Annotated in this window: 49 protein-coding genes (2 of these 49 running past the window's edge); 28 read left to right on the forward strand and 21 right to left on the reverse strand. The window is 72.6% G+C overall.

All coding sequences use genetic code 11. The features are described 5' to 3' along the window. Nucleotides 1-181, forward strand: the end of a protein-coding gene (locus D3272_RS12180; RefSeq protein ID WP_342634179.1) for a class I SAM-dependent methyltransferase. 590 nt of this gene lie to the left of the window's left edge; only the last 181 of its 771 coding nucleotides appear in the window; its start codon lies off the left edge, out of view; it ends in the stop codon at nt 179-181. 252 nt (nt 182-433) lie between these two features. On the opposite strand, the gene D3272_RS12185 is transcribed toward D3272_RS12180, so the two are convergent. Next, nucleotides 434-1,612, reverse strand: coding sequence for an oxidoreductase (locus tag D3272_RS12185; protein ID WP_129219448.1), 1,179 nt, complete (start codon nt 1,610-1,612; stop codon nt 434-436). A 118-nt stretch (nt 1,613-1,730) separates the two neighbouring features. Then, on the reverse strand, nt 1,731-2,249 hold the full coding sequence (locus tag D3272_RS12190; RefSeq protein WP_129219449.1) for a YbaK/EbsC family protein: 519 nt from the start codon (nt 2,247-2,249) through the stop codon (nt 1,731-1,733). Nucleotides 2,250-2,347: 98 nt separating this feature from the next. On the opposite strand from D3272_RS12190, the gene D3272_RS12195 reads away from it, so the two are divergent. Beyond that, complete coding sequence (locus D3272_RS12195; RefSeq protein ID WP_129219450.1) at nt 2,348-2,782, forward strand: cytidine deaminase; 435 nt, start codon at nt 2,348-2,350, stop codon at nt 2,780-2,782. A gap of 29 nt (nt 2,783-2,811) precedes the next feature. Here D3272_RS12195 and D3272_RS12200 read toward each other — a convergent pair whose 3' ends face one another. From D3272_RS12200 to D3272_RS12210, 3 genes are read right to left on the reverse strand one after another with little or no spacing between them, the layout of a single operon-like run. Beyond that, nucleotides 2,812-3,072, reverse strand: coding sequence for a DUF6111 family protein (locus tag D3272_RS12200; protein WP_129219451.1), 261 nt, complete (start codon nt 3,070-3,072; stop codon nt 2,812-2,814). Next, a complete protein-coding gene (locus D3272_RS12205) occupies nt 3,072-3,737 on the reverse strand; it encodes a CoA pyrophosphatase (protein WP_129219452.1) in 666 nt (221 codons plus the stop codon). The genes D3272_RS12200 and D3272_RS12205 overlap by 1 nt, the downstream gene beginning before the upstream one ends. Then, complete coding sequence (locus D3272_RS12210) at nt 3,721-4,338, reverse strand: DUF1285 domain-containing protein (protein ID WP_129219453.1); 618 nt, start codon at nt 4,336-4,338, stop codon at nt 3,721-3,723. The genes D3272_RS12205 and D3272_RS12210 overlap by 17 nt, the downstream gene beginning before the upstream one ends. A gap of 138 nt (nt 4,339-4,476) precedes the next feature. Here D3272_RS12210 and D3272_RS12215 point away from each other — a divergent pair, with 138 nt between their 5' ends. From D3272_RS12215 to D3272_RS12235, 5 genes are all read left to right on the forward strand, one after another. Next, complete coding sequence (locus D3272_RS12215; RefSeq protein WP_129219454.1) at nt 4,477-5,511, forward strand: AAA family ATPase; 1,035 nt, start codon at nt 4,477-4,479, stop codon at nt 5,509-5,511. Nucleotides 5,512-5,515: 4 nt separating this feature from the next. Then, complete coding sequence (locus D3272_RS12220; protein WP_129219455.1) at nt 5,516-6,484, forward strand: DUF58 domain-containing protein; 969 nt, start codon at nt 5,516-5,518, stop codon at nt 6,482-6,484. Between the two features lie 8 nt (nt 6,485-6,492). Next, on the forward strand, nt 6,493-9,378 hold the full coding sequence (locus D3272_RS12225; RefSeq protein ID WP_129219456.1) for a DUF4159 domain-containing protein: 2,886 nt from the start codon (nt 6,493-6,495) through the stop codon (nt 9,376-9,378). Nucleotides 9,379-9,525: 147 nt separating this feature from the next. Continuing rightward, a complete protein-coding gene (locus D3272_RS12230) occupies nt 9,526-11,619 on the forward strand; it encodes a hypothetical protein (protein WP_129219457.1) in 2,094 nt (697 codons plus the stop codon). 293 nt (nt 11,620-11,912) lie between these two features. After that, nucleotides 11,913-14,309: an FG-GAP-like repeat-containing protein gene (locus tag D3272_RS12235; RefSeq protein ID WP_165361328.1), complete on the forward strand. Its 2,397-nt coding sequence runs from the start codon at nt 11,913-11,915 to the stop codon at nt 14,307-14,309. A 97-nt stretch (nt 14,310-14,406) separates the two neighbouring features. On the opposite strand, the gene D3272_RS12240 is transcribed toward D3272_RS12235, so the two are convergent. Further along, nucleotides 14,407-15,882, reverse strand: coding sequence for a protein adenylyltransferase SelO (locus D3272_RS12240; RefSeq protein WP_129219459.1), 1,476 nt, complete (start codon nt 15,880-15,882; stop codon nt 14,407-14,409). Between the two features lie 228 nt (nt 15,883-16,110). Here D3272_RS12240 and D3272_RS12245 point away from each other — a divergent pair, with 228 nt between their 5' ends. Beyond that, nucleotides 16,111-17,436, forward strand: coding sequence for an LLM class flavin-dependent oxidoreductase (locus tag D3272_RS12245; protein ID WP_129219460.1), 1,326 nt, complete (start codon nt 16,111-16,113; stop codon nt 17,434-17,436). Nucleotides 17,437-17,617: 181 nt separating this feature from the next. After that, on the forward strand, nt 17,618-18,499 hold the full coding sequence (locus tag D3272_RS12250; RefSeq protein WP_129219461.1) for an aldo/keto reductase family oxidoreductase: 882 nt from the start codon (nt 17,618-17,620) through the stop codon (nt 18,497-18,499). Nucleotides 18,500-18,508: 9 nt separating this feature from the next. On the opposite strand, the gene D3272_RS12255 is transcribed toward D3272_RS12250, so the two are convergent. Then, nucleotides 18,509-19,414 (reverse strand): Brp/Blh family beta-carotene 15,15'-dioxygenase, encoded by a 906-nt coding sequence (locus D3272_RS12255; protein WP_165361329.1) that lies wholly within the window; start codon nt 19,412-19,414, stop codon nt 18,509-18,511. A 173-nt stretch (nt 19,415-19,587) separates the two neighbouring features. Continuing rightward, nucleotides 19,588-20,301: a bacteriorhodopsin gene (locus D3272_RS12260; protein WP_129219463.1), complete on the reverse strand. Its 714-nt coding sequence runs from the start codon at nt 20,299-20,301 to the stop codon at nt 19,588-19,590. A 220-nt stretch (nt 20,302-20,521) separates the two neighbouring features. On the opposite strand from D3272_RS12260, the gene D3272_RS12265 reads away from it, so the two are divergent. After that, nucleotides 20,522-22,144, forward strand: a complete 1,623-nt coding sequence (locus tag D3272_RS12265) for an ABC-F family ATP-binding cassette domain-containing protein (protein WP_129219464.1) — start codon at nt 20,522-20,524, stop codon at nt 22,142-22,144. Between the two features lie 49 nt (nt 22,145-22,193). Here D3272_RS12265 and D3272_RS12270 read toward each other — a convergent pair whose 3' ends face one another. Further along, nucleotides 22,194-23,990 (reverse strand): peptide ABC transporter substrate-binding protein, encoded by a 1,797-nt coding sequence (locus D3272_RS12270; RefSeq protein WP_129219465.1) that lies wholly within the window; start codon nt 23,988-23,990, stop codon nt 22,194-22,196. 248 nt (nt 23,991-24,238) lie between these two features. Between D3272_RS12270 and D3272_RS12275 the strand changes: the two genes are divergently transcribed. Beyond that, nucleotides 24,239-25,636 (forward strand): MFS transporter, encoded by a 1,398-nt coding sequence (locus D3272_RS12275; protein WP_129219466.1) that lies wholly within the window; start codon nt 24,239-24,241, stop codon nt 25,634-25,636. Here the strand turns inward: D3272_RS12275 and D3272_RS12280 are convergent. Then, entirely contained in the window at nt 25,631-26,110 is a 480-nt protein-coding gene (locus D3272_RS12280) for an SRPBCC family protein (protein WP_129219467.1), read from the reverse strand. The two genes, D3272_RS12275 and D3272_RS12280, sit on opposite strands and share 6 nt — an antisense overlap. 125 nt (nt 26,111-26,235) lie before the next feature. Here D3272_RS12280 and D3272_RS12285 point away from each other — a divergent pair, with 125 nt between their 5' ends. The 4 genes from D3272_RS12285 (at nt 26,236) to obgE (ending at nt 28,871) form a co-directional block, all read left to right on the forward strand. Next, nucleotides 26,236-26,658: a MerR family transcriptional regulator gene (locus D3272_RS12285; protein ID WP_129219468.1), complete on the forward strand. Its 423-nt coding sequence runs from the start codon at nt 26,236-26,238 to the stop codon at nt 26,656-26,658. After that, nucleotides 26,600-26,986, forward strand: a complete 387-nt coding sequence (locus tag D3272_RS12290) for a carboxymuconolactone decarboxylase family protein (protein ID WP_129219469.1) — start codon at nt 26,600-26,602, stop codon at nt 26,984-26,986. Before D3272_RS12285 ends, D3272_RS12290 begins: the two co-directional genes overlap by 59 nt. 120 nt (nt 26,987-27,106) lie before the next feature. After that, nucleotides 27,107-27,790, forward strand: coding sequence for an MgtC/SapB family protein (locus D3272_RS12295; RefSeq protein WP_129219470.1), 684 nt, complete (start codon nt 27,107-27,109; stop codon nt 27,788-27,790). 49 nt (nt 27,791-27,839) lie between these two features. Further along, nucleotides 27,840-28,871 (forward strand): GTPase ObgE, encoded by a 1,032-nt coding sequence (obgE, locus tag D3272_RS12300; protein WP_129219471.1) that lies wholly within the window; start codon nt 27,840-27,842, stop codon nt 28,869-28,871. A gap of 568 nt (nt 28,872-29,439) precedes the next feature. Here obgE and D3272_RS12305 read toward each other — a convergent pair. The 5 genes from D3272_RS12305 to D3272_RS12325 all read right to left on the reverse strand — a co-directional run bounded on the left by D3272_RS12305 (nt 29,440) and on the right by D3272_RS12325 (nt 32,570). Then, nucleotides 29,440-30,069 carry a LysE family translocator gene (locus D3272_RS12305; protein ID WP_129219472.1) on the reverse strand — a complete coding sequence of 210 codons (630 nt, stop codon included), beginning with the start codon at nt 30,067-30,069 and terminating at the stop codon, nt 29,440-29,442. Between the two features lie 231 nt (nt 30,070-30,300). Continuing rightward, on the reverse strand, nt 30,301-31,251 hold the full coding sequence (locus D3272_RS12310) for a coiled-coil domain-containing protein (protein WP_129219473.1): 951 nt from the start codon (nt 31,249-31,251) through the stop codon (nt 30,301-30,303). 34 nt (nt 31,252-31,285) lie between these two features. After that, on the reverse strand, nt 31,286-31,855 hold the full coding sequence (locus D3272_RS12315) for a DUF1134 domain-containing protein (RefSeq protein ID WP_129219474.1): 570 nt from the start codon (nt 31,853-31,855) through the stop codon (nt 31,286-31,288). 139 nt (nt 31,856-31,994) lie between these two features. Further along, nucleotides 31,995-32,207 carry a hypothetical protein gene (locus D3272_RS12320; protein WP_129219475.1) on the reverse strand — a complete coding sequence of 71 codons (213 nt, stop codon included), beginning with the start codon at nt 32,205-32,207 and terminating at the stop codon, nt 31,995-31,997. A gap of 111 nt (nt 32,208-32,318) precedes the next feature. Continuing rightward, the gene (locus tag D3272_RS12325) at nt 32,319-32,570 is read right to left on the reverse strand and encodes a SlyX family protein (protein ID WP_129219476.1); all 252 of its coding nucleotides are present in this window, start codon (nt 32,568-32,570) and stop codon (nt 32,319-32,321) included. Nucleotides 32,571-32,741: 171 nt separating this feature from the next. Between D3272_RS12325 and D3272_RS12330 the strand changes: the two genes are divergently transcribed. The 6 genes from D3272_RS12330 (at nt 32,742) to D3272_RS12355 (ending at nt 41,793) form a co-directional block, all read left to right on the forward strand. Beyond that, nucleotides 32,742-35,891, forward strand: coding sequence for a CheR family methyltransferase (locus D3272_RS12330; protein ID WP_129219477.1), 3,150 nt, complete (start codon nt 32,742-32,744; stop codon nt 35,889-35,891). A 522-nt stretch (nt 35,892-36,413) separates the two neighbouring features. Next, nucleotides 36,414-37,160, forward strand: coding sequence for a Crp/Fnr family transcriptional regulator (locus D3272_RS12335; protein ID WP_129219478.1), 747 nt, complete (start codon nt 36,414-36,416; stop codon nt 37,158-37,160). A 227-nt stretch (nt 37,161-37,387) separates the two neighbouring features. After that, on the forward strand, nt 37,388-38,005 hold the full coding sequence (gene rpsD, locus D3272_RS12340) for a 30S ribosomal protein S4 (protein WP_129219479.1): 618 nt from the start codon (nt 37,388-37,390) through the stop codon (nt 38,003-38,005). 375 nt (nt 38,006-38,380) lie between these two features. Continuing rightward, on the forward strand, nt 38,381-39,487 hold the full coding sequence (locus D3272_RS12345) for a metallophosphoesterase (RefSeq protein ID WP_245496523.1): 1,107 nt from the start codon (nt 38,381-38,383) through the stop codon (nt 39,485-39,487). 55 nt (nt 39,488-39,542) lie between these two features. Next, nucleotides 39,543-40,787, forward strand: a complete 1,245-nt coding sequence (locus D3272_RS12350; protein ID WP_129219559.1) for an arsenic transporter — start codon at nt 39,543-39,545, stop codon at nt 40,785-40,787. Between the two features lie 85 nt (nt 40,788-40,872). After that, nucleotides 40,873-41,793, forward strand: coding sequence for a DMT family transporter (locus D3272_RS12355; RefSeq protein ID WP_129219480.1), 921 nt, complete (start codon nt 40,873-40,875; stop codon nt 41,791-41,793). Nucleotides 41,794-41,896: 103 nt separating this feature from the next. On the opposite strand, the gene D3272_RS12360 is transcribed toward D3272_RS12355, so the two are convergent. Continuing rightward, nucleotides 41,897-43,102, reverse strand: coding sequence for an adenylate/guanylate cyclase domain-containing protein (locus D3272_RS12360; protein WP_129219481.1), 1,206 nt, complete (start codon nt 43,100-43,102; stop codon nt 41,897-41,899). A 235-nt stretch (nt 43,103-43,337) separates the two neighbouring features. Here D3272_RS12360 and D3272_RS12365 point away from each other — a divergent pair, with 235 nt between their 5' ends. Continuing rightward, a complete protein-coding gene (locus tag D3272_RS12365; RefSeq protein ID WP_129219482.1) occupies nt 43,338-43,688 on the forward strand; it encodes a hypothetical protein in 351 nt (116 codons plus the stop codon). A 175-nt stretch (nt 43,689-43,863) separates the two neighbouring features. Here D3272_RS12365 and D3272_RS12370 read toward each other — a convergent pair whose 3' ends face one another. From D3272_RS12370 to ureC, 5 genes are all read right to left on the reverse strand, one after another. Continuing rightward, nucleotides 43,864-44,661 carry a L,D-transpeptidase family protein gene (locus D3272_RS12370; protein ID WP_129219483.1) on the reverse strand — a complete coding sequence of 266 codons (798 nt, stop codon included), beginning with the start codon at nt 44,659-44,661 and terminating at the stop codon, nt 43,864-43,866. Between the two features lie 107 nt (nt 44,662-44,768). Then, the gene (locus D3272_RS12375; RefSeq protein ID WP_129219484.1) at nt 44,769-45,170 is read right to left on the reverse strand and encodes a HEPN domain-containing protein; all 402 of its coding nucleotides are present in this window, start codon (nt 45,168-45,170) and stop codon (nt 44,769-44,771) included. Continuing rightward, nucleotides 45,167-45,484, reverse strand: coding sequence for a nucleotidyltransferase domain-containing protein (locus D3272_RS12380; RefSeq protein WP_129219485.1), 318 nt, complete (start codon nt 45,482-45,484; stop codon nt 45,167-45,169). Before D3272_RS12380 ends, D3272_RS12375 begins: the two co-directional genes overlap by 4 nt. Before the next feature lie 54 nt (nt 45,485-45,538). Next, entirely contained in the window at nt 45,539-46,159 is a 621-nt protein-coding gene (locus D3272_RS12385) for a Pr6Pr family membrane protein (protein WP_129219486.1), read from the reverse strand. Then, nucleotides 46,156-47,868, reverse strand: coding sequence for an urease subunit alpha (gene ureC / locus D3272_RS12390; RefSeq protein WP_129219487.1), 1,713 nt, complete (start codon nt 47,866-47,868; stop codon nt 46,156-46,158). The genes D3272_RS12385 and ureC overlap by 4 nt, the downstream gene beginning before the upstream one ends. Before the next feature lie 178 nt (nt 47,869-48,046). On the opposite strand from ureC, the gene D3272_RS12395 reads away from it, so the two are divergent. The 6 genes from D3272_RS12395 to D3272_RS12420 all read left to right on the forward strand — a co-directional run. Then, entirely contained in the window at nt 48,047-49,996 is a 1,950-nt protein-coding gene (locus D3272_RS12395; protein WP_129219488.1) for an amylo-alpha-1,6-glucosidase, read from the forward strand. A gap of 13 nt (nt 49,997-50,009) precedes the next feature. Then, nucleotides 50,010-52,748, forward strand: coding sequence for an MGH1-like glycoside hydrolase domain-containing protein (locus D3272_RS12400; protein ID WP_129219489.1), 2,739 nt, complete (start codon nt 50,010-50,012; stop codon nt 52,746-52,748). Nucleotides 52,749-52,869: 121 nt separating this feature from the next. Beyond that, nucleotides 52,870-53,265, forward strand: coding sequence for a (R)-mandelonitrile lyase (locus tag D3272_RS12405; RefSeq protein WP_129219490.1), 396 nt, complete (start codon nt 52,870-52,872; stop codon nt 53,263-53,265). Between the two features lie 85 nt (nt 53,266-53,350). Then, nucleotides 53,351-53,866, forward strand: coding sequence for a (2Fe-2S)-binding protein (locus tag D3272_RS12410; RefSeq protein WP_129219491.1), 516 nt, complete (start codon nt 53,351-53,353; stop codon nt 53,864-53,866). Continuing rightward, nucleotides 53,863-54,921: an FAD binding domain-containing protein gene (locus D3272_RS12415; RefSeq protein WP_129219492.1), complete on the forward strand. Its 1,059-nt coding sequence runs from the start codon at nt 53,863-53,865 to the stop codon at nt 54,919-54,921. Before D3272_RS12410 ends, D3272_RS12415 begins: the two co-directional genes overlap by 4 nt. Further along, a protein-coding gene (locus tag D3272_RS12420; RefSeq protein ID WP_129219493.1) for a xanthine dehydrogenase family protein molybdopterin-binding subunit crosses the window boundary here: on the forward strand, nt 54,914-56,457 show its 5' portion. Its footprint extends 718 nt past the window's final position; the window shows 1,544 of its 2,262 coding nt (coding positions 1-1,544); the start codon lies at nt 54,914-54,916; its stop codon lies beyond the right edge, outside the window. The genes D3272_RS12415 and D3272_RS12420 overlap by 8 nt, the downstream gene beginning before the upstream one ends.

Raw genomic sequence — 56,457 nt, forward strand, 5'->3', positions numbered from 1 at the left:
GCGCAAGCTCCGCATGGTGTTCCCCACCTGGACGGCCCGCACGGGCGTGCCGCCCGAGACCGCCGCCGCCATCCGGGCGCTGCAGGAGGGGGCCTCGGGGGCGGTGCGGGCGCATTTCGCCATCGGGCCCGACGGCAGCTTCGACCTCGACACCGCCACGCTGGTGGCCAGGGCGGCCTGAGGCGGACGGCCCGCTTCCAATTTCAGGTCGACGGTGCCGCTTCGCCCTTCTCCCCTGCGGGGAGAAGGTGGCGCGAAGCGCCGGATGAGGGGTGCTGAACGCCACGAAGCGTCGATGCACCGACGATGGGCGGGGCTCCCCACCCTCATCCGACGCCGCTGCGCGGCGCCACCTTCTCCCGCCAGCGGGAGAAGGGCGCTCCCGACGGTTCCACGCTCACCCGAGTGAGGCGGCCCGAGTTCGGAGCCCCAGTCAGGCGGCCTTGTCGCCTTCGGCGGCCGGCGGGGCGGGCGGCAGGCCGATGCTGGGCCCGTGGCCGCGGAAGTTGCGCAGCCACCAGGCCCAATCCTGCGGCACGAGGTGGAAGGGGTCGTCGTGCTGCAGCTCGCGCGCCGCCCACACGGGCCAGTGCGGGTTGGCGAGGGCGGGGCGTCCGAGGAACACGAGGTCGATCAGCTCCTCGCGGATCGCGCGGTCGGCATTGGCGGGCACGCCGAGGTTCCAGCTCGTCGCCACCGGGATGCCGACCTCCTCGCGCACCCGGTTGGCGCGCTTCAGCATGAAGCCGACCTCGTTCATCGGCGGGTTGGTCATCTCGTCGGTGTTGAAGCCGAGCGACAGGTCGGCGAGGTCGAGCCCGTGCTCCTTCATCATGCGGATGGCGACGATCGCATCCTCGAACTGCACGCCCTCGGGGTGGAGGTCGTCCGAGCCGAGCCGCATCGTCAGCGGCAATTCCTCGGGCCACACGGCCCGCACCGCGTCGAGGGCTTCGAGGTGGAAGCGCACGCGGTTCTCGACCGAGCCGCCGTACTGGTCGGTGCGCTGGTTGGCCAGCGGCGAGAAGAAGGACGCCCCCAGGTAGCCGTGGGCATAGTGCATCTCCAGCCACTTGTAGCCGGCCGCGAGGGCGCGCTTCGCCGCGTCGGCATAGGATTGGTGCAGGGCCCTGATGTCGGCGACGGACAGCTCGCGCACCGGGTAGATGTGGCCGCCGCCGCCGTAGGGGATGGCCGAGGGGCCGACGCATTCCCAGCCGTGCTCGTGGTCGGGCGGCAGCTGCTTCCAGGTGCCCTGCGCGTTGGTGCCCTTGTGGGGCGGCAGTTCGCTGCCCTTGCGCCCGGTATGGCCGAGCTGGATGGCGGGCACGCCGCCCATCCGCTCCACGATGGCGCAGACCCTGGCATGGCCCTCGATCTGGTCGTCGCTCCAGATGCCGGCGCAGGAGGTGGTGGTGCGGCCGTCGGGCGTGATGGCCATCTGTTCGCCGAAGACCAGGCCGAAGCCGCCGGCCGCGCGGGCGCCGAGGTAGCTCACGTGGTAGTCGTCGAGCTTGCCGTCAACCGAATTGTACATCGTCATCGGCGACATGGCGATGCGGTTGCGGAGCGTCACGCCCTTGAGCGTGTAGGGGCTGAAAAGGTCTGGCATGGGACCTCGCATCGGGTGATGGGGCCGCGGCGCGGTGCCGGCGGGCCGGTAGCCCGTTCATATCCCGTGCCAGTCCGGTGCCGGCGGGCCTCGCCCGGCGACCCTGCGGCACCGCGCCTCACGTCGGCAGGGTCAGGGCGGCGACCTCCAGGCCCGGCAGCCCCGCGAGGAGCCGCGGCGGCAGGAGCAGCTTCAGGGTCCGGGTTCCCGCCCCCATGACGACCTCGTCCCGCGCCATCACGGCCGCGTCGACCAGGATGCGCCAGCCGACGGGCAGGCCGAAGGCCGTGATGCCGCCGAACTCCATCCCGGTGAGGGCGGTGGCGGCGTCGCGGTCGGCGAACGACACCTTGCGGGCGCCGAGCCGCGCCTTGAGGGCGCCGTTCACGTCGAGCCGCCGCGCCCCGAGGCTCACGACGCCGGCATGGCGGTCGACGCCGTCCTGGCGGTAGCGCAGCACGAGCGTGTTGGCGCAGTCGGCGAGGTCGACGCCGTAGCGGGCGCTGAAGGCTGCGGTGTCGGAGGCGTCGTCGTCCACGGCGAAGACCGTGACGCCGGCGGGCGGCAGCGCGGCGCGGACGCCCGCGGGCAGCCGGTCGGCCGGCACGACATATGGCGTGAGATCCGGGCGCGCCACGGCTAGACTGCTCCCCGGGCGACTGTCGCCCGGCGTGCGAACCCGGGCGCCGCCGCGCCGTCCGGGCGGCAGGACCCCGAGCACCCGAGGCCGAACCCATGCTGGATCCCGCCGATCGAGACCTCGTCGCAGCCGCCCGCGACGCCATCCGGACGCGATACCGCTCCGGCTGGCACGTCGTCGGGGCGGCCCTGAGGACGCGGCGGGGACGGGTCTTCACCGGCGTCCACCTCGAAGCCAGCGTCGGCCGCATCGCGGTCTGCGCCGAGGCGATCGCACTCGGGCGCGCCGCGACCGAGGCGGGCGACACCGACATCGCCGCCATCGTGGCCGTGTACCACGCCGATCCGGGCACGCACTCGGCCGCGCCCGCCATCGTGGCGCCCTGCGGCATGTGCCGCGAGATGATCGCCGACTACGCCCCAACGGCGCGCGTCATCCTGCCGGGCGCGGACGGGCAGGGCGTCGCCGCCGCCATCGGCGACCTCCTGCCGATGCGGTTCGCGCGGCCCGGCACGGCCCCGGCTGTTTGACCGGGCGCGCGCCGTCGCCCGGCGCCGCGTCACTGCATCCGCCCCGGCACCAGCACGCCGTTGTCGAGATGCGCCGGCACGTAGTCGCCGTGGCCGCGGGGGCCGAAGAGGCCGACGGAGAGGAGGGCCAGGATGGCCAGCGCCAGCCCGCTGACCACCAGGACGGCGAGGGGCCCGCGCGACCAGGCGGCGAGGACGAAGGGGTAGCGGCGGCGCAGGGCCAGGCTCACCGCGTAGCCGGCGAAGGGCAGCAGGAACGGCACCAGCACCTCGAGCAGGACGCGGCCCATCAGCCGTACAGCCTCTCGTAGAGGTTGCGCAGCATGCCGGCCGTGGCGCCCCAGACGGTCCGCTCGCCATGCGTCATGGCGTAGAAGTGGCGGTCGCGGCCGGCGACGTGCCGGGCCTCCCTGCGGTGGTTGCCCGGGTCCATCAGGAAGGGCAGGGGCACCTCGAAGGCGTCGGCGACTTCGAGCGGGTTGACGGCGAGCCGCAGCGGCGGGGCGATGAGGGCCACCGCCGGCATGACGATGAAGCCCGTGCCGGTGAGGTAGGGATCGAGGTAGCCGAGCGGCGTCACGGCGTCGCGCGCCAGCCCCACCTCCTCCTCGGCCTCGCGCAGGGCGGCGGCCAGCGGCGAGGCGTCCTCGGGGTCGATCTTGCCGCCCGGGAAGGCGACCTGCCCGGAATGTTGGCGTAGGCTGGCGAGGCGCGTCGTCAGCAGCACGGTCGGCACGGGATGGTGCGTCACGATGCCCACCAGCACGGCGGCGCGGCGCGGCGTGCCGGTGAAGAAGGCGCGCCCGTCGAGCGCGTGGTCGCCCCCGGCCGCGAGGTCGAATTCCGCCCAGCGGTCCGGCAGGTCGAAGTGCAGGCGTGCCCGGGCACGGGCCTCGAAATCCGCCGCCGTCGGGGCAGGGGCGAGGGCTGCCGCCCGCTCAGCCAAGCGCCGCATCCACGCCGGGGCCGTCGAGCGCCTCCATCTCGGCCTCCTCCATCATGGGGAAGAAACTCGCCCCCGAGGCGATGCCGAACATGTCGCGGCCCGCCACCGCCCGCACCTCGCCGGCCGCGACGAGCTCGTAGAAGACCGGGCGGCCCACCAGCGCCCAAAGGTCGCCCCGCACGCGGGCATAGGGCTTCAGCGCGTCTCCCGGGCCGGCGTCGAAGCGCAGCGGATGGTCCGGGCCGAGCGTCACCCACTCGTCGAGGTTGGTGCGAAGCCGCAGCCCCGCCGCCGGCTCGCCCTGCAATTCCACGGCGAGAAAGGGCGCGTCCTCGACCGTGATGCCGAGCTTCTCGACCGGCGTCACCAGCACGAACCGGTCCGGGTCGCGGCGCAGCACGGAAGCGAAGAGCCTGACCAGCGCGGGCCGGCCGATGGGCGTGCCGCCGTAGTGCCAGGTGCCGTCGCGCGCGATGCGCATGTCGATGTCGCCGCAGAACGGCGGGTTCCACAGGTGCACGGGCGGCGGGCCCTTGCGGCGCGCGGCATCGGCGACCAGCGCCCCGAGGGCCCCGGACTCGCCGATCGGCCCGTCACTTGCTTTCGCCATCTTCGCACGCCATTCCGGCGGGGACCCCCGGGTCCCGCTCACCTTGCGATTATGCGACAGGGGCACATATCGACAAGGGGCGCCCCGGACGTATTCTCAGGCAGGTGCGGCCTTCCGGGCCGTGAGGAAGATGCATCCATGCTGGCTCAGGACCACGGCGCCGTATCGGTCGAGGACGGTGCCGCCCAGGCTGTGGCGGCCCAGGCTGTAGCGGCTCAGGCGGCGGAATCCGCCCTCGCCTCCATCGCGGCGGCCCGCGCCGCCATCGGCACCGTGATCTTCGGCCAGGAAACCGTGGTCGAGGAGGTGCTGGTCGCCATCCTGTCGGGCGGCCACGGGCTGCTGGTCGGCCTGCCGGGGCTCGCCAAGACCAAGCTGGTCGACACGCTCGGCACCGTGCTGGGGCTCGACGCGCGCCGCGTCCAGTTCACCCCGGACCTCATGCCGGCCGACATCCTCGGTTCCGAGGTGCTGGAGGAGGGTGAGTCCGGCCGCCGCGCCTTCCGCTTCGTCCGCGGCCCCGTCTTCACCCAGCTGCTCATGGCGGACGAGATCAACCGCGCCAGCCCCCGCACCCAGTCGGCGCTGCTGCAGGCCATGCAGGAGCTGCACGTGACGGTGGCGGGCGAGCGGCACGACCTGCCGCGGCCCTTCCACGTCCTCGCCACCCAGAACCCGATCGAGCAGGAGGGCACCTATCCGCTGCCCGAAGCCCAGCTCGACCGCTTCCTGATGCAGATCGACGTGCTCTACCCCGACCGCGCCTCGGAGCGGCGGGTGCTGATCGAGACGACCGGCGACCGCCAGGCCGTGGCGGCCCGGGCCATGACGGCCGAAGACCTGGCGGGCATCCAGCGCCTCGTGCGGCGCCTGCCGGTCGGCGACCGAATCGTCGAGGCCATCCTCGACCTCGTGCGGGCCGCCCGGCCGGGCGAGGACGCGGCCCTGTCCAAGCTCATCGCCTGGGGCCCCGGCCCGCGCGCCGCCCAGGCCCTGATGCTGGCCTGCCGCGCCCGCGCCCTCATCCAGGGGCGGCTGTCGCCCTCGCTCGACGACGTCGCCGCCCTGGCCCTGCCGGTGCTGAAGCACCGCATGTCGCTGAACTTCGCCGCCCGGGCGGAAGGCGAGACCGTGCCGGCCATCGTGCGTCGCCTCGTGGACCGGCTCGGCTGAGCGCATGGCGCAGCAGGCCCGCACGACGCCCTCCGGCCCCGGCCCGCACACCACCCGGGCGGCGCTCGACCTCGCCCGCCGCCTGCCCGACCTCGCCGTGTCGGCCCGGGAAGCCGCCAGCAGCGTGATGCACGGCGTGCATGGCCGCCGCCGCTCGGGCGTCGGCGAAGCCTTCTGGCAGTTCCGGCCGTTCACGGCCGGGGAATCCGTCGCCCGCATCGATTGGCGCCGCTCGGCCCGGGACGACCGCACCTACGTGCGGGAGCGCGAATGGGAGGCGGCCCAGACCGTGTGGCTCTGGATGGACCGCTCGCCTTCCATGGACTTCGCGTCCGACCTCGCCCGCGCGACGAAGCGCGATCGGGCCCTCGTCCTCGGCCTCGCCACGGCGGACCTGCTCGTGCGCGGCGGCGAGCGCGTCGCCCTCCTGGGGCTGTCCCGGCCGGTCGCGGCGCGCAACGTGGTGGACCGCTTCGCCGAAGCCCTGTCGGGGCCGGACGGCGCGCGGACCGCCGCCGACGAACTGCCGCCGGCCGAGCCGCTGCCGGCGCGCTCCCGCGCGCTGCTGGTGGGGGACTGGCTGTCCGACGCCGAAGCGGTGGCGGGGCGCATCGCGGCCCTCGCCGCGGCCGGGGCGCTCGGCCACGTCATCGCGGTCTGCGACCCCGTCGAGGAAACCTTTCCCTTCGCCGGCCACGTCGAATTCGCCGACACCGACGGGCCGGCGAGGCTCCGCCTCGGCCAGGCGGCGTCGCTGCGCCAGACCTACCTCGCCAAGCTCGCCGTCCACCGCGACAGCATCGCCGAGGCCTGCCGCCGCCAGGGCTGGACCTTCGCGGTGCATCGCACCGACCGGCCTGCCACCGAAGCGCTGCTGCGGCTCGCGACCCTGCTGGCCGACGGCGGCGGCAGCGCCGCCGCGACCGGCGGCAGCGCCGCCGCGACCGGCGGCAGCGCCGCCGCGACAGGTTAGGTCGCGCCATGCTGGCACTCCCCCTCGCCTTCACCGTCCCGGCCGTGCTGGGCGCGCTGGTGCTGCTGCCGGCGCTGTGGTTCCTGCTGCGGGTCACGCCGCCGCGGCCGCGCCAACAGTCCTTCCCGCCGCTGCGCCTCATCCTCGACGCGCAGCCCCGGGACGAGACGCCGGCCCGCACGCCGCCCTGGCTGCTGATCCTGCGCCTCGCCATCGCCGCCGCCATCATCCTCGCCATGGCGGGGCCGATCTGGAACCCGCCGCCGCCGAACCTCGGGGGCTCCGGCCCGCTCGCCCTGCTGATCGACGACGGGTTCGCGGCCGCGCCCGACTGGGACCTGCGCGTCGCCGCCGCGACCGAGCGCCTGGCCGAGGCGGGCCGCGCCGGCCGGCCCGTGGCCCTGGCACCGCTGTCGGACGGGCCCCGCGCCCTGGTGCCGGGCACGGCGGCGTCGGCGCTGGACCGGCTTCGCGCCCTGAGGCCCGTCCCCGTGCTGGTGGACCGGGCCGCCGCCGTGCCGGCCGTCCGGGACTTCGCCGCCGCCCACCGCGACGCCGACCTCGTGTGGATCGCCGACGGGCTCGAGAACGGGAACGCGCGCGCCTTCGCCGAGGGGCTCGGCGCCTCGGGCCTCGCCCGTCCCGCCACGGTGCTGTCGTCGAGCAGCGCGCCGCTGGCGCTCGCCGGGGCCGAGAACCGGCCCGACGCCCTCGCCGTGACGGTGCTGCGCGCCGACGGCCACGCGGCCGGGGGCGGGCTGCTGCGCGCCACCGACCTCAAGGGCCTGCCGATCGGCGAGGCGCCCTTCGCCTTCCCGAGCGGCGCCACGCAGGCGACGGTCCTCTTCGCCCTGCCGGTCGAGGTCCGCAACGACATCGCCCGCGTCGAGGTCGTCGGCGAAGCCTCGGCCGGCGCCGTCACGCTGCTCGACGGGCGCTGGAAGCGCCGCCGCGTCGACATCGTGTCGGGGGCGAGCGCCGACGTCGAGCAGCCATTGCTCAGCCCCGCCTATTTCATCGGCAAGGCCCTGGCCCCCTTCGCCGACGTGCGGGACGTGCCGACCAACATCGCCGATCCCATCGCGGCGGCGCTCGACGAACACCCGTCCGTCCTCGTCCTGGCCGACATCGGCCAGGTGACGGGCGCCGCGCACGAGCGCCTGGCACGCTTCGTCGCCGAGGGAGGCGTGCTGTTGCGCTTCGCGGGCTCGCGCCTCGCCGGCGCGCCGGCCGACGACCTCGAACCCGTGAACCTGCGCCGCGGCGGCCGCACCTTCGGGGGCGCCCTGTCGTGGGACAAGCCCAAGGCGCTGGCCCCCTTCGACCGCGCCAGCCCCTTCTTCGGACTGACGGACGGGCGCGACGTTTCGGTGTCGCGCCAGGTGCTGGCCGAGCCCGACGCCGGCCTTCCCGCCCACACCTGGGCGCAGCTCGACGACGGCACGCCCCTCGTCACGGCCGACCGGCGCGGCAAGGGCACGGTCGTGCTGTTCCACGTCACCGGCGACACGACCTGGTCGAACCTGCCGCTGTCGGGCCTGTTCGTCGACATGCTGCGCCGCATCGTGGCGATGAGCGCCGAGGCGGCCCCGACGGCGGGCGAGGGTGCCGGTGCGCCGGCCGCCACCGCCGCCGCCAACCCCGCCACGGTCCTGCCGCCGTCCCGCATCCTCGACGGCTTCGGCGTGCTCGGGGCGCCGCCCGTCTCCGCCCGGCCCGTTCCGGCCGGCTTTGCCGGCCCCGGCACGGCCGAGCATCCCCCGGGCTTCTACGGGCCGGGCGACGCGCTGCTGGCGGTCAATGCGCTGGCGCCCGGCGCGGTGCTGCGGCCCGCCGACCTCAGCGGCCTGACGCTCGGGCTGCAGGCGCTGCGGGCCGACCAACCCTTGGACCTGCGCGCGGCGCTCATCACCCTGGCGCTGCTCGGCTTTCTCGCCGACGCCCTCGCCATGGCCCTGCTGGGAGGCGGCTTCGCCGGCCTGGCCGGGCGCCTCGGTGCCGGCCGCGGTGCCCGGAGCGGCACCGCCGCCCTGGCCGGCGCGGCGCTGCTGCTCGCCGGGCTCGTCCCGGCGGCGCCCGGGCCGGCGCGGGCGGCCGAACCGTTGACCGCCAGCGCCGCCGCCGCCCTCGCCCGGGACGGCGTCTCGAAGCGCGACATGGATGCGGCGCTGCGCACGCGCCTCGCCTACGTGCCGTCGGGCGACCCCACGGTCGACGACGCCAGCCGCGAGGGGCTCAAGGGCCTGTCCCGCGCCCTCGCGGCCCGCACCTCGCTCGATCCCGGCGAGCCCGTGGCGGTCGACCCGGCGCGCGACGAGCTCGCCTTCTACCCGATGCTCTACTGGCCCGTCGTGGCGAGCGCCCCCCAGCCCGGGGCCGCCGCCATCGCCAAGGTTTCCGCCTACATGAAGAACGGCGGCACCGTGCTGTTCGACACGCGCGATGCCCTCACGGCTCGTCCCGACGCCCCGGCGACGCCCGAGGCGCGCTGGCTCGCCACGCTGCTCGCCGGCGTCGACGTGCCGGAGCTCGAACCCGTGCCGCGCGACCACGTCATCACCAAGACCTTCTACCTGCTGGGCGGTTTCGTCGGCCGCTACACCACGGCGCCGACCTGGGTCGAGGCCCTGCCGCCCGCCCCGCCCGACACCGTGAACCTGCCGGCGCGCTCCGGCGACAGCGTGTCGCCCATCGTCATCACGGGGAACGACCTCGCGGCGGCCTGGGCCAGCGACGCGGACGGCGACCCGCTCTATCCCCTGGTGCCGGGCGGTCAGCGCCAGCGCGAGATGGCGCTGCGCGGCGGCATCAACCTCGTGATCTACACGCTGACCGGCAACTACAAGGCCGACCAGGTCCACGTGCCGGACCTTCTCGACCGGCTGGCCCATTGAGGCGGCTCGCCGCGCCGCCCGCCGCCGCCTCCCGCGCGGCCCCTCGGCAGCATCGCGTGGGCCCACCCACCCGATCCTGCTTGTCTGTCTTGGGAAGCTTAGCCGCCCCGCCGGGGAGGCCCAGTCCGCAGTGCCGGTGACATCCGCATGACGCGTTTCGCCCTGTCCTTCACGCCGCTGCTGCCCCTGGCCCTGCTATGGGCCCTGGCGGCCGTGGCCGTCGCGGTCGTGGCGCTGGGCCTGCTCGGGCGGCGCCGCGGCACGCTGCTGCGGGCGTTCGGCCTCGCGTTGCTGCTTCTCGCCCTCGCCGACCCCAGCCTCGTGCGCGAGGACCGCAAGCCCGAGAAGGACGTCGTCGCGGTGGTGATCGACCAGAGCGGCAGCCAGACCATCGGGGAGCGCGCCGCCCAGACCGCCAAGGCGCGCGACGCGATCGCCAAGGCGCTGGCCGGCCTCGGCGACGTCGACGCCCGCTTCATCGACGGCGGCCGGTCCGACGCCGACAACGACGGCACCCGCCTCTTCGCCTCCCTGTCCGCCGGCCTCGCCGACGTGCCGCCCGAGCGGGTCGCCGGCGTGCTGATGGTGACGGACGGCGTGGTGCACGACATCCCGGCCGACGTCGCCGCCCTGGGCTTCAAGGCCCCCCTCCAGGTCCTGGTGACGGGCCACGCGGGCGAGCGGGACCGCCGCATCGAGCTGCTCGAGGCGCCGCGCTTCGGCATCGTCGGCAAGGACCAGACGGTCAGCCTGCGGGTGCTCGACACCGACGACCGCGGCGAGGCCGTCGCCGTCACGGTGCGGCGCGACGGCGTCGAGGTGGCGCGGCGCCAGGCCCGCGTCGGCGCCCGCATCGACGTGCCGGTGCGGGTCGACCACGCCGGGCCCAACGTCGTCGAGATCGACGTCCCGACCATCCCGGGCGAACTCACCGGGCTGAACAACAAGGCGGTCGTCACCATCGACGGCGTGCGCGACAAGCTGAAGGTGCTGCTGGTGTCGGGCGAGCCCCACGCGGGCGAGCGCATGTGGCGCAACATCCTGAAGTCGGACGCCAACGTCGACCTCCTGCACTTCACCATCCTGCGCCCGCCCGACAAGCAGGACAGCACGCCGATCAACGAGCTCGCCCTCATCGCGTTCCCGACGAGCCAGATCTTCGACACCAAGATCAACGACTTCGACCTCATCATCTTCGACCGGTTCTCCAACCAGTCGATCCTGCCCTATGCCTATTTCGAGAACATCGCCCGCTACGTGCGCAACGGCGGGGCGCTGCTGATGGCGGTGGGCCCGGACTATTCGGGGCCGGACGGGCTGTATTATTCCCCGCTCGGCGCCATCGCGCCCGTGCGGCCCGACGGGCGCGTGCTGGAAACGCCGTTCCGTGCCAAGGTGACGGCGGAAGGCGAGAAGCACCCCGTCACCCGCGGGCTCGCGGGCGGCGACCGCGACCCGCCGGCCTGGAGCCTGTGGTTCCGGCAGGTCGAGGGCGACGCCACCAAGGGCATGCCGGTCCTGTCCGGCGCCGAGGGGCGGCCGCTCGTCGTGCTGTCCCGCGAGGGGAAGGGCCGCGTGGCCCAGATGCTCAGCGACCAGATCTGGCTCTGGGCACGCGGCTACGAGGACGGCGGCCCCTACCTCGACCTCACCCGGCGTCTCGCCCATTGGCTGATGAAGGAGCCGGACCTCGAGGAGGAGGCGCTGCGCGCCACCGCGCATGGGCGCGACATCGCCATCGAGCGCCAGAGCGTGAAGGGTGTGACGGCGCCCGTCACCGTCGCGGCCCCGTCGGGCGCCGCCACGACGGTGACGCTGACGGCGGCCGAGCCGGGCCTGTCGCGAGGCAGCGTCAGGACCGACGAACTCGGCCTCTACCGGCTGGGCGACGGCACCAATTCGGTGCTGCTCAACATCGGCCCCGAAAACCCGCGCGAGTTCCAGGAGGTGGTGTCGACCAGCGACAAGCTGAGGCCGCTGGCCGAGGCGACCGGCGGCAGCGCCCGCCGCATCGGCACCGGCACCGGCGACGACATCGCCATGCCGCGCATCGTCGCCATGCACGAGGCGCCGAGCTACAGCGGATCCGACTATATCGGGATCCGGCGGACCGACAGCAGCACGGTCGCCGGCGTCGGGCTGTTCCCCCTGGCGGTGGGGATCATCGGCCTGCTGGCGCTGCTGGGAAGCACGGTCCTGGCCTGGGCCGTGGAAGGCCGAGGGGGTCGCCGGCGCGCATAGAGCGGGTGTCGCGCTGGCGTCGGCCCACGCCGGCGAGCCTGCACCGCCGAGCCGCGAGCGCCGATCATCGATGGGAGGCGCTGTCGGCGCCTGCGTCCGCCCCGCCGCCGCCGCGAACAGGCCCGGACAAGCCGAACAGGCGACACATCCCCGCCATGTCCGGCCGTTACGCGGTACCGGGTCCGGCGGGATCCGCCCTCGCGGTCTCGGACGGCCGACCTTTCGACCGATGCCAACCCGCCGGAGCCGCGTCGCTCCGCTGCGGACGGCTGCCGAACGCCTGGAGTGCCTGGATGTCTCGCATGGGGTGGTGGTACGGGCGCCGACGCGCCGAAGCTGCGTCGGGCGAAGCATCGAAATACACCCCGTCCGTTGCCACAACCGCCGTCGCGCTTCCGGGTTCCAGCGACGCGCAGAAAGATTCCAGTGCGGGCCTCCCTTCGGGCTCCTCCGTCAGCGTCACGTCGACGGGAAGCGATGCCACGGCCGCGGCGGCGCTGGGCCTGTCCACGGCGGCCGGGCCGACCGGGGCCGGCGTCAAGGTCGGCATCATCTCCGACAGCTTCGACGCCCTCGGCACCGCGGCGGCCGACGAAGCCGACGGTGCCCTGCCGACGAGCGTCGCGGTGCTGTCCGACAACACGGGGGGACGCGACGAGGGGCGGGCCATGGCGGAGGTCGCCCACGGCGTGGCGCCCGGCGCCGGCATCCTCTTCAGCGCCGCCGACGGCACCGTGGCGGGCCTCGCCGCCAGCATCGCCGGCCTGCAGGCGGCGGGCTGCACGGTGATCTGCGACGACGTCACCTTTCCCCTGGAGCCGTTCTTCCAGATGGGCGACGCCGCCGAGACGGCGATCTCGACCTTCACGGCCGCGGGCGGCGTCTACCTCACGGCCGCCTCCAACGCCGGGCCCGACAGCGACGACGAGGCCGCGTTCTCGGGCATCGCCGCGACGCTGCCCGGCATCGGCGCCGTCACGGCCATGAACTTCGGCACCGCCGCCGCCCCGCGCACGGCCGAGACGCTGACGTTGACGGCGGGCCGGCTCACCTCGATCGACTTGCAATGGGCGCAGCCCTGGGCGTCGATCGACGGGACGGGAGCCACCTACAGCCTCGCCGTCGCGGTCTACGACCCCTCGGGCCAGCTCGTGAAGAGCTTCGCCGACGATGCCGTCGGGAGAGACCCCGTTCAGGCCGGCAGCTTCACGCCCTCGGTCAGCGGCGCCTACACGGTGTCGATCTACGTCGACGGCGGCACCGATCCCGGCGGCACCTTCAAGATCGTGGCCAACAACAACGCCGCCTCGGCCGCCGCCTTCGCCGGGGCGACCGGCAGCGGCTCGGTCTTCGGCCACAACATGGACCCTCGGGCCATCACGGTCGGCGCCGTCGATGCCGCCGACACGCCGGCCTACGGCGGCACGCCCAAGTCCGAGCCCTTCGGCGCGGAAGGCCCCGGCGAGGAGCTCTTCGGCGACACCGGCACCCCGCTGGCCAGCGCCAAGGCGCTCGCCGCCGTCGACGTCAGCGGGCCCGACGGGCTCCGCACCAGCCTGCCGGGATCGGACCTGAACCCCTTCTACGGGACGTCCTGCGCGACCCCGGCCGTGGCGGGCGTGGTGGCGCTGATGAAACAGGCCAACCCGTCCCTCGACGCGGGCGAGATCAAGACATTCCTCACCGCCTCGGCGCTGCCCTTCGGCACCGCCGCCCAGTCGGGCGCCGGCCTCGTGCAGGCCCCCGGCGCCCTGGCGCTGGCGCGGGGCAGCAACGCGGGCCTGACGGGCGACCTCTTCGGCGACGGCCGTTCGGCGGTGCTGTGGCAGGCCGGCGCGGGCGGTTCGCTCGCGGCGTCCGAACTCACGGCGGGCGGGACCACGCGCCTCCAGACCGTGTCGGGCCCCGCCGGCAAGGGCTGGACGGCGGTGGCGACCGGCGACTTCTCCGGCGTGCCGGGCCAGTCCGGCATCCTGTGGCGCAACGCCGACGGGCGCCTGGCGACCCAGGACACGGCGGGCGGCACGGCCGGGGTGAGCGTGACGGCGCAGACCGCCCTCGGCAACCCCGGCACCGCCTGGAGCGTCGCCGGTGTGGGCGATTTCGCCGGCGACGGCACGAGCGACATCGTGATCGACGATGCCAAGACCGGCCAGGCCGCCATCGTCAGCCCGGGGGCGAACGGCGCCGACACCCGCACCGCGCTCGCCGGGCCCGGCGCGGGCTGGACGGTGGCGGGCGTCGGCGACATCGGCGGCGACGGCCGCTCCGACATCCTGTGGACCGACCCGAGCGGCGACCTCGCGGCCTGGATCATGGACGGCACCTCGGTAGCCTCCGAACTGCAGCTGTCCGGCACGCCCGGCGCGGGCTGGTCGGTGGTGGGCGTCGGCGACCTCACGGGCGACGCCAAGGCCGACGTCCTGCTCCAGAATGTCGCGACGGGCGCGCTCGACCTCCTCGCCATGACGGGTGCGGGCGTGACGTCGCAGACCAACCTGACGGGTGGCCCGGGGGCCGGATGGACCGCCGTGGGCGTGGGGGAGTTCGACGGTTCGGGCCGCGACGGCATCCTCTTCGCCGATGCCGCCACGGGCGGTGCCACGGTCGCGGCCGTGAGCCACGGCGGGATCGTGCACCAGCACGCCATCACCAGCCCCGGCGCCGGCTACACGCCCTCCGTGGCGTGACGCGGGGCCGGCGGCTCCCCAGCTCGGGACCGACCAGGCCCGGCCGCCGGACTTGCCGGCCGACCTTTCGTCTGACTTGCCGGATCCGGGAGCCCCGTCAGGTGCCGCAGAACGTGCGGTAGCCGCTCGTGTCGAAGGACGGCGGTTCGGCCAGGGCCGGATCGGCAGGCTCGTCGTAGGGGCGGGCCAGGGCGGCGCCGAGGCGCTCGAAGGGCGCGAAGTCGTCGCGCTCGATGGCCGCCGCGATCGCCTCCTCGACGCGGTGGTTGCGGGGCACGAGCGCGGGGTTGACGGCGCGCATGGCGGCGCGCCGGGCTTCGCCCTCGCCCGGCTCGTCGGCCAGCCGGGCCCGCCAGGACCCCGCCCAGCCGTCGTAGGCCGTGGGGTCGATGAAGAGGTCGCGGACATCCTGGTCCCGCGCGGGGTCGGCGGCGGCGTCGCCCAGGCGCCGGAACGTCAGGGTGAAGTCGGCCCGGCCGGCCGCCATGCGGTCGAGCAGGTCCTGCAGCAGCGCGCCGTCGCCATCCCGCGCCTGCGCCAGGCCGAGCTTGCGGCGGAAGCCGTCGAGATGGGCGGCGTGGAACAGCGGGGAGAACCCGGCCAGGATCTCCCGCCCCCGCTCCAGGCCGGCGTCCTCGGTGTCGCCGAGCAGCGGCAGCAGGCATTCGGTCAGGCGCGCGAGGTTCCACTGCGCGATGCCGGGCTGGTTGCGGTAGGCGTAGCGGCCGCCGCGGTCGATGGAGCTGAACACCGTGGCGGGGTCGTAGCTGTCCACGAAGGCGCAGGGGCCGTAGTCGATGGTTTCGCCCGAGACCGCCATGTTGTCGGTGTTCATGACGCCGTGGATGAAGCCCACTTGCATCCACCGCGCCACCAGCGCGGCCTGCCGGGCCACCACGCCGGCGAGGAAGGCCGCGTAGGGCGCGGCGGCCCGCGCGGCCTCGGGGTCGTGCCGGGCGATGGCGTGGTCGGCGAGCTGGCGCACCGCCTCCGTGTCGCCCCGGGCGGCGAAGAACTGGAAAGTGCCGACGCGGATGTGGCTCGACGCCACCCGCGCCAGGACGGCGCCCGGGAGTTCCGTCTCGCGATACACGGTCTCGCCCGTGGCGACGGCCGCCAGGGCGCGCGTGGTCGGGATGCCGAGGGCCGCCATGGCCTCGCTGACGAGATATTCCCGCAGCACCGGGCCGAGGGCGGCGCGCCCGTCGCCCGAGCGCGAGAAGGGCGTGCGGCCCGAACCCTTGAGCTGGATGTCGCGGCGCAGGCCGTCGCGGCCGATCACCTCGCCGAGCAGGATCGCCCGCCCGTCGCCGAGCTGCGGCGAGAAACCGCCGAACTGGTGCCCGGCATAGGCGGTCGCGATGGGGTCGGCGCCGGGGGGGACGGCCTGGCCCGACAGGACCGCGACCCCTTCGGGCGCCTCCAGCGCGTCGGGGTCGAGCCCCAGCGCTTCCGCCAGCGGGCGGTTGAGCCGGATCAGCCGCGGCGCGACGGCGCTCGACGGCCGCACGCGGCTGAAGAAGGCGCCGGGCAGCCGGGCGTAGGAATTGTCGAACGCGATGTGGACCGTCATCGGCGGTCTCCTCCTGTTGCGGGGCGGCGCCGGCCACGGCCGGCCTGCGGAGCCCCGACCGCCGCCCCCGCGGCCCCTCCCATCGAAGGTCGGCACGGTCCGGGCCGGTTCAAGGTCTCGGGCCGTACCGACGCGGGATCTCCGGCGATGCCGCGACGGCCGGCGTTGCATCGCCTGCCGGGCCGGGGCACGATGCCGGCGAAAGCGGGCCCGCCAACCGGAGGCACGATGAGCCGGACACGCCAACTGCGCCTCGGCGCCTTCATGCGCCCGGTCAGCATCCACACGGGCGCGTGGCGCTATCCCGGTGCCTACCCGGATGCGAACTTCAACTTCGCCCACATCAAGCGTTTCGCCCAAAGGCTGGAAGCGGCGAAGTTCGACGCCTTCTTCATGGCGGACCACCTCGCCGTGCTCAACCTGCCGATGGCGGCGCTGAAACGCAGCCACACGGTGACGTCCTTCGAGCCTTTCACGCTGCTGTCGGCGCTCGCCGCCGTGACGGAGCGCATCGGCCTCGTGGCGACGGCCTCCACGAGCTTCGAGGCGCCCTATCACGTGGCGCGGCGCTTCGCCTCGCTCGACCACATCAGCGGCGGCCGGGCGGGCTGGAACATCGTCACCACCGCCAACCCGGATGCCGCGCTGAACTTCGGGCAGGACGAGCAGATGGACCACGGCGCCCGCTACGTCCGGGCGCGCGAGTTCTTCGACGTCGTCACGGGGCTGTGGGACAGCTTCGCCGACGATGCCTTCGTGCGCGACGTCGAGAGCGGCGTCTACGTCGACCTCGAGCGCATGCACGTGCTCGACCATCGCGGGCCGAACCTGTCGGTGCGGGGGCCGCTGAACATCGCGCGGCCGGTCCAGGGCTGGCCCGTCGTGGTGCAGGCCGGCTCCTCCGAGCCCGGCCGCCAGCTCGCCGCCGAGACCGCCGAGGTCGTCTTCTCCGCCGAAGCCTCGCCCGAGGCGGCCCGGGCCTTCTACGCCGACGTGAAGGGCCGCATGGCGCGGCTCGGCCGCGACCCCGACCACCTGAAGATCCTGCCGGCGGCCTTCGTGGTGCTGGGAGATTCGGTCGCCGAGGCCGAGGCCAAGCGGGCCCGGCTCGACGCGCTCGTCCACTACGACAGCGGCATCGGCTCGCTCAGCGGCATGCTCGGCACGGACGTGTCGGGCTTCGACCCGGACGGCCCCTTGCCCGACATCCCCGAAACCAACGCCAGCAAGAGCGGACGCGCCCGCATGGTCGCGCTGGCCCGGGCCGAGAACCTGTCCATCCGCCAGCTCGCCCAGAAGGCCGGCAGCTACGCCGGGCTCGCCTTCGTGGGCACGCCCGCCTCGGTCGCCGACGGCATGGAGGACTGGCTCGACTCCCGCGCCTGCGACGGGTTCAACATCATGGTGCCGACCCTGCCGGAGGGGCTCGACGACGTCGTGGACCGGCTGGTCCCCGAACTGCAGCGGCGCGGCCTGTTCCGCCGCGACTATGCCGGGACGACGCTGCGCGACCACCTCGGCCTGCCGCGCCCGCCGAACCGCTTCTTCGCCTGAGGCCGGCCGCATGGTCCCGGCCCCGGCGGGGCGGGGCCCCCCTGTGGCTCGCCCGCTTCCCCCGGCATGACGGTCCGATGCCGTCATTGTGCGCCATCGCGCACGACCCGTGCCGACCGACCCCCATTATCGCGCAGCGCCGCGTCGGCTAGACGGGAGGCTCCACTCAAGGGAGACCACCATGGTCGACATCAGCAAGGCCGGGACCTACGCACTCGGCCATCGCAACGTTCGCCGCCTCGGCTACGGCGCCATGCAGCTCGCGGGGCCGCGCGTGTTCGGGCCGCCGAAGGACCGGGCGGGCGCGGTCGCGGTGTTGCGCGCCGCGGTCGAGAGCGGGGTCGACCACATCGACACCAGCGACTTCTACGGCCCGCACGTCACCAACGAGATCATCCGCGAAGCGCTCCACCCTTACCCCGACGACCTCGTCATCGTCACCAAGGTCGGGGCGCGCCGGGGGCCCGACGCCTCGTGGAACCCGGCCTTCTCGGCCGCGGACCTGACGGGCGCCGTGGAGGACAACCTGCGCAACCTCGGCCGCGACGTGCTGGACGTCGTGAACCTGCGCCTGATGTTCGACGTCCATGGCCCGGCGGAGGGGTCGGTGGCGGAGCCGCTCACGGCGCTCGCCGAGCTGCAGCGCCGGGGGCTCGTGCGCCACATCGGCCTCAGCAACGCCACGCACCGGCAGGTGGCGGAGGCGCGCACCCTCGCCGAGATCGCCTGCGTGCAGAACCAGTACAACCTCGCCCACCGCGGCGACGACGCCCTGGTGGCCGAACTCGCCGCGGCCGGCACCGCCTATGTGCCGTTCTTCCCGCTCGGCGGCTTCACGCCGCTGCAGTCGACGGCGCTGTCCGAGGTCGCGGGGGAACTCGGCGCCACGGCGATGCAGGTGGCGCTCGCCTGGCTGCTCCAGCGCGCGCCCAACATCCTGCTCATCCCGGGCACGTCCTCGCTGGCGCATCTGCACGAGAACCTCGCCGCCGCCGCGCTGGACCTGCCCGCGGCCGCACGGGACCGGCTCGACCGGATCGGCAGCGGGGCGCCGCCGGCCTGACGGAGCGCCTCACGCCCCCGGCGCGCGGGTCCGCCAGGCCGCGCAGGCTTCCAGCGCCATATGCGGCACCGTCAGGGCCGCGATGACCCGCAAGCTCCAGGTGACGAGCGTCTCGGTGTCGAGCAGGCCGGCGAGCCCGTCCCAGGAGGCGTAGAGCAGGGCCAGGCACACGAGCGCCGAGGGCACCACCACGGCGGCGACGAGCCGCGCGGCCGCCGCCGGCCGCGTCGGGTGATGGTCGGCGGCGAGTTCGGCCATGTGGCGGGGGGCATGGACGAGGCAGAAGTAGAGCCCGAACCCCAGCAGCGGAGGCAGCACCACGGCGGCGAGCGCGACCGCCAGGAGTTCGCCGGCGTCGCGGCCCGCGACCCGGGATCGGGCATCGCCGAGCAGGGGCGGCAGCGTCACGAGGGCGAGCGCCACCCCCCAGGGCAGCCCCAGCGGCCAGCGCAGGGCGTCGAGCAGGTGCAGGGCGCCCCCTTCCGTCACGCCGCCCAACGCGGCCACGAAGGGCGCGACCCCGGCGGGATGGACCAGGAAGATGGGCAGCACCGGCGTCGTGGCCCGGACCGCGAAGGCGAGGGCAGGCCGGGCCGTCGCGGCCCCGGCCCGCATGTCCCCCCAGCCGAAATGCAGGCCCGAAAGGGCCAGGAAGCCGAGCAGCGTCGCGAGCGGCATCAGCGCCCAGGACGCCATGGCGAGGGCCACGAGGGCGAGGTAGCCCGCCAGGAAGGCCGGCAGCCACCAGGCGCCCAGGCCCGGCCGCATCACGCGGTGGGCGACCACGAAGTCGGAGCTGCCGTGCGGCACCCCGATCAGCGCGCCGCCGACCAGCAGCAGCGGGCCGCTCGCCGAGCCGAGGGCCGCGGCGGCGCCGGGCGAGGCCAGGGCCAGCAGCGCCGTGCCGGCCAGCACCGCGACTGCGGCGCCGGCGTGGGCCCGGTCGAGGCCCGGGCGCCAGGCCCTCGCCGCTATCGCCCTGGTGACCGCGGGGCGGGCGCGCCGGGGCGAGGCTGAGGAAAGGGCGGCCGAAGGGGCGGCGGTGCGCCTCGCCGGCTTCGCTGCCGCATCGGCCGCCATCGCCATCGTCAGGTCTGCGGCAGGGTCCGGCCGTCCCGGACCTCCCGGGAGAACTTGGCGTTGGTTTCAGCCGTCGAAAGCATGCCGTAGCCGACCTTCGACACGAGATCGAGCACCGTGAAGCAGACGGCCGACAGGGCCGGGCTGATGATCAGCAGCCCGTCGGTGCCGAACAGGAACACCACCGGATAGAGCAGCCACAGCACCGACAGGATGGCGGCGTTGCGCGTGTAGGTGGTGGCGTTGCCGGCCTTGCGTGCTTCGGCGCGCAGTGGCCACCAGATCACCCAATAGACCGCCAGGAAGGCGCCGCAGCTCATCAGGAACCAGATCCACTTGTCGGCGCTGCTGGTGGGCGAGTAGCCCGCCTCGAGACCGGTCAGGATCATGTAGACGTCAGCGCCGATCAGGCCCAGCACCAGGCCGAGCCGCTTGCGCAGGTCGTCCATGGCGGTGAGGGCGAGGCCCGTCAGCAGCAGGGGCGTGGTGATCGACCAGTCGATGTAGCGGGCGTAGAGGAACTCGCGTCCATGATCGATCGTCACGCTGCCCTGGTTCAGCGCCATCAGCAGGTAGAGCCCGGCAGCGATCATCGGCACGATCGCGTGGATCACGCCATGGGCCTCCTCGCCGGGCGTCTTGCGACCCATCTGCGCCAGGATCAGCACGGACCCGATCGCCATTCCGACGAAACCGACCCAAAGCCACGCGTTCTCGGTCATCTGCGTCAACACCTTCCAGACTGTGAAACCAACAGAAGGGCGAATGGCGCCGTCATGTTCCGCTCTCCCGACAGTTGAGCATGCGCTAAGTCGTCGCGCTCCTGCGACACTGGCGCGAGCCGTCGGGCGAGAGGCGGCTCCGGACGGCCGTGGCCGCGTCTTTGCGCTGCGGCGCAGCATGGCGTATGGGGCCGGGACCGTCTCCACATCCCGGGCTCCCATGATCCGCCTCGACAAGATCGGCAAGCAGAACGGCAACCAGATCGTCTTCATCGAGGCCTCGGCCGCCCTGCAGCGGGGCGAGAAGGTCGGCCTCGTGGGGCCCAACGGCGCCGGCAAGACGACGCTGTTCCGCCTGATCACCGGCCAGGAACAGCCCGACGAGGGCACGGTCTCGTCCGACCGCGGCGTCACCATCGGCTATTTCAGCCAGGACGTCGGCGAGATGGCGGGCCGCAGCGCGGTCGCCGAGGTGATGGACGGCTCGGGCCCGGTCAGCGCGGTGGCGGCCGAACTCAAGGATCTCGAGGCCGCCATGGCGGACCCCGACCGGGCCGACGAGATGGAGGAGATCATCGCGCGCTACGGCGACGTGCAGGCGCGCTTCGAGGAACTCGGCGGCTATGCCCTCGAAGGCCAGGCGCGCGAGGTGCTGGCGGGCTTGAGCTTCACCCCCGAGATGATGGACGGCGACGTCGGCGCGCTGTCGGGCGGCTGGAAGATGCGCGTCGCCCTGGCCCGCATCCTGCTCATGCGCCCCGATGCCATGCTGCTCGACGAGCCTTCCAACCACCTCGACCTCGAAAGCCTCATCTGGCTCGAAGACTTCCTCAAGGGCTACGACGGCGCCCTGATGATGACGTCGCACGACCGCGAGTTCATGAACCGCATCGTGGGCCGCATCGTCGAGATCGACGGTGGCGGCCTCACCAGCTATTCGGGCGACTATGCCTTCTACGAGGGGCAGCGGGCCCTGAACGAGAAGCAGCAGCAGGCGCAGTTCGAGCGCCAGCAGGCGATGCTGGCCAAGGAGATCAAGTTCATCGAGCGCTTCAAGGCGCGCGCTTCCCACGCCGCCCAGGTGCAGAGCCGGGTGAAGAAACTCGATAAGATCGAGCGCGTGGAGCCGCCCAAGCGCCGCCAGTCGGTCGCCTTCGACTTCCCCCCGGCGCCCCGCTCGGGCGACGACGTCGTGGCGCTGAAGGGCGTGGGCAAGCGCTACGGCAGCCGCACCATCTACGAGGGGCTCGACTTCGCCGTGACGCGGCGCGAGCGCTGGTGCGTGCTGGGCGTCAACGGCGCCGGCAAGTCGACGCTGCTGAAGCTCGTGACCGGGACGACGGCGCCCGACGACGGCACGGTGGCTCTCGGCGGCAGCGTCAAGCTCGGCTATTTCGCCCAGCACGCCATGGACCTGATCGAGGGCGACCACACCGTGTTCCAGGCGCTGGAACACGCCTTTCCCCAGGCCGGCCAGGGCTCGCTGCGGGCGCTGGCGGGCTGCTTCGGCTTCTCGGGCGACGATGTCGAGAAGCGCTGCCGCGTGCTGTCGGGCGGGGAGAAGGCGCGGCTCGTCATGGCCCGCATGCTCTACGACCCGCCGAACTTTCTCGTGCTCGACGAGCCCACCAACCACCTCGACATCGGCACCAAGGAGATGCTGATCGAGGCCCTGTCGCGCTACGAGGGCACGATGCTGTTCGTGTCGCACGACCGCCACTTCCTGGCGGCCCTGTCGAACCGCGTCCTGGAACTCACGCCGGACGGCATCCACGCCTATGGCGGCGGCTACACCGACTATGTGGCGCGCACCGGCCAGGAGGCGCCGGGGCTGAGGAGCTGAGGGCGGGGCAGCGCCGGAGGAGCGGGCTGCGCGACCCCGCCCCCTCTCGTCAGGTCGCCTTCCACCAGTCGGGCAGGCTCCACAGGTCGTTGTCCCAGCCGCTCGGGGGCGCGCGCAGCGCCGAAACGGCGGCCGACACCTTGGCCCGATGCAGCAGGGGCAGGACGTTGTCGGCCACGACGAGGTCGTTCATGCGGATGAACAGGGCGGCGCGCTTCACGGGATCGAGCTCCGTCGCCGCCGCCGCATAGAGCGCGTCGTAGTCGGCGTTGCGCCAGCGCGCGATGTTGCGGCCCTGCCACTTGTTGGCCTTCTGGGCGCATTCCCCGGACAGGTACTGGAGCATCCAGAACGACGGGTCCGGCTGCAGCGCATTGGCGGTGTACATCTCCATGTCGGCGTAGAAATGCGAGTAGGTGTCGGGATTGGCGGGGTCCGACGAGAAGAACACCGAACTCGTGACGGACTTCAGCTCCATCTCGATGCCGGCCTTGGCGGCGGCCTGCTTGATGATGGCCTGGGTCTTCTGCCGCGGCGCGTTGGTCGAGGTCTGGAACACGAGCTTCAGGCGGCGGCCGTCCTTGGCGCGGATGCCGTCGGCGCCGCGGGCCCAGCCAGCCGCGTCGAGCAGCGCATTCGCCTGGGCGATGTCGAAGGCGAAGCGCGTATTGGGGGACACGAAGGGGGCCGGGCCGTTGATGACGTTGTCGGTGACGCGGCCGGTGCGCCCGTAGATGAACTGCCCCACGGCCCGGCGGTCGATCAGCAGGTCCACGGCGCGCCGCACCGCCGGGTCCGAGAAGGCGAAGTGCCGCGTGGCGACCGAGGACCTTTCGCCGTCGACCTCCGTGTCGGGGTCGGTGGGGTTCAGCAGGATGAATTCGAGGTTGCCGCCGTAGACGAGGTCGACCCGGCCCTTGCCGCCCTCCTCGAGGCGCTTCAACACCTCGTCCTCGACCTGCAGGTTCCAGGCGAAGTCGTATTCGCCGGCCTGCAGCACCGCCCGCGCCGCCGAAACGGCGTCGCCGCCGCCCTTCACCTCGATCGTGTCGAAGAAGGGCCGGCCCGGCCGGTGGTAGGCCTCGTAGCGCGTGCCCCGCAGCATGTCGCCGGGGCGGAACTCGACGAAGCTGTAGGGACCCGTGCCGACGGGATGCAGGTTCGCCGGCGCATCCCGCGACTTGGCACCGGCATAGTCGGCGAAGAGGTGCCGCGGCAGCACGCAGCCCGGCAGGCCCACGAAGGCGTCGGCCCAGAAGGGCGTGGGCCGGGGAAAGCGGAGCCTGACCGTGAGGTCGTCGACCTTCTCGACCGTGATGTCCCGGTAGGAGCCGATCGTCGTGGCGGCGGTGGCGGGGTCCTTGGCATAGAGCCAGGTGAAGACGAGGTCGTCGGCCGTCACGGGCTGGCCGTCGTGCCAGGTGACGCCGGGCTTCAGGGTCCAGACCACGGAGCGGCCGTCGGCCGCCACGGCGCCGTTCCCCGCGGTGGGGATCGCGGCCGCCAGCACCGGCACGAGGTGGCCGTCGTCGTCCCAGGCGGCGAGGGGCTCGTAGAAGATGCGGCAGGCTTCCTGGTCCTTGGTGCCGATGGCGAAATGCGGGTTCAGCAGGGTCGGGCCCTGCCAGAACAGCAGCTTCAGCGGCCCGCCGCCGCCCGCCTTCGTGGGCTCGTAGCGGGCCGGGGCCGGGACCGGAGCCTCGGCCGCTCCGGCGCCGGCCGCCAGCATCGTGCCGGCGAGCGGCGCCGTGAGGCCGAGCGCCACCATGCGCCGGACGAAGACGCGCCGCGACAGGCGCCCCTCCGCGACGTCGGCGACGAGGCTGCGCAGTGTCGGTTCGTCCATCGGGTCCATCCTCGCTCGCGCGACACCGGCCGTGGCGGGCGCCGGGCGCAGGATGGGCGTGGAGCAAGGGGCGCGCCAAGTGCCGGCGCGTCACAGGCCGGCACCGCCGCGGAAAGGTGCCGGCGCCGCCGCGCCTTCCCCGCGGTGCCGGGCCCTGGTAGCTTGCGGCTCGGTCGGCGTCGCGGGTCGGGGCGGTGCCCCGCTTCGGTCGCCCGACGCCGTCGAAACCCCCTCCACCCCGGCGGGCCATGTCCTTCCTCGCCCATCCCCGCACGCTGCCCCTGCTGGTCGCCGGGGCCTTCTTCATGGAATTCCTCGACGGCACCGTGATCGCCACGGCGCTGCCCGCCATGGCCGGCGACTTCGGCCTGCGCCCCGTCGACCTGTCAGTGGGGGTTTCGGCCTACCTGTTCACGCTGGCGCTGCTGCTGCCGGCCAGCGGCTGGGCGGCGGAGCGCTTCGGGGCGCGGCGGGTGTTCATGGTCGCCGTCGCGGTCTTCACCCTGGCGTCGGCCGCTTGCGGCCTCAGCACGGGCCTGACGAGCTTCACCCTGGCGCGCGTCGTCCAGGGTGCCGGGGGCGCCCTCATGGTGCCGGTGGGGCGGCTCGCGGTGCTGCGCGCCACGCCGAAATCCGATCTCATGCGGGTCATCGCCATCCTGACCTGGCCGGCCCTGACGGCGCCGGTGGTGGCGCCGCCGCTCGGCGGCTTCATCGTCACGGTGGCGTCGTGGCGCTGGATCTTCTTCATCAACCTGCCGCTCGGCCTCATCGGCCTGTGGCTGGCCTCGCGCGTGGTGCCGCCCGAGCGCGGCGACGGCCATCGCCGCTTCGACGCGCTGGGCTTCCTCCTCGTCGGCCTCGCCGTGCTGGCGCCGATGGCGGCCGTGGAACTCCTCGGCCGCGAGGCGGTGGACTGGCCGGCCGTGGGCGTCGCGACCGTCGCCGCCGTCCCGCTCGCCGCCCTGGCGCTGCGCCACATCCGCCGGCACCCCGCGCCGATCGTCCGGCTCGACGGCTTCGCGGTGCCGAGCTTCGCCGTCGCCATGGCGGGGGGCTCGCTGTTCCGCGTCGCCGTGGGCGCCGTGCCCTTCCTGCTGCCCCTGCTGTTCCAGGTGGGGTTCGGCCTCGACGCCTTCCGCTCCGGCCTGCTCGTCCTGGCGCTCTTCGCCGGCAACGTCGCCATGAAGCCCATGACCAGCGCGGTCCTGCGCGGGTTCGGCTTCAAGGCCGTGATGGTCGGCGACGCCGTTCTGGCGGGCCTCGCCATCCTGTCCCTGGCGGCGCTGGCGCCCGGCACGCCGCTGCCCGTGACGCTGGTGCTGCTCGTCCTCGCCGGCATGACGCGCTCGATGGGGCTCACCACCGTCAACACCCTGGCCTTCGCCGAGGTGCCGCAGGCCGCCATGAGCGGCGCCAACACGCTGTTCAACATGTTCCAGCAGCTCGGTTTCGGTTTCGGGGTGGCGCTCGGGGCTCTGGCGCTGCGCTTCGCCGAACTCTGGCGCCCGGCCGGCGCGCTCCAGGCGACGCCGCTCGAGTTCCGAATCGCCTTCGCGCTCGTCAGCCTCGCGGCCTTCGCGGCGGCGGCCGACGCGCTTCGCCTGCCGGCCGAAGCCGGGGCCGAGGTGGCGCGGGGCTCATAGGGTTTCGGCCAGCCGCGCCATCTGGTCGGCGCAGCGGCCCCAGCCCTGGTGGAACCCCAGGCTCTCGTGCCGCTCCCGGTCCGCCGCGCTCCAATGGCGGACCCGCACCGTGTAGCGGGTGCGGCCCTCCTCCTCCGGCGCGAAGGTGAGGATCACGGTCATGAAGGGCTTCGGCGCGGGCGTCCAGGCGTCGACGAAGGCATCGGTGAAGACCAGGCGCGCATCCGGCACGACCTCGAGGTAGACGCCGCGGCTGGGGTAGTGGGTACCGTCCGGCCCCCGCATCACGATGCGGCTGGCGCCGCCGACCCGCAGGTCGACCTCGGCCTCCGGCACCGTCCAGGGCTCGGGGGCGAACCACCGCTTGAGGAGGTCGGGCTCGGTCCAGCAGCGATAGAGGGCGGCGGGCGGCGCGTCGACGCGGCGGTGGAGCAGCAGGTCGCGGTCGTCGGCGGGCTGGGGATCGGGCGTCATGGCGCGCTCCATCGGGCGAGGCGGCAGGATGGCAGCGCGGGACGGCAGCGTCCACCGGGCGACGCTTAACGTCGAGCGCGCTCGAAGTCGTAGAGGATGGGACGTCTCGACGGAACGGACAGACCATGAAGATCGGCGCATTCGCGGAACGCATCGGGCTCAGCGCCCACACGATCCGCTACTACGAGCGGATCGGCCTCCTGCCACGGTGCCCGCGCGACGGGGGGCAGCGGCGGGACTACGACGCCTCGGCCCTGCCGTGGATCGCCTTCCTCACGCGGCTCCGCAGGACCGGCATGCCGATCCGCGACATGGTGCGCTACGCCGAATGGCGAGCCGCCGGGCAGGGCACCGAAGCGGAGCGGCGCGACCTGCTGGTTCGGCACCGGGATCGGGTGCGCGCCCATGTCGTCGACCTGCAGGCCTGCCTTTCCGTCCTCGACGCCAAGATCGCCGGCTACGGCGATCCTCCACCTTCGGAGCCTCAGCATGACACCGATACCTCCCACCGACGACCGGTTCGCCCGGGGATCGCGCGCCCTGGCTGAGATCGACGGCCATGGCGGCGAGGCCGTGGTGGCGGCCCTCGCCGACATCGCCCCCGATTTCGCCCGCTATCTCGTCGAGTTTCCCTTCGGCGACATCTATTGCCGACCCGGCCTCGACCTCCGGATGCGGGAGATCGCCACCATCGCGGCCCTGACGGCGCTCGGCCATGCGACGCCGCAGCTCAAGGTGCACCTGCGCGCCGGCCTCAACGTCGGCCTGACCCGAGGCGAGATCGTCGAGGTGCTGATGCAGATGGCCGTCTATGCGGGCTTTCCGGCCGCGTTGAACGGGCTCTTCGCCGCCAAGGAGGTCTTCGCCGAGGCGTGAGGGGCCGGGCCGGGCCGGCTCGGTCGGGTTCCGGACGGTCCTGCGCGCCGTTGCGAAGCGCCAAAGCCGCTCGGCCGCGCTCTGTTGGCGGCGGGACGGCGCCTGGGTTAGCCTCGGGTCATGATCTCCGATACCGACATCGCCATCCGTCTCGCCGTCGCGGCCCTGTTCGGCAGCCTCATCGGCTTCGAGCGGGAGCGGCGGCTCTGGGCCGCCGGCATCCGCACCCACATGCTGGTCAGCGTCGGCGCCTGCCTGCTGATGATCGTGTCGGCCTACGGCTTCGAACACGCGACGAAGATGGACCACGTCACGCTCGATCCGTCGCGCATCGCCGCCCAGGTCGTGTCGGGCATCGGCTTCCTCGGGGCCGGCTCCATCCTGGCGCGCGGCCAGGTGGTGCGCGGCCTCACCACGGCGGCCAGCATCTGGGCGGTGGCGGCCGTGGGGCTGGCGGCGGGCGGCGGGCTGTTCTTCGCCGCCGGCCTGTCGACGGCGCTGATCCTCCTGATCCTCGTCGGCGTGAAGCCGCTGGAAGAGGCCTATCGGGCGCGGGTGCAGAGCTGCACGCTGGAGATCGAGGCCGAGCGCGAGACCGTGACGGTCGATGAGTTGAAGCACATCCTCGGCGTGCGCGGCGGCCAGATCAAGCGCGTCACCGTCGCGCCTCTGCCGCCCGACCTCGAACGCACCACCGTGGCGCTGACCCGGGTGTCGCGGCGCGACATCGACGCCGGGGCCGAGAAGCTCAAGGACGCGCCCGGCATCCACAAGGTCGACGTCACCAAGACGAAATCCGCCTGAAGCGCGATCCGCCCTCGACCGCGGCGCCGCGAGCCCCTATCTCGGGGCCATGAAATTCCTCGACGAAGCCAAGGTCTACATCCGCTCCGGCGACGGAGGCGCGGGCTGCGTCTCGTTCCGCCGTGAAAAGTTCATCGAATTCGGCGGGCCGGACGGCGGCGACGGCGGCAAGGGCGGCGACGTCGTGGTCGAATGCGTGCAGGGGCTCAACACCCTCATCGACTACCGCTACCAGCAGCACTTCAAGGGCAAGACCGGCATGCACGGCATGGGGCAGAACCGGGCCGGCGGCAAGGGCGCCGACGCGGTGCTGAAGGTGCCGGCCGGCACCCAGATCTTCGAGGAGGACGGCGAAACGCTGTTGGCCGACCTGACGGAGGTGGGCCAGAAGATCGTGCTGTCGCGCGGCGGCAACGGCGGCTTCGGCAACGCCTATTTCACCACCTCGACCAACCGCGCGCCGCGCCACGCCAACCCCGGCCAGGAGGGCATCGAGCGCACGATCTGGCTGCGCCTCAAGCTCATCGCCGAGGCCGGCCTCGTCGGCCTGCCCAACGCCGGCAAGTCGACCTTCCTGGCGACGGTCTCGGCCGCCAAGCCCAAGATCGCCGACTATCCCTTCACCACGCTGAAGCCGGGCCTCGGCGTGGTGCGGCTCGGCGACCGCGAATTCGTGCTGGCCGACATCCCCGGCCTGATCGAGGGCGCCCACGAGGGCCTCGGCCTCGGCGACCGGTTCCTCGGCCACCTCGAGCGCTGCAACGTGCTGCTGCACCTCGTGGACGCCACGGGCGACCACGCCGGCGAAGTCTACAAGACCATCCGGCACGAGCTCGAGGCCTATGGCGCGGGCCTGACCGAGAAGCCCGAGATCGTGGCGCTCAGCAAGGTCGACGCCGTCGACCCCGAGACGCTGAAGACCCAGATGGCCCGGCTGAAGCGCGCCGCCAAGCGCACGCCGCTGAAGCTCTCGGCCGTCGCCGGGATCGGCGTCACCGAGGCGCTCGGCAGCCTCGTGCAGGTCATCGACCAGCGCAACCGCGAGGCCGCCGCCGCCGAAGCCCCGCCCTGGCATCCCTGACGCCCGGACGGCGGCGATGCCGATCGTGGGCTGATCGAGCCGGGGCTCAGCCTGTGGTGGTGCTCGTCCGACGGGTCGACCCGGTCCGGACTGTCCCGACGCTCGCAAGAGGCGCCACCATGCGCTTCGGATCCGTCTGCCTGGCTGGGGGCCCGCTGTCCTTCGCCCTCGCCGCCGCGCCCCTCGCGGGCGAACCCATCGGCCCCGCCTACGAGATGGTGCCGTCGGGCGCGCTGGCCAGGATCGGCTTCCACGATGATCCGGTCTCGCCCGCCTGCCGCTCGCTCGGGCCGGTGACCATCAACCTCGTCACGCCGCCCCGGCGTGGCGCGCTCTCGATCGCGCGGGGTACCGCTCACCGAAGTTCGACCGGCCCAGCGCCTATGCGACCGGCACAGGGGTGCCGGGCCTCCGGGTCTATGACCGCTCCGAGCCGGGCTCTACGGGGCCGGATTCCTGGGTCGTCGAACGCGTCTTCCCGACCGGCGCGGCCCGCCAGTTCAGGGCTCGCGTCTCGATCCGGTAGGTCGGGCGGGTTCGGGGCGAAGTCGCCGAAGGCCAAAGCACCCTAGACCGACAGGCGCGACGTGAGAACCTTGACGCTTGCGCCTGCGAAGATCACGGCGAACGTCGCGTCGAACCAACGGCGCAGGCGCAGATAGCAGCCTGCCACCTTGTTGTTCGAGAACAGCCAGGCATAGACGGAAAACAGGGCCGAGTTCTGCACCGCGATGGCGGCAATGACGATGGCCAGCTCGCGGTGCGACGTTGCCGGTGAAACACCGAGGGTATACAGCGACCCGAAGAAAAGGATCGGCTTTGGATTGGTGAGATGCAGCGCCAGTCCTTTGAGATAGGCGCGTGCGGGAGACGGTGCGAGGCGCGTAGAGTTGGTCATCGCCGGTCCCGCGATGGCGCTGCGGGCCGATTTGAGCGCCAGGACCAGGAGATAGGCTGCCCCGAGGTAGCGCAGCACCGCGAGAGCCCAGGCGGACGACGCCATCACGGCCGCCAGCCCGAGCGCAGCGGCGACCGACCACGCCAGTGACCCTGTGGAAACACCGAGAGCGAGCGCGATGCCGGTTCTCCGCCCCGCTCTCATCGACGTATCGGCGATCGCCAATGTGGCGGGGCCGGGGCTGGCGCTCGCGACGAACGCCGCCGTCAGGATGAGGGGCAGGTTGATCGAGAGCGCCATCATATGTCACCGCGAGGACGCGCGCAGCGTAGCGCGGTTTCGCCGTCGACGCATGCGCTCCGGCTCGCGGCCGCGGCGAATCCCCCGCTCCGCCGATCGACCGACGTTCTGGCGCTGCCGGAGACCCGGATCGCCGATCCGGCGCACTGAGCCGGCACGGCCGGGCGGCGGTCCGCTCGCCCGGCTTTCGGCAAAGGACGGGACGGCGATCTCGACGCAGCCGATACGGCTCTAACCCGTCGCCCGCAGCACGTCCTCGGCCAGGGCCGCGATGGCGGCGCGCAGCTGCGCGGGGTCGCGCTTGTCCGGCGCCGGCGAGCCCCCGTCTTGTCCGGCCGCCAGCGCCGCATGGGCGCGGGCGGCGTTGGCGGCACGGCGCTCGGCGGAGCGCGCCTGTTCCGACATGAAGGCGAGCTCGGCCTTCAGGGCCTCGACCTCGTGGGCATGGTCCGCACCCGGCATCGCGACCGTGCGCTCCCGCGCTGCCGCGGCGTCCCGCTCGGCCCCGGCCTCGCGCCGCGTCGCCTCCGCCTCGCGCCGCGCCGTCTCCGCATCGCGCCGCGCCGTCTCTGCTTCGTCTCGTGCCGCCTCCGTCTCGCGCCGCGCCGCCGCGAGGGCGCGGTCGAGGTCCTCGTTGCGGGTTTCGAGGCCGACGCGCCGTGTGTCCAGCGCGGCGAGGCTGCCACGGGCGCGGTCGAGGTCGTGGCGCAGCCCGTCCCGTTCCGCCCCCAGCGTGGCCAGCGCTTCCAGGCGCCGCTCGGCCAGGGCGCCGAGCCCCTGCAGCACGACAGCCTCGGCGCCGCTCTCGGCCCAGAGGCCGGCGACGTCGCGGCGAAGCCCGTCCCGCTCCGCTTCCAGCGCCGCCACCGCCACCTGGGCGCGGGCCGCCTCGGCGTCGAGGGCGAGGATGCGGCTTTCGCGCCGCGCCGCCTCGATCCGCAGGGCGGCGACGGCGGCCTCGGCCCGCTCCGACCGCTGCTCGGTGCGGCGTAGCTCCACAGCGTGGGCGGCCCGCAGGTGGTCGCGGTCGGCGGCGATCTCTCCGGGCGACAGCGGCACCAGCCGCGCCAGGCGCTCCTCCGACAGGCGCAGCGCGCGGTTCCACACCGCCGGCAGCGCGGCGAGGGCCAGGAGCCCGGCCACGAGGAGGCCGAGCGTGAAGATCAGCAGGTCGAGGATCACGCGGCGTCGTCCGCTCCGGGCTGCGGCCGCCCCGTCAGAAGGGGTTCCACGTCGGGCGCGGCGTGAACTTGAGATAGGACAGCGCGACGCCGAGCCTCGCCCCGACGCCCGAGCGGATCGGCACCACGACGATGCGCTCGTTGGTGAGGGCGGTGAAGCCGAAGCCCCCCACCACGTAGGCGGAGCCGTCGACGCCGCCGAAGCGCTGGAAGATCGCCTGCGTGGAGGGCAGGCCGTAGACCAGCATCATGGTGCGGTCGCCGTTGGCGCCGGCGTCGAAGCCGATCGACGGGCCTTCCCAGTAGACCTTCTGGTCCCCGGCATTGCGGGTGTACATCAGCCCCTCGCCGTAGCGCAGGCCGCCGATGAAGGCGCCGCCGGCCTCCTGGCCGAGGACGTAGCCGTTGGGCTGGCCGAAGCGCCGGGCCGCCTCCTCGATGCTGAGCGCGAGGCCGCGCGACACGGAGCCGAAGAAGTGGTGGCCCTTGTCGACGAGGTCCTCGGTCGAGAACCGGTCGGGCGCGCCCTGGGCCCGGGCCGATCCGGCGAAGCTCAGCAGACCGGCGAGGCCGGCCAGGACGGACCTCCGCGAACATTCCACCATGGGTCAACGCCTCGCGTCCAGGGCCGCGCCCCCATCGGGCATGGCGGTCCGCGGCCCTGCATCATGCCGCGATTCGCCCTCCCGAATAGGGCGGGATCGTGTCGGGCGCGTGGCGCCCGCGTCGGGCGCGTGGCGCCCGTCAGTGCACCGAGCCGTTGTCGTGCAGCTTGTCGAGGGCATGGGCCTGGGTGGTGTCGGCCGGCGGGGCCGCGTGGCCGGTGGGCGCCGACGCCGCCTCGGGGTCGCCGCCCGCGCGGTTGCTGTGCCTGATGGACACCGCCATCGCCGGCATGGCGGCGGTGGCGAGGAGGCCGAACGCCAAAGCGGCGGGGATGATCTTGAAGCGCGTCATGGGGTTCTTCCGTGTTGTCGTGAGCTCTCGCTAAGCGGGCATCCGGGCGAAAGCTGGGCCGTCCCGCCCGCGGCGGCGCGCCCGACGGCCGCGCTCCCGCGGGCCCGCGGCTCAATAGTGGGGCGGCGGCGCGTCGGGCGCGTCGGGCAGGCGCCGCTCCGCATCCGCCAGCCGTTCGACCAGGAGGCCGAGCTGGCGCTGCAGCGCCCCCACGGCCGTCCACTGCGCCGTCACGGCGGCGTCGAGGTCCTCGATCACCCGCTCCTGCTCGGCCAGCCGCATCTCCAAGGCGTCGATCCGGTGGGTGTCGTTCCGTTCAGCGTCGTTCCGTTCAGCGTCGTTCCGTTCAGCGTCTTGGGTCATGCTCGGCTCCTGCGCGGGGAGCCGACCGGTTAGCCCGGGCGCGGCCCCGGCGGAAGCGGCCCGGTCGGCCCCGACCCGCGAACCGAGCGCATGCCATTGACGGGCGCCGCGTCCCCATGCGGTAGGATGGCGCTACGTCCGGTCCGCCCGGCGTCGCCGGAGCTCGTCGCCATGCCCCGCCCCACCTACCCGATCGTCGGGATCGGCGCCTCCGCCGGAGGCATCGAGGCGCTCGAGCGGCTGTTCCGCAACATGCCCGATAACCCGGGCCTCGGCTTCGTGGTCGTCACCCACCTCAGCCCCAACCGGAGCAGCCTGCTCGACGAGGTGTTGGCGCGCTACACCACCATGCCGGTGGTGGCGGCGGCGGAGGGGATGGAGGTCGCCATCAACACCGTCTACCTGCGGCCGTCCGGCAGCACCCTCACGATCGCGGACGGGCGGCTCCGCCTGCGGCCCGGCGCCAAGGACCGCCCCGAACGCCAGCCCGTCGACATCTTCCTGGCCTCGCTCGCCAAGGACTGCGGCGAATGCGCCGCCTCAATCGTGCTGTCGGGCGGCGACGGCGACGGCACGCTCGGCACCAAGGCCGTGAAGGAGGCCGGCGGCCTGACGCTGGCCCAGGTGGCCGACGGCCACGGCCCGTCCCATCCCGACATGCCGCTCAGCGCCATCGCCACCGGCCTCGTCGACTTCGCCGTGCCGGCCGAGCAGATGGGGACGCCGCTCGTGACCTTCGCCCGCGGCATCGCCGATGCCGACATGGCGGAAGTCTCCGCCGACACGTCCGGGAGCGGCGAGCGCGGCGACGAGCGGCGCCACGAGATCTACGCCATCCTGCGCAACCAGGTCGGCCACGACTTCTCGGGCTACAAGGTCAAGACCTTCGACCGCCGCGTGCTGCGCCGCATGCAGGTCGCCCAGCGCGACACGCTGGAGGCCTATCTCGAGCTGCTGCGCCGCGAGCCCAAGGAGGCCGGCGCCCTATTCCGGGACCTCCTCATCAACGTCACCAACTTCTTCCGCGACGCCGAAGCCTTCGACAAGCTCGCCGAGATCGTCATCCCCCGCCTGCTCGAAGGCCGCGGCGCCGACGATGTCGTCCGGGTGTGGGTGCCGGGCTGCGCCACCGGCGAGGAGGTGTATTCCGTCGCCATCCTGATGCGCGAATACATGGAACGCCTGGCGGCCGTGCCGCGCGTCCAGATCTTCGCCACCGACATCGACGAGCGCGCCCTCGCCATCGCCCGGGCCGGCCGCTACCCGGAGGGCCTGCTCGACAACCTCACGCCCGAGCGCCGCAAGCGCTACTTCATCGAGGACGGCGGCAGCTCCGTGCTCACCAAGGACGTGCGCGACCTGTGCGTCTTCTCGCCCCACAGCGTCATCCGCGACCCGCCCTTCTCGCGCATCGACCTGATCTCCTGCCGCAACCTGCTGATCTACTTCGGCCCGGACATCCAGAACCAGGTGATCCCGACCTTCCACTATGCGCTGCGGCCGGGCGGCTACCTGTTCCTCGGCACGTCGGAAAGCGTGAGCCAGTTCGCCGACGTGTTCACGCCGCTCGACAAGAAGCAGCGCATCTTCCGCAGCCGCGACACCCGCTCCGGCTCGCTGCCCTTGCCGGCGCTCGTGGGCAGCACGGCGCGGCTGTTCCCGTCCCCCTCGACGCAGATCGTCCGCCCGCAGCTGTCCGGCGGCACCGTGGTGCGCCAGGCGGTGGAGCGCCAGGTGCTGGAGCGCTTCGGGCCGGCCCATGTCGTGGCGACGCGCGACGGCGACGTCGTCTATTATTCGCCACGGACCGGCAAATACCTCGAACCGGCGGCCGGAGCGCCGACGCGCCAGCTCGTCAACATGGCGCGCAAGGGCCTGCGCCTCGACCTGCGCACGGCCTTCGCCGATGCCGTGGACCGCAACGCCCGGGTGACGCGCGAGGGCCTCGCGGTCGAGACGGAGGACGGGCGCATCCAGCTCGTGACCCTCACGGTCGAGCCCATGGCCGAGAGCGACGAGGACAGGCCGCTGTTCCTGGTGCTCTTCGCCGACGAGGGCTCGGTCCTCAGCCGTGAAACCGCGCTCACCCGCGCCCAGCTGCAGCACGGCGGCGCCGTCGCCCACCTCGAGACGGAGCTGCGCGAGACGCGCGAGCGCCTGCAGTCCTTGATCGAGGAATACGAGACGGCGCTCGAGGAGCTGAAGTCGTCGAACGAGGAGCTGGTCTCGGTCAACGAGGAACTCCAGTCGACCAACGAGGAGCTGGAAGCCTCGAAGGAAGAACTCCAGTCGTTGAACGAGGAGCTCCACACCGTCAATGCCGAGCTGAACCTCAAGGTGGAAGCGCTCGACCGGGCCAACAGCGACCTGCAGAACCTATTCGAGAGCACGCCGCTCGCCACCGTCTTCCTCGACCGCAACCTCGCGATCCGCTCCTACACGCCCGCCGTCACGGACATCTTCAACATCCTGCCGGGCGACCGGGGGCGGCCGCTGACCGACCTCGCGAGCCGCGTCGCGGTGCCGGACCTGTCGGCCGACGTCGCCGCCGTGATGTCGTCGGGACAGATGGTCGAGCGCACGCCCGATCGCACCGGCGCGGGGCCCCACCTCCTCGTGCGCCTCGCCCCCTACCGCGGCGCGGGGGAACAGGTCGACGGCATCGTGGTGACGTTCATCAACATCTCGACGCTGATCAACGCGGAGAAGCGCCAGCAGGTGCTGATCGACGAGCTACTCCACCGCACCCGCAACCTCCTGGCCGTGGTGCGCAACATCGCCCGCCAGACGCTCGGGCGCGGCGGATCGGTGGACACGTTCTCGGAGCGGCTCTCGGCGCTCGGCCGCGTGCAGAACCTCGTCACCCGGGCGGCGACCGACGCCGTCGACCTGCGCGAACTCATCACGCTCGAGTTCGACGCCCACGGCGCCCTCGGATCGGGGCAGGTCACGATCGAGGGGCCGCCCGTGGCGCTCCGCCTCGGGCAGGTGCAGACCTTCGCGCTCGCCCTGCACGAGCTGTCCACCAATGCCGTCAAGCACGGCGCCCTCAAGGTGCCGGAGGGTCGGCTGGCCGTGCGATGGCGCATCATCCAGCGCCCGGCCGGCGCGGGCCAACTCGTGCTCGACTGGGTCGAGACGGGCCTCCGGCTCGATCCCGCGGCCGTGGCCGGCCAGGGCTACGGGCGCGAACTGATCGAACGCGCCCTGACCTTCGACCTCCAGGCACGCACCCGGTTCGAGATCGCGCCCGGCGGCGCCACGTGTCGCATCGAGGTCGACCTCATCCTGCCCCGGCGCCCGGAGGGCGAGCCCGCCTGACGCCGGCCCGACCGGCCCCGAACCCGCTGGCTCGCGTCGGGCTTGAGCGCGTCCCGAAACGGAGCCTCGTTGCAACCTGTGCTTCCGATGGGGCGAAGCGGCCCCGGCGACCGGGCCAACGGCTGAGCAGATCTCGCTCAGACAGCCGTCCGGTGGCGGCCCGTCGCGCCTCCGCGCCTGGCGAACGGGCGCCGGGGGCCTCGTCCGGCCCGGGAGGCCGTCACGCGTTTCCGCTTGCTTCTGAACCCGCCATCCTCGACAAGACCCCCGTTCATCACGGCTCGCCCGTCCATTCGCGGCGGCGAGCGCCGTGCCCGAAACCCCGGGCCGATCGCCGACAGCCCGGAGGCGGTGTCGGGCGATGGGTTGGACAGCATGGTCGATTTGCCGCGTTCGGTGGTCGGCTGTCCTCGAGATGAGCCGTTCCGCCCCGCGGTCGAGCAAATTTCGTTCACCCGCGGTGGTTGATTTCACGCGGATGCTCGGGTTAGTTTCCGCAGGCCTTGACACAGGGGATTGCCGATGATGAACGCCCTGCTGCGCAAGCTGGAACGATTCGAAACCCTCACCCGCGGCGAACGCGACGCCGTCGAGCAGCTTTGCGCCGGTGCCGTGCATCATCGCGGCGACGAGCAGGTCGGCCAGGCCGGCACGATCCCGATCCTGCTGCACGGCTTCGCCTATCGGTTCAAGCTGCTGTCCGACGGCCGGCGGCAGATCCACGGGCTCTTCGTGTCGGGCGACCTGTGCCGCCACATCTACGGTCACCTGGCGGGGCAGGGCGAGTGCGGGGTCCGCACGCTGACGCCCTCGCTCGTGGCGTCCGTCCAGGTCACGACGCTTCTGGCCGTGATGGAGGAGCATCCCCGCATCGCCAAGGCCCTGTGGGCCAACACTGTGGCGGACGACGCCCTGCTGCGGGAATGGGTGGTGAGCCTGGGACGCCGCACCGCCTACGAGCGCATGGCGCATCTCTTCTGCGAAGTCTTCCTGCGCCTGCGGGCCGTGGGCCAGGCCGAGGGCGAGTCCTGCGACCTGCCGCTGACCCAGATGGACCTCGGAGACCTCATGGGCCTGTCCACCGTCCACGTGAACCGGGTGCTCCAGCAGCTGCGTCGCGACGGGCTGATCGCCCTCAAGGGCTCGCAGCTGACCATCCGCGACGTGGGCGTGCTCAGCCGGGCGGCCGACCTCGACCCGTCCTATCTCGGTCTCGACACCCTGCCGAGCTCCGGCCGCACCGGCACGGCCCGCGCCCAGATCGCCTGACGGCGCGCCGCGAACCTGCCGCCGCGGTTGACAGGTGCGCGCCGGGCCGGTAACCAGCCGCCTTCACCTGCGCGGCCTCGCGCCCCGCGGGTTGAAACTGCCTGGGGCCGCAAGGGTCCCGGCGACGCACCCGCGGCCGTTCCCAATCACCGGTGAGCTGCCTGTCGGCCTGGCCCCACGGCCCGGCGAAGGAGGGCGCGTTCCTCACCTTGTGAAAAGAGGACGCGATGACCAAGCGCTTACAGTCCAAGTACAAGATCGACCGCCGCCTCGGCCAGAACATCTGGGGCCGCCCGAAGAGCCCGGTCAACCGCCGTGAATACGGCCCCGGCCAGCACGGCCAGCGCCGCAAGGGCAAGCCGACCGACTTCGGCACCCAGCTGAAGGCGAAGCAGAAGCTCAAGGGTTATTACGGCAACATCTCCGAGAAGCAGTTCCGGAAGTACTATGCCGAGGCGATCCGCCTGAAGGGCGACTCGTCCCAGAACCTCGTCGGCCTGCTCGAGCGCCGCCTCGACATGGTGGTGTACCGCTGCAAGTTCGTGGCGACGATCTTCGCCGCCCGCCAGTTCGTCAACCACGGCCACATCCGGGTGAACGGCAAGCGCGTCAACATCGCCTCCTACCTCGTGAAGGTCGGCGACAAGATCGAAGTGAAGGAATCGTCCCGCGAACTCGCCTTCGTGATCGAGGCGGGCCAGCTCGGCGAGCGTGACGTGCCGGATTATTTCGAGCACGACGATGGCAAGAAGGCCGCCGTCATGACCCGGGTGCCGGGCCTCACCGAGGTCCCCTATCCGGTCCACATGGAACCGAACCTCGTCATCGAGTTCTATTCGCGCTGATCCCGGCCTTCCGGACCGCAGCACGATGAAAGGCCGCCTCCGGGCGGCCTTTTTCGTGGCGCGGCGCCCGCTTCCCCGTCCCTGCAGCGGACGGCGCCTGTCCGCCCAGGCGACAGCCTGCCGGCCATGCCGCCGCCTCCGCCGAGGAGCCTCGCCGGGTTGAGATCTGGCATGCCGGCTGCAATGCGGCCCTCGATCGCGGTTGATGCCGGATGGAGAGCTCATGCGCCGAACGACGTCCCCCCTATTCCGCCCGGCGCCGCCGGCCCGCCTTGCCGGGAGCCATGGCGTTGGCTCGGGCCCCGCCGGCGGGACGGCGGGGGCGGGACGGTGAGCCGGACGGAGGGGTCCGCTGCGGCGGGACGGGACGGGCCGGTGGCCTTCGCCCACATCGGCGACCTGCACCTCACCGACGCCAAGCAGCGCAACTTCACGGATTTCCTCGCCATCGTGGCGCAGATCGAGATCCAATGCGCGGCCGCGATCGATTTCGTGGTCCTGCCCGGCGACAATGCCGACAACGGCCTGCCGGGCCAGTATGCGCTGGCGGCGACGGCGCTGAAGATGCTGAGCGTGCCGGTCCACGTCATCCCGGGCGACCACGACATGGAGCAGGGCGGGCTGGCCAACTTCTACGCGGTGCTGAAGGCCGAGCCCTTGCCCCGCGCCGTCACGGTGCGGGGGGCCCGCTGCCTGTTCCTCGACATCAGCGGGCCGGGCTCGGGCGGCCCGGATTTCCGCCTGGGCCAGGACCAGGCCGCCTGGCTCGAAGCCGAACTGGCGGCCGCGCGCCGCGCGGACGCGCCCGCCCTCGTCTTCACCCACACCTATCCCGAGGACCTGCAGGGCGAGGGCGAGGGCGCCGCCATGACCCGGCTCCTCGCCGACCACGACGTCGCGCTCGTCGACATGGGCCACACCCACTACAACGAGCTCGCCAACGACGGCCGCACGATCTTCGCCGCCACGCGCTCCACCGGGCAGATCGAGGAAGGGCCCGTCGGCTATTCGATCGCCACGCTCGACGGCGGGGTGGTGAGCTGGCGCTTCAAGGCGCTCGACGACGCCTTCCCCTTCGTCGTCGTCACGGCGCCGGCCGACCACCGGCTGATGCGGGGGCAGGACCAGCGCGTGTCGGGCCGCTGCACGGTCCGGGCGCTGGTCTTCGGCGCCTGCGCGCTGGCGCGCGTCGCCTGCCGGAGCGAGGACGGCGCCTGGGTGGCCATGGCGCTGGGCGACGACGGACGGGCCTGGTCGGCCGAGATCGACGTCCCGGGCGACCGGCTGGTGACGATCGAGGTCGAGGCCGTCGACGTCCAGGGCCGGCCCGGCCTCCATGCCGTCCGGGCGGCCGGTCCCGGCTACGCGCCCCCGGCCCGGGTGGGTCGGGGCAGCGACGCCGATGCCGTGGGGTCCTGGCCGGAAAACGGCATCTTCGGCACCCAGCTCGGCCCCAACCGCAACGGCGCCTCGTCGTCCTGACGCCCGCTCCCCATCGTCCCACACCGCCGAGACCCATCACGTGACGCAGATACAGATGTGGACCTGGGGCATCGCCGCCCTGGCCACCGCCGGAGTCATCATCCGGCCCTTCGGCTGGCCCGAGTTCATCTGGGCGGTGGCCGGCGCCGCGCTGCTCGTCGTGGCGGGGCTGCTGCCCTGGCACGACGCCCTGGCCGGCATCGGCAAGGGCACGGACGTGTACCTGTTCCTCACCGGCATGATGCTCCTGTCGGAGATCGCCCGCGAGGAGGGCCTCTTCGACTGGCTGGCGGCGCTGGCGACCAAGCGCGCCAACGGGTCGCCCCAGAAGCTGTTCCTGCTGATCTACCTCGTCGGCACCGTCGTGACGGCGTTCCTGTCCAACGACGCGGCCGCCGTGGTGCTGACGCCGGCGGTCGCCGCCGCCGTCAAGACCGCCAAGGCCAAGGACCCGCTGCCCTATCTCTTCATCTGCGCCTTCATCGCCAACGCGGCCTCCTTCGTGCTGCCGATCTCGAACCCTGCCAACCTCGTGATCTACGGCGCGCACATGCCGCCGCTGCTCGAATGGCTGCCGCGGTTCGCCATCCCCTCGGTCCTGTCGATCGCCGCCACCTATGCGGTGCTGCGCCTGACGCAGAACGGGATGCTGAAGGCGGACGCGATCGAGACCGAGGTCGACGTCCCGGAGCTCAAGGGGACCGGCAAGCTCGCCGGGGCCGGCATCGTGCTGACGGCCGTCGCCCTCCTGGTCTCCTCGGCCTTCGACATCCAGCTCGGCCTGCCGACGGCGGTCTGCGGCATCGCCACGGCGGCGATCGTCCTGGTCGTCAAGCGCGCCAACCCCTGGTCCACCGTGAAGGGCATCTCCTGGGCGGTGCTGCCGCTGGTGGCGGGGCTGTTCGTGATGGTCGAGGCCCTCGACAAGACGGGCCTCATCCGCATGATCGCGGACGCGCTGCACCGGGCCGCGCAGGCCTCCGCCGTTGAGACGGCCTGGGGGGCGGGCGTGCTCATCGCCTTCCTGTGCAACATCCTGAACAACCTGCCGGCGGGCCTCATCGCGGGCAGCGCCGTGCAGGGCGCGCACGTGTCCGACCAGGTGACGAGCGCCATCCTGATCGGCGTCGACCTCGGCCCGAACCTGTCGGTCACGGGATCCCTCGCCACCATCCTGTGGCTGACCGCGCTGAAGCGCGAAGGCGTGAGCGTCGGCGCCGGCCAGTTCCTCAAACTCGGCGTCCTCGTCATGCCGCCGGCGCTGCTCCTCGCCATCGCCGGCCTCGTCCTCCTCCACTGAGCGGGCGCCGGCGCCCCTCCGGGGGGCGCGCGCCCCAGGCCCCGGCCCGTCGCGATCGCGGGCCCCATCCACGAGCGACCCCCCAATGACAGCCGTGCTCCTCTATCCCTTCATCATCGTCGCGGGCCTGCTGCAGGCGCTCGGCAATTCCATGAACGCCCAGCTCCGCGCGAGGCTGGTCAACCCGTGGCTGACCGCGACGGTCTCGTTCCTGCCCATCGTCTTCGTCTTCACCGCGCTGTTCTTCCTGATGCCGACCCCGCTGCCCACCCTGGCCACGCTCGGCCAGATGCCCTGGTACGCTCCCCTGGGCGGCATCGCCGGCGCCGTGGCGGTGTTCGGCGGCCTGGCCTTCGTCGACAAGGTCGGCGCCGGCCCGTTCAACGGCCTGACCATCACGGGCAACATCATCACGTCGCTGGCCCTCGACGCCTTCGGCCTCTTCGGCCTGCCGGGGTCGGGGTTCAAGCTGGTGCCGTGGATCGGCGGCCTGCTCATGGTCGGCGGCGTCGTCCTCATCGCCCGCACGAGCGGCAACGAGGGCGGGAAGGACGAGGGGCTCGCCGGAAAGCTGCTCTACCCCTTCATCCTCGTGGCGGGAGCCCTGCAGGCGCTCGGCGTGGTGTGGAACGCCCAGCTCCACCATGCCCTCGTCAATCCCTGGCTGGCCGCGACCGTCTCGTTCCTGCCCGTCGTCTTCGTCTTCGCCATGATGCTGTTCGTCCGGCCGAGCCCCCTGCCGGACCGGGACGGGGTCGCCAAGGTGCGGTGGTGGATGCCGCTCGCCGGCATCGCCGGGGCGGTCGCGGTGTTCGGCGGCCTGCTGTTCGTCGACAAGGTCGGTGCCGGTGCCTTCAACGGCCTGCTCATCACCGCCAACCTGCTCACCTCCATCGCGCTCGACCACTTCGGTCTGCTCGACATGAAGACGGTGAAGGCCGGGCCGGAGCGCCTGGGCGGGGCGGCCGTGATGGTGGTCGGCATCGTGCTGATCTCGATCTTCTGACGGCGCGTGGGCCGGGCCTCTGCCGGGGCGGTCCGGGCCGCGCCGATGGTCCCACGCGGGTCCTGCCGTCGCCGTCCCGCGCCGGTTTCCAGGCCCGAACCCGTCAGGCGGGCTCTTCGGCGAAGGTGTAGACGTCGAGCGGCCGGCCGACGCCGCGCAGCGGATAGGCGCCGAGCGGCTTCAGGGCCGCGGCGCAGCGGGCCTTGGCGACGAAGGCGCCGGAGAACAGCGCCTTGGAGCCGATCTCCTTCGTCAAGGTCTCGAGCCGCGACGCGACGTTGACGGCGGGGCCGATCACGGTGAAGTCGAGCCGGGTGCGCGAGCCGATGTTGCCGTACATCACGTCCCCGTAATTGACCCCGACGCCGTAGCCCAGGGCGCCCCGGCCCTCGGCCACCCGGCGCTGGTTCAGCGCCGCCATGGAACGGCAGATGTCCGCCACCGCGCCCACGGCGCTGGCGGCATCGTCGGGGAAGATGGCGAGGAGCCCGTCGCCCATGAACTTCAGGATCTCGCCGCCGTGCCGCTCGATCGGGTCGGACAGGGCGTCGAAATAGTCGTTGAGCAGCGCGATGACGTCGTCGCGCGGCCACAGGTCGGAGATGGTGGTGAAGTCCCGCAGGTCCACGATGACGATGGCGGCCTCCACCGTGAAGCCGCTGCCGCGCCGCGTGGCGCCGGCCAGGATGGCTTCGCCGGCATGCGGGCCCACGTAAGTGTCGAGCAAGGTGCGGGCCAGCCGGTTCTTCAGCCGCACGTCCGTGACGCCGGCGAGGACCGGCAGGAGATCGGCCAGCAGCCCCACATCCTCGTCGGCGAACCCGCCCGGCCGGTCCGTCGCGAAGGTGATGAAGTGGCGCTTGCCGAGCGTGAACTCGAAGGGCCAGGCCACGTAGTCGGTGATGCCCTCGCGGCGGAGTTCGCCGAACAGCGGATAGGCGTCGTCGGCCGGATCGGTCCCGTCGAGCCGGGCCCGCACCACGTCGGCCCCGGCGCGGATGGCGGCGGCGGGGCTGAAGCGGAAGGCGTCGGTTTCGCGGGTGTCGTAGTCGGAGGGGCGAAGCTCCGCCTGCGTCAGGCCGCGGCGCCACAGGACGCGGACGCCGAGCCACTGCGGGTTCTGGGTTTCGAGGAACATGGCGGCCCGGGCGACGGGCAGGCCGGAGTGCTCGAGCCGGCGGCAAAGCTCCACGAAGATGACGTCGAGGTAGCGTTCGTCCCGCGTCCCGGTGACGAGCCAGTCGAGCACGGCCGTCCGCCGCGCCGGCCAGTGGCCGGTCTCGAACGCCCCGAAGGCCTCGTAGGTCATGACGACTGTCCCCGGCTGCGGGCACCCCGGTGCGTGCGACGTATCCTATAGCATGGGAGCGCGGAAGCGAGCCCGCCATGGGGGGCGGGCGCGGATTCACCACGCGTTCGCGCCGACCCGTTCTGCAGCGCCTGCCGACCTGGCCTGCGGCGCCTTGCCCTGCAACATTCGGGCGCGCCGGGACTTGTGGCTGGAGCGCCGCCATTGCCGCGCGGCAGCCTACGAGGACGTCCCGATGCCCCAGTTCGACGCGACCATCAAGCACATCAAGGACGGCGTTAAGGGTTATACGGTCAAGGCCGCGGTTTCCAACATCGAGGGCTGGGAAGCCACGCTCGAGAAGTCCGATTCGCCCGGCGTCAAGACGCTGGTGAAGGACCTCGAGAATCTGAAGAAGCACATCCAGGCCGAGAAGCCGAACGGCGAGCAGATCAAGAAGCTCCTGGCCAAGCTCGGCAAGGAGACGGTGACGCTGGCCGGCAAGTCCGAGGGCAAGAACGCCGAGAAGGCCAAGGCGCTCGGCGAAGCCCTGACCCACATGGTGGACGCGCCCGAGGGCGAGACGGAAGACGCCAAGGCCGAGTGACCTCGGCGACCCTGGAGCAGTATCGGCTTTCTCCGAGTCGCCTTGGCGACTCCAAGCCGATGAAACTGCTCGCCATTCGAGAGCTGGAGCGAATTCGCCGAAGGCGAAAGCGCTCTAGCCTTCCCCCCCGTGATATCGCAAGGCCCGACGGAGCGATCCGGCGGGCCTTGGCGCGTCAGGACGCCGCCGTGCAGCTCTGGCCGCCGGGGCGCGGTGCGCCATCCGGGGCGAAGACGTAGCGGTGGTCGCAGACGGCGACCTGCGGGGGGCGGGCCGCGGCCGTGAAGGCGTCGCTGCCAGTCTTCAGCATGGCCCAGAAGGGCGCGTTGGGGTCGTCGCGGTGCCGGTCGAGGTTGGCCTCCGTCATGCGGAACGGGAAGGCTTCGAGCGGGATGGCGGTCTGCCCGCCCGCGAAGGCCTCGTGGGCGAGGCCGTAGATCTCCTCGATCTGGGCGTTGGTCATGGCGTAGCAGCCGACCGAGCGGCAGCCCCCGTGCACCATGAGGGAATCCCCGGTGCGGCCGAAGGAGCGGTCGAAGGCGTTGGGATAGCCGGTGTTGAACGACAGGTATTCGCGGCTGTGCGGGTTCATCTGGTTCGGCGCCACCGTGTAGAACCCTTCCGGCGCCTGGTGGTCGCCCTCGGCCTTCTTGGGGCCGAGCCCGCCCGAGAAGCGACAGATGGAATAGGTCTTGAGCGGGCGGTAGCGGCCCTGCCGGTCCTCCTTCAGCACTTCGAGGGTCGAATCCTCCTTGGTGATGCGGATCATGATCGGGGCGCCCCGGTCCATGTCCTTGGCCGCCATCAGCGCCATCGTGTCGGGATAGACGGTGCCGATGTTGACGTGCTCGGCGAGGTCGCCGGCGCAGCCCGCCAGGGCGAGCACGGCGAAGACCAGCGGGAGCAGGCGCGGGCCGCGTGGGAAAGGGAAGCGCATCACGGATTCGACCTGGACCTCGCCCGGAAGGGGCATCCCGCCATCCTGCCGAGGCCGGAGGGAGGGAATATGGCGCCGGCGGGCGAAGGCCGTCGCTGGATGCGACGATGGGCCGGGATGGTGAACGGAGTCTGTGCGGGGCTTCAAGCCTCCGAAGGGGGCGGCGCGAGCATTTCCGCCACACGGGCGACGAAGCGGGTGGCGTCGTCGATGAGCGTCGCCGCGGCGGTGTCACGGACGATCGCATCGGGGTCGATCGAGTAGTCGGCCAATTCCTTATATCGATAGGCGTCGGGCAATGTGCGCCAAAGCTCTCGATCCCCCGGATCGCCGTCCATGGTGACCCGCGAGAAGGTGGCGTGCACACCGCGATGGGTTTTCGCGATGCGCCCGGTCCGCTCGACGATCAGAGCTTCCGCGGCATGGAATGCCGCATAATAGGCGGACCGCGCCGCCTGTCCATGGAGACCCAGGCTGGCGATCAGCCGCGCTTCATCGATGTCGCGTCGAGCCCTGACGAGCGAGGCTTCGGCTTGCGGCGTCACAGGTCGACGCCGTCTCGACGGACTTCCGACATGAACCCCGTCCGGTCCTCGTAGGCTCCGGCGCGGAACGGCATCGCGCCGATGAGGGCGCCATCCTCGTACAGAATATCCGTCTCGATCACGGCGAGCATGCGCGACTCCCGCCCGAAGTCGTCGAAGTCGCGCAGGAACACCGCCACGTCGTAATCGGAATCGGGGCGGTGATCGCCCCGCGCGCGCGAGCCGAACAGCACCACACGCTCGATGCGCTCGCCGTAGGCGGCGTCGAGGGCGGCGCGGAAGCGGGTCAGGACGGGATCGTCGGTCGCGGCCATGGCGGCAGGGTAGCACGGCGCAGGCGCGACCTCCACGCCCGTGGATCGTAGTCCTCAGCGAGGAGAGGCGGCCGCGCCGCCGGCGAGCCGCCGGTCGAACCACACCAGCCCCAACCCCGCCGCCACGAAGCCGGCGGCGATCAGCACGGCATCGACCAGCGTCGCCGCCCAGCCGATGCGGCCGACGTCGATGAACGGATAGGGGTAGATCCCGTCCGCCGCGCCGCGCCCCAGGGCATAGGCGAAGTAGAGCAGCGGCACGGCGGCCCAGGGCGCCACGTCCCGGTAGCGCAGGGCGCCGCGCCGCACCCGCATCAGCCAGAACAGCAGGACCAGCGCCGGGGTGATGCCGTGGAGGAAGAGGTCGGCGAGCTTCTCCTGCGCGGTCTGCACCAGCGTGCCGGCGAGCAGGAGGTGGTAGACGATCGCCACCAGCAGCGCGTTGAGCACGAGGCCGCCGAGCAGCGCCGGCGGGGCGGGGGACGGCCGGGCGGCGAGCCGCGTGAAGGCCAGCGCCACGGCGAGGTTCACCAGCACCGTGAAGTAGCGCAGCAGCACCCAGAGCGCCGCCAGGGCCGTGCCGGTGGCGCCGAGCGTCGCCCCGGCCTGGACGGCGAGGCCGAACCAGGCCGAGGCCGCCACGAGGGCCGCGAAGGCCCGCCCGCCGCCCGTCAAAACATGAAGTACCGCTGCGCCATCGGCAGCACGTCGGCGGGCTGGCAGGTCAGGAGTTCGCCGTCGGCCACGACCGCGTAGGTTTCGGGATCGATCTTGAGGTCCGGCGTCGCGCCGTTGTGGATCATGCTGGACTTGCGCAGGGTGCCGCGCGTGCCCTCCACGGCGACCAGCGGCTTCGACACCCGCAACCGTTCGGCGAGGCCGCCGGCCAGCGACGTGCCCGACACGAAGGTCACGCTCGTCGCCGCGACCGCCCGGCCGTAGGCGCCGAACATCGGGCGGTAGTGCACGGGCTGGGGCGTCGGGATGGAAGCGTTGGGGTCGCCCATGGGGGCCGCCGCGATCATGCCGCCCTTGAGGATCAGGTCCGGCTTCACGCCGAAGAAGGCCGGCGTCCACAGCACGAGATCGGCGAGCTTGCCGGGCTCGATCGAGCCGATGTGGCGCGACACGCCATGCGCCAAGGCCGGGTTGATGGTGTATTTGGCGATGTAGCGCTTGACCCGCCGGTTGTCGTTGTCGCCGCTCTCGCCCTCGAGGGCGCCCCGCTGGCGCTTCATCTTGTCGGCCGTCTGCCAGGTGCGGATGATGACCTCGCCGACGCGGCCCATGGCCTGGCTGTCCGACGACATCATCGAGAGCGCGCCGATGTCGTGCAGGATGTCCTCGGCGGCGATCGTCTCCTTGCGGATGCGCGATTCCGCGAAGGCGAGGTCCTCCGGGATGGCGCCGTCGAGGTGGTGGCACACCATCAGCATGTCGAGGTGTTCGTCGAGCGTGTTGACGGTGAAGGGGCGCGTCGGGTTGGTGGAGGAGGGGAGCACGTTCTCCAGGCCCGCCACCCGCATGATGTCGGGCGCGTGGCCGCCGCCCGCCCCCTCGGTGTGGAAGGCGTGGATGGTGCGGCCCTTGAAGGCCGCGATCGTGTCCTCGACGAAGCCGCTCTCGTTCAGCGTGTCGGTGTGGATCATCACCTGCACGTCGTGGTCGTCGGCGACCGACAGGCAATTGTCGATGGCGGCCGGGGTGGTGCCCCAGTCCTCGTGCAGCTTCAGCGCGCAGGCGCCGCCCTCCACCTGCTCGACGAGGCCGGCCGGGGTCGCGGCATTGCCCTTGCCGGCGAAGCCGAGGTTCATCGGGAAGGCATCGGCGGCCTCGATCATGCGGGCGATGTGCCAGGGGCCGGGCGTGCAGGTGGTGGCGAAGGTGCCGGTGGCGGGGCCGGTGCCGCCGCCCAGCATGGAGGTGACGCCGCTCATCAGCGCCTCCTCGATCTGTTGCGGGCAGATGAAGTGGATGTGGGTGTCGAAGCCCCCCGCCGTCAGGATCTTGCCCTCGCCGGCGATGACCTCGGTGCCGGGACCGATGACCAGCGTCACGCCGGGCTGGATCTCGGGGTTGCCGGCCTTGCCGACGCCGACGATGCGCCCGTCCTTGAGGCCCACGTCGCCCTTCACGATGCCCCAATGGTCCAGCACCACGGCGTTGGTGATGACGGTGTCGAGCGCGCCCTGCGCCCGGCTCCGCTGGCTCTGCCCCATGCCGTCGCGGATCACCTTGCCGCCGCCGAACTTCACCTCCTCGCCGTAGGTGGTGAAGTCGCGCTCGACCTCGATCACCAGCGCCGTGTCGGCGAGGCGCAGCCGGTCGCCCGTCGTGGGGCCGAACATGTCGCCGTAGGCGGAACGGGGCAGCGTGCAGGACATGGCGGGCTCCTTCGACGGCGCGAGCTTAGAGGGAGAGCGGCGGTTTTGGAATCCGGCATTGCACCATCGGGTCCCGCGTCGCACCATCGTCATGGCCCGGCCGCAGGAACATTTCGCACCCGCATCCGTCTCCCCGGGGGCCGAGGCCCCGCGGCGGTGCGACAGGACACAGGATCCCATGGCGTTCGACGGCTCCGCCCCCGACGGTCCCCAGGCGCAGGACGCGCCCGAATGGCTCGAAGCCGACGGGCTCGGCGGCTACGCGTCGGGCGCCGCCGACGGGGTGCGGACGCGGCGCTACCATGCGCTGCTGCTGACGGCGACGACGCCCCCCACCCACCGGTTCGTGCTGGTCAACGGCGTCGAGGCCGTGGTCGAGACGGGGGACGGGCGCCACGGCCTGTCGTCCCAGCGCTACCTGCCGGACGTGCTCCACCCCGACGGGGCGCGGCGCATCCTGTCCTTCCACCGCGACCCCTGGCCGACCTGGGTCTTCGGCCTGCCGGACGGGACGGAGGTCCGGCACGAGGTCTTCGTCGAGCCGCACGGCGGCGAAACCGTGCTCACCTGGCGCCGCACCGCCGGGCCGCCCGGCCCCTGTCGCCTGGAGGTCCGGCCGCTGCTCACGGGCCGGGACCACGGCGCGCTGCACCAGGCCAACGACGTCTTCCGCTTCGATGCCGAGGCCACGGGCGGCACCGTGTCGTGGCGGCCCTATGCGGCGCTGCCGGCCGCGACGGCGCTGACCACCGGCACCTACCGGCACGACCCCGTGTGGCGGCGAAGGGTGCTCTACACGGTGGAGCGCGAGCGCGGCCTCGACCATGTCGAGGACGTGGCCTCGCCCGGCGCCTTCGCCTTCGACCTCGCCGCCGCGCCCGCCGTCATGGTGCTGCGCGCCGGCGACGGACGCTCGGGCGACGCCGCCCGCCACGCCGCCGACCTCGCCGCAACCGAGCGGGCGCGGCGCGGCGCCTTCGGGTCGGGCCTGCGCGGCGCGGCGGCCGCCTATGTGGTGGCGCGCGGGCCGGGGCGCACGGTCGTGGCGGGCTTTCCCTGGTTCACCGACTGGGGCCGCGACACGTTCATCGCCATGCGGGGCCTGCTGCTGGCCACGGGCCGCCTGGAGGAAGCCCGCGCCGTGCTGCTCGGCTGGGCGGAGGCGGTGGACGGCGGTATGCTGCCGAACCGCTTTCCCGACAGCGGCGAGGCGCCGGAGTTCAACGCCGTCGACGCCTCGCTCTGGTTCGTCGTGGCGGTGCACGACACGCTCGACGCCTGCGCGGCCGCCGGCGCGCCGGTGCCGGAGGCCGAGGCCGAACGCTGGCGGGCCGCCGCCGAGGCCATCCTGGGAAGCTACAGCGCGGGCACCCGGTTCGGCATCCGCGCCGAGGCCGACGGCCTGCTGCACGCCGGCCAGGAGGGCGTGCAGCTCACCTGGATGGACGCCATCACGGACGGCCACGTCGTGACGCCGCGCCGGGGCAAGCCCGTCGAAATCCAGGCGCTGTGGATCAACGCGCTGGAGATCGCGGCCCGGCGCTGGTCCGACGGTTGGCGGGAGCCCGCCGACCGGGCCCGGGCGGCCTTCGCGGCGCGCTTCGCCGCCCCGGCGGGCGGCCTCTACGACATCGTGGACGTCGACGGCGCCCCGGGCGCGGTGGACGCCAGCGTCAGGCCCAACCAGGTCTTCGCGGTGGGCGGCCTGCCGTTCCCGCTGCTCGAGGGCGCGGCGGCCCGCGCCGTGGTGGACCTCGTCGAGGCCAAGCTCCTCACGCCGCTCGGCCTGCGCACCCTGTCGCCCGACGACCCCGCCTTTATCCCGCGCTATCGCGGCGACCTCGTGCGGCGCGACGCCGCCTACCACCAGGGCACCGCCTGGCCCTGGCTGCTCGGCCCCTTCGTGCAGGCCTGGCTCCGGGTGCGGGGCGGCACGGCCGCCGCCAAGGCCGAGGCCGCCGGGCGCTTCCTGGCGCCCCTCATGCGGCACCTCGACGACAACGGCCTCGGCCACGTTTCCGAGGTCGTGGACGGCGCCGCGCCGCACCATGCCGGGGGATGCCCCTGGCAGGCCTGGTCGCTCGGCGAACTCATCCGCATCCGCCGGATGCTCGATCTCGACGTCTGAAGGGGAGGTCCCGATGTCCGCCACCGACCAGAGCCGGGCCGCACCCTGTTTCGCCACGGCCGAGGGCGTGCGCCTGCGCGATGCCGAGGCGGGCGGCTGGCGCCGCTGGGGCCCCTACCTCAGCGAGCGCGCCTGGGGCACGGTGCGGGAAGACTACAGCGCCGGCGGCGACGCCTGGTCCTACTTCCCGCACGACCATGCCCGCTCCCGCGCCTATCGCTGGAGCGAGGACGGCATCGCGGGCTTCTCGGACGAGCATCAGCGCTGGTGCCTCGCCGTCGCGCTGTGGAACGGCCGCGACCCTATCCTGAAGGAGCGGATGTTCGGCCTGACCAACGCCGAGGGCAACCACGGCGAGGACGTCAAGGAGCTCTGGTACTACCTCGACGGCACCCCCACCCATTCCTACATGCGGACGCTGTACAAGTACCCGCAGGCGCCCTTCCCCTACGCCGACCTGATCGCCGAGAACGCGCGCCGCAAGCGCACCGATGCGACCGCCTTCGAATACGAGCTCTTCGACACCGGCGTCTTTGCCGAGAACCGCTATTTCGACGTCACGACCGAATATGCCAAGCACGGCCCCGAGGACGTGCTGATGCGGGTGACGGTGGCGAACCGCGGCCCCGAGGCGGCCGAGCTCCACGTGCTGCCCCACCTGTGGGCCCGCAACACCTGGGCCTGGGAGGAGGGCCACCCGAAGCCGGTCCTCGCCCTGCAGGACGACGGCAGCGTGCTGGCGCAGCGCGTCCACGACCGGGACCGGTGCTTCACGGCCCTCGGCGAGGCCGAGTGGCTCTTCTGCGACAACGACACCAACACCCGCCGCCTCGACGGCACGGACGCGTCCGGGTTCTTCAAGGACGGCATCAACGACCGCGTGGTCGGGGGCGACCACGGCGCCGTCAACCCCGCCGGCCAGGGCACGAAATGCGCCGCCTGGGTGCGGCTGCGCGTCGAGCCCGGCGCCGAGGCCGTGCTGCGCTTCCGCCTGGCGCCGCGCGATGCCGCCAGCCTCGACGCGGCCGGCTTCGACCGCGTCTTCGCCACCCGCATCGCGGAAGCCGATGCCTTCTACGCCGCCATCCAGGCCGATATCGCGGACGCGGACGCGCGCCTGGTGCAGCGGCAGGCCTTCGCCGGCATGCTCTGGTCCAAGCAGTTCTACCACCTCGACGTGCGCCGCTGGCTCGCCGGCGACCCCGCCATGCCGCCTGCGCCGAAGCAGCGCCGCCACGGCCGCGACAGCGACTGGAAGCACCTCGTCAACGCCGACATCGTGTCGATGCCGGACAAGTGGGAATATCCCTGGTACGCGGCCTGGGACCTCGCCTTTCACTGCACGGTCTTCGCGCTGATCGACCCGGAATTCGCCAAGGCGCAGCTCGTGCTGCTCACCCGCGAATGGTACATGCACCCCAACGGCCAGCTTCCGGCCTACGAGTGGAACTTCGGCGACGTCAACCCGCCGGTCCACGGCCTCGCGGCCTGGCGCGTCTACCAGATGGACCGGGCCATGACGGGCACGGCGGACCGGGGTTTCCTGGTCCGGGTCTTCCACAAGCTGATGATCAACTTCACCTGGTGGGTGAACCGCAAGGACGTCGACGGGCGCAACATCTTCCAGGGCGGCTTCCTCGGCCTCGACAACATCGGGGTCTTCGACCGCTCGAAGCCGCTGCCGACGGGCGGCTTCATCTCGCAGGCCGACGGCACCGCCTGGATGGCGGCCTATACGCTGAACCTCATGCAGATCGCGCTCGAACTCGCCGAGAACGACGCGGCCTACGAGGACATCGCGTCGAAGTTCTTCGAGCATTTCCTGCTCATCGCCGAGGCCATGACGGATATCGGCGACGGTCGCGACGACGACGGCGACCCGGCGCTCGGCCTGTGGGACGAGCAGGACGGCTTCTACTACGACATCCTCAACCTGCCGGACGGCAACCGCGTGCCGCTGCGCGTCCGCTCGCTCGTCGGGCTGATCCCGCTCTGCGCCGTGGCGGTGCTGGACAGCGACACGGTGAAGAAGTTCCCGGGCTTCGCCTCGCGCCTCGAATGGATGCTGACGAACCGGCCCGACCTCGCCCAGCTGGTGTCCCGCTGGGGCGAGCCCGGCAAGGACCGGCGCCTCCTGCTCTCGCTGCTGCGCCGCCACCGCATGCAGGCCCTGATGACCCGCATGATGGACGAGACGGAGTTCCTGTCCGCCTATGGGGTGCGCTCCGTGTCGAAGTTCCACGAGGCCCAGCCCTTCATCTACGACTGGGACGGCACGCGCTTCCAGGTCGACTACGAGCCGGCGGAATCCACCACGACGCTGTTCGGCGGCAATTCCAACTGGCGCGGCCCCATCTGGATGCCCATCAACTTCGTGCTGATCGAGGCGCTCTACGAGTTCGAGAAGTTCTACGAGGACGCCGATTTCCAGATCGAATGTCCCAAGGGGTCCGGCACCATGCTGACCCTGCCGGAGATCGGGGCTGAACTGTCGCGGCGGCTCAACGCGCTGTTCCTGCGCGGCGAGGACGGCCGGCGCCCCGTGCTGGGCGGCAACGAGACGTTCCAGACCGACCCGCATTTCCGGGACCTCGTGCCCTTCCACGAATACTTCCACGGCGAGAACGGCGCCGGCCTCGGTGCCGCCCACCAGACCGGCTGGTCGGGCCTCGCCGCCCTCCTGCTGCAGCCGCGCCGCCGCTCCGCCGGCACGCTCATCCCCGTCACCTCGGCCAAGGGGGACGCCCGATAAGCCCCGCCGGGCGGCGGGAGCCGGCGCGCGGCGCGACCGGACGGGGCGGCTTCGACGCTCCCCTCGACGACATGGCCCGGCGGCCGGCGCCGCGTGCACCCGGCAGGAAAGGACAACGCTCATGGAGATCAGGCGCAGCGGCTCGCAGCCGTCCGGCAAGGGACCGGCCGAATGGTTCACCGGCACGGTCCGCATCGACCCGCTGAACAGCCCGCCCGAGCCCGCCCGTGTCGCCATGGCCCACGTCACCTTCGAGCCCGGCGCCCGCACGGCCTGGCACACCCATCCGTTCGGCCAGACCCTCATCGTGACGTCGGGCTTCGGCCGGGTGCAGCGAGAGGGCGGCCCGGTCGAGGAGATCCGGCCGGGCGACGTGGTGTGGTTCGAGCCGGGCGAGAAACATTGGCACGGCGCCTCGGGCACGACGGCCATGAGCCACATCGCCGTCCAGGAGAAGCGGGACGGCTCCCCCGTCGACTGGATGGAGCAGGTCACGGAAGAGCAATATCGGGGTTGACGGCGATGCCGCGGCCGCTCGGGGCGAGGTTCGCCTTCCCGAAGCTCTTTGGAACCTCTATAAATCAGACAACGGAGGCGCTGCCATGAGCATATCCATCACCCTGACCATCAACGGGACGCGACGGGAGATCGCCCTCGACGACCCCCGCGTCACGTTGCTCGACCTGCTTCGCGAACGGCTCGACCTCACCGGCACCAAGAAGGGGTGCGACCGCGGCCAGTGCGGCGCCTGCACGGTGCTGGTCGACGGCCGGCGGGTGAATGCCTGCCTGGCGCTGGCCGTCAGCCACGACGGTTCCGACGTCCTCACCATCGAGGGCCTGTCCGAGGGAGACCGGCTGCATCCCGTGCAGGCCGCCTTCATCGACCACGACGGCTTCCAGTGCGGCTTCTGCACGCCGGGCCAGATCATGAGCGCCGTCGGCCTCATCCGCGAGGCCCAGGCCGGCAACGACCCCGAGCGCATCCGCGAGGCCATGAGCGGCAACCTGTGCCGCTGCGGCGCCTATGCGGGCATCACCGAGGCGGTGCTCGACGCCCAGGCCCGCCTGGCGGGCGAGTCCCGCACCGCGGGCGACAGCCAGGAGAAGGCCGCGTGAAGCGCTTCGACTACATCCGCGCCGGGAGCCCGGCCGAGGCCGTCGCGGCGGGCGCCGCCGACGGCACCGTCTTCCTCGCCGGCGGCACCAACCTCCTCGACCTCATGAAGGGCAACGTCCTGCGCCCCGACCGGCTCGTGGACGTGACGAAGCTGCCGGGCCTCGACCGCATCGAGCGGCGGCCCGACGGCTCCACCCGCATCGGCGCGCTGGTGCGCAACGGCGACCTCGCCCATGACGCGGGCTTCGCCCGGGCCTATCCGGCGGTCGCCGAGGCACTGCTGTCCGGCGCCTCGGCGCAGCTCCGCAATGCCGCCACGACGGCCGGCAACCTGCTGCAGCGCACGCGCTGCCCCTACTTCACCGATACGGCCAGCGCCTGCAACAAGCGCGAGCCCGGCTCGGGCTGCGACGCGCTCGGCGGCGAAACCCGGCTGCACGCCATCCTCGGCTGGGACTCGTCCTGCATCGCCGTCAACCCGTCCGACTTCTGCGTGCCGCTGGCGGCGCTCGACGCCGTGGTGGAGATCGAGGGCGCGGGCGGGGTGCGCAGCGTGCCGCTGGTGGACTTCCACCGCCTGCCGGAGGGCGAGCCCTGGCGCGAAACGCTGCTGGAGCCCGGCGACCTCATCACCGGCGTGGTGCTGCCGGCCGAGGCGGCGGGCTTCGCCGCCAACAGCCGCTACCTCAAGGTCCGCGACCGCACCTCCTACGCCTTCGCGGTCGTGTCGGCCGCGGCGGCCCTGAAGCTCGACGGCGAGCGCATCGTCGACGCGCGCCTCGCCTTCGGCGGCGTCGCCCTCAAGCCCTGGCGCGCCCGCAAGGCCGAGGCCGTCCTGGCCGGCCAGCCCGCCACGCCCGAGACGTTCCGCCGCGCGGCAGAGGCGGCCCTGGCGGATGCCAAGCCGTCCGGCGACAATGCCTACAAGATCGAACTCGCCCGGCGCATCGCCGTGCGGGCCCTCACGCTGGCCAAGGCCGGCACGCCCGCGCGCATGCCCGCGCTGCCGGCGTCCCCCTTCGCCTCGCCGCTCGGAGTCGCCGCACATGCCTGAGCAGACCCACACCCGCTACGGCTCCAACATCGGCCAGCCGCTCACCCGCCGCGAAGGCCTCCTCAAGGTCACGGGCTCGGCCCGCTTCGCCGCCGACAACCACCCGGAGGGGATGCTCTACGCCGCCCTGGCCACCAGCACGATCGCCCGCGGCCGCGTCACCTTCCTCGACGTCGCGGCCGCCAAGGCCCACCCGGGCGTGGTCGACGTCATAGTGCCGGGCAACACGCCGCAGCTCGCCTTCGACCCCGACGACAAGGACAGCCCCTTCACGTTCCGCATGGACGTGCTGCAGAACGACCGCGTCCGCTACGCCAACCAGGCCATCGCGGTGGTGATCGGCGAGACGCTGGAAGCCGCCACCGAGGGCGCCGCGCTGCTGGCGCCGCGCTACGACGTCGAGCCCGCCCGCATGGGCCTCGACGGCAACGAAACCTTCGTGCCCCCGGCCGTCGGCGTCGGCGAGCCGCCGGACATCGACAACGGCGGCGACGTGGACGCCGGGCTCGCGGGCTCGGCCAAGCGGGTCGACGCCACCTACGAGACGCCCGCCCAGTACCACAACGCCATGGAGCCCCATGCCATCGTGGCGCAGTGGGACGGCGACAAGCTCACCGTCGACACGCCCAGCCAGGCGCTGACCATGGGCCAGGGCCGCATCGCCCAGCTCTTCGGCATCGACCCCGCCAACATCCTGATCCGCTCGCCCTTCCTGGGCGGCGGCTTCGGCTCCAAGGCCTTGATGAAGGGGCCGCAGATCCTCGGCATCATGGCGGCCCGGCGGACGGGCCGGCCCGTCAAGCTCGTGCTGCGCCGCGACCAGATGTTCGGCCCCGTCGGCCACCGGGCGCCCACGCGCCAGACGGTGCGGATGGGCACGGACGACAGCGGCCAGATCCAGGCCATCCACCACCACAACCACACGGCGACGTCGAGCTTCGACGACTTCTTCGAGCCCGCCGCCAACCTGTCGCATACGCTCTATGCGGCGCCGGCCTTGAAGACCACGCACACGGCGGTGCGCCTCGACACCGGCACGCCGCTGTTCATGCGGGCGCCCGGCGAGGCTTCGGGCTCGATCGCGCTGGAAAGCGCCGTCGACGAGATGGCCGAAGCCTGCGGCATGGATCCGCTGGCCTTCCGGCTCAAGAACTATGCCGAGGTGGAGCCCATCTCGGGCAAGCCCTTCTCCTCCAAGAACCTGCGCGAATGCTACGAGCAGGGGGCCGCGGCCTTCGGCTGGTCGAAGCGCGCCGCGGCGCCGCGCACCATGCGCGACGAGGCGGGGCTCCTGGTCGGCTGGGGCATGGGCACCGCCACGTTCCCGGCGCTGATCTTCGCCGCCGATGCCCGCGCCACGCTGAAGGCGGATGGTACCGGCCTCGTCGAGATCGGCGCCCAGGACATGGGGCAGGGCGCCTGGACGGCGCTGGCGCAGATCGCCGCCGACGGACTCGGGCTCGACATCGACCAGGTCGAGTTCCGCATGGGCAGCTCGGACCTGCCGAACGGCGGCATCGCGGGCGGCTCCGGCCA

The sequence above is a fragment of the Lichenibacterium ramalinae genome, from assembly GCF_004137085.1.
Taxonomy (GTDB): domain Bacteria; phylum Pseudomonadota; class Alphaproteobacteria; order Rhizobiales; family Beijerinckiaceae; genus Lichenihabitans; species Lichenihabitans ramalinae.

Coding starts and splice junctions, on each gene's coding strand:
- D3272_RS12185 (WP_129219448.1), bottom strand. CDS start 1,612: ATGCCAGACCTTTTCAGCCCCTACACGCTCAAGGGCGTGACGCTCCGC.
- D3272_RS12195 (WP_129219450.1), top strand. CDS start 2,348: ATGCTGGATCCCGCCGATCGAGACCTCGTCGCAGCCGCCCGCGACGCC.
- D3272_RS12200 (WP_129219451.1), bottom strand. CDS start 3,072: ATGGGCCGCGTCCTGCTCGAGGTGCTGGTGCCGTTCCTGCTGCCCTTC.
- D3272_RS12205 (WP_129219452.1), bottom strand. CDS start 3,737: ATGCGGCGCTTGGCTGAGCGGGCGGCAGCCCTCGCCCCTGCCCCGACG.
- D3272_RS12210 (WP_129219453.1), bottom strand. CDS start 4,338: ATGGCGAAAGCAAGTGACGGGCCGATCGGCGAGTCCGGGGCCCTCGGG.
- D3272_RS12215 (WP_129219454.1), top strand. CDS start 4,477: ATGCTGGCTCAGGACCACGGCGCCGTATCGGTCGAGGACGGTGCCGCC.
- D3272_RS12220 (WP_129219455.1), top strand. CDS start 5,516: ATGGCGCAGCAGGCCCGCACGACGCCCTCCGGCCCCGGCCCGCACACC.
- D3272_RS12225 (WP_129219456.1), top strand. CDS start 6,493: ATGCTGGCACTCCCCCTCGCCTTCACCGTCCCGGCCGTGCTGGGCGCG.
- D3272_RS12230 (WP_129219457.1), top strand. CDS start 9,526: ATGACGCGTTTCGCCCTGTCCTTCACGCCGCTGCTGCCCCTGGCCCTG.
- D3272_RS12235 (WP_165361328.1), top strand. CDS start 11,913: ATGTCTCGCATGGGGTGGTGGTACGGGCGCCGACGCGCCGAAGCTGCG.
- D3272_RS12240 (WP_129219459.1), bottom strand. CDS start 15,882: ATGACGGTCCACATCGCGTTCGACAATTCCTACGCCCGGCTGCCCGGC.
- D3272_RS12245 (WP_129219460.1), top strand. CDS start 16,111: ATGAGCCGGACACGCCAACTGCGCCTCGGCGCCTTCATGCGCCCGGTC.
- D3272_RS12250 (WP_129219461.1), top strand. CDS start 17,618: ATGGTCGACATCAGCAAGGCCGGGACCTACGCACTCGGCCATCGCAAC.
- D3272_RS12260 (WP_129219463.1), bottom strand. CDS start 20,301: ATGACCGAGAACGCGTGGCTTTGGGTCGGTTTCGTCGGAATGGCGATC.
- D3272_RS12265 (WP_129219464.1), top strand. CDS start 20,522: ATGATCCGCCTCGACAAGATCGGCAAGCAGAACGGCAACCAGATCGTC.
- D3272_RS12270 (WP_129219465.1), bottom strand. CDS start 23,990: ATGGACGAACCGACACTGCGCAGCCTCGTCGCCGACGTCGCGGAGGGG.
- D3272_RS12275 (WP_129219466.1), top strand. CDS start 24,239: ATGTCCTTCCTCGCCCATCCCCGCACGCTGCCCCTGCTGGTCGCCGGG.
- D3272_RS12280 (WP_129219467.1), bottom strand. CDS start 26,110: ATGACGCCCGATCCCCAGCCCGCCGACGACCGCGACCTGCTGCTCCAC.
- D3272_RS12285 (WP_129219468.1), top strand. CDS start 26,236: ATGAAGATCGGCGCATTCGCGGAACGCATCGGGCTCAGCGCCCACACG.
- D3272_RS12290 (WP_129219469.1), top strand. CDS start 26,600: ATGACACCGATACCTCCCACCGACGACCGGTTCGCCCGGGGATCGCGC.
- D3272_RS12295 (WP_129219470.1), top strand. CDS start 27,107: ATGATCTCCGATACCGACATCGCCATCCGTCTCGCCGTCGCGGCCCTG.
- obgE (WP_129219471.1), top strand. CDS start 27,840: ATGAAATTCCTCGACGAAGCCAAGGTCTACATCCGCTCCGGCGACGGA.
- D3272_RS12305 (WP_129219472.1), bottom strand. CDS start 30,069: ATGGCGCTCTCGATCAACCTGCCCCTCATCCTGACGGCGGCGTTCGTC.
- D3272_RS12315 (WP_129219474.1), bottom strand. CDS start 31,855: ATGGTGGAATGTTCGCGGAGGTCCGTCCTGGCCGGCCTCGCCGGTCTG.
- D3272_RS12320 (WP_129219475.1), bottom strand. CDS start 32,207: ATGACGCGCTTCAAGATCATCCCCGCCGCTTTGGCGTTCGGCCTCCTC.
- D3272_RS12325 (WP_129219476.1), bottom strand. CDS start 32,570: ATGACCCAAGACGCTGAACGGAACGACGCTGAACGGAACGACGCTGAA.
- D3272_RS12330 (WP_129219477.1), top strand. CDS start 32,742: ATGCCCCGCCCCACCTACCCGATCGTCGGGATCGGCGCCTCCGCCGGA.
- D3272_RS12335 (WP_129219478.1), top strand. CDS start 36,414: ATGATGAACGCCCTGCTGCGCAAGCTGGAACGATTCGAAACCCTCACC.
- rpsD (WP_129219479.1), top strand. CDS start 37,388: ATGACCAAGCGCTTACAGTCCAAGTACAAGATCGACCGCCGCCTCGGC.
- D3272_RS12350 (WP_129219559.1), top strand. CDS start 39,543: ATGTGGACCTGGGGCATCGCCGCCCTGGCCACCGCCGGAGTCATCATC.
- D3272_RS12355 (WP_129219480.1), top strand. CDS start 40,873: ATGACAGCCGTGCTCCTCTATCCCTTCATCATCGTCGCGGGCCTGCTG.
- D3272_RS12360 (WP_129219481.1), bottom strand. CDS start 43,102: ATGACCTACGAGGCCTTCGGGGCGTTCGAGACCGGCCACTGGCCGGCG.
- D3272_RS12365 (WP_129219482.1), top strand. CDS start 43,338: ATGCCCCAGTTCGACGCGACCATCAAGCACATCAAGGACGGCGTTAAG.
- D3272_RS12370 (WP_129219483.1), bottom strand. CDS start 44,661: ATGCCCCTTCCGGGCGAGGTCCAGGTCGAATCCGTGATGCGCTTCCCT.
- D3272_RS12380 (WP_129219485.1), bottom strand. CDS start 45,484: ATGGCCGCGACCGACGATCCCGTCCTGACCCGCTTCCGCGCCGCCCTC.
- ureC (WP_129219487.1), bottom strand. CDS start 47,868: ATGTCCTGCACGCTGCCCCGTTCCGCCTACGGCGACATGTTCGGCCCC.
- D3272_RS12395 (WP_129219488.1), top strand. CDS start 48,047: ATGGCGTTCGACGGCTCCGCCCCCGACGGTCCCCAGGCGCAGGACGCG.
- D3272_RS12400 (WP_129219489.1), top strand. CDS start 50,010: ATGTCCGCCACCGACCAGAGCCGGGCCGCACCCTGTTTCGCCACGGCC.
- D3272_RS12405 (WP_129219490.1), top strand. CDS start 52,870: ATGGAGATCAGGCGCAGCGGCTCGCAGCCGTCCGGCAAGGGACCGGCC.
- D3272_RS12410 (WP_129219491.1), top strand. CDS start 53,351: ATGAGCATATCCATCACCCTGACCATCAACGGGACGCGACGGGAGATC.